Below are 56206 nucleotides of genomic sequence, written 5' to 3'. Positions count from 1 at the left end.
TCCAACCCCCGCCTGCGCCTGGCTATGGACAAAGCCTGGGACGCCAATATGCCCAAAGACAACGTCCAGCGCGCCATCGACAAAGGCACCGGCAACCTCGAAGGCGTCGAATACATCGAACTGCGCTACGAAGGCTACGGCATCGGCGGCGCCGCCCTGATGGTAGACTGCCTCACCGACAACAAAACCCGCACCGTAGCCGACGTGCGCCACGCCTTCACCAAACACGGCGGCAACCTCGGTACCGACGGCTGCGTGGCCTTCAACTTCAAACACCAAGGCTACCTCCTCTTCGGCCCCGATACCGAAGAAGACACCCTGATGGAAGCCGCCCTCGAAGCCGGCGCCGAAGACATCGTTTCCCACGACGACGGCTCTTTCGAAGTCCTCACCGCCCCCGCCGACTGGGCCGGCATCAAAGCCGCGCTCGAAGAGGCCGGCTTCAAAGCCGAAGACGGCGACGTCACCATGCGCGCCCAAAACGAAACCGTGCTCACCGGAGAAGACGCCGCCAAAATGCAGCGCCTCATCGACGCCCTCGAAGCCCTCGACGACGTGCAGGATGTATACACCTCCGCCGTGCTCGAGCTGGAATAGGCAAACAAAGGCTACCTGAAAATTCAGCTTGGCAGCACTCCGCCTTGCCACGTTTTAGCTGCGTTGCAGTCAATGTTTTCAGGTAGCCTTTGTCAGATTAGCCGCAGCCCGGGCACGGACGCTTATCCCCGCTTACCCACATTTTTCAGGTAGCCTTCCAAGCATGGGTAGGATGTGCGGAACGCACGCCTTGTTTGAAATTCCGTATTCGCGTGCGTAGCTGCGCCATGCATACCAGAATTTTTCAGGTAGCCCGCGTGGCCCGTAGTTTGGGCATCCGTGCCTGCCCCGCCAAACCATTTTCACTTCAAGGGGAGTTTGACTCATGAAAAAAATCATTTTGCCCGCGCTGCTGGCCTTCGGCTGCTTGACCGCCAGCCAATTTGCAGCGGCGGACAACGCTGCGAACCTCCGAGAACACCAGCGGCAAATGCAGCATGCAGGATATTGCACGCAAATGTATGGCAACCCATCGTGCATTGATAATTCCCGTGGCGGCGGCAGCTACGACAGCGACAGCGGCGAAATACCGGGCTTGTCAAACCTCCCGCCGCCCAAATATTTCGGCGCGATAGCGGCAGATAAAAACAATGCCATAAGCGCTGGATTGGGATACTCCAAGCGCGAGGCCATGCAGGCCGCCTTACAGCGTTGCGGCGAATACGGCTCCGAGTGCCGGGTGCTCATCGCCGGTAAAAAAAACCAATGCGTATCCATAGCCACCGGCAGAAACGCGAGCGGTGCCGGCTTCTTCTTCCACGAAACAGCCAGAACCGCCGACGAGGCGAAACGTCTGGCCCTGAGCCATTGCCAGGAAAAAGGGTTCACCGGCTGCAAAGAAAGATACACCATTGGTTCCTCCTGCATGGGAAACTCATAGCCCGCAGCCCGGGCATGGATGCCCATCCCGCTTGCCCACATTTTTCAGGTAGCCTTTGTCGCAGTGCAACCAATGTAGCCCACATGAGTAGGCTGTGTGCGGAACGCACGCACGCATTGTTTGCAATTCCTATCCGCGTGCGTGGCTACGCCATACATCCTACCGCTCCGCCAAAATTTTTCAGGTAGCCTTCCGAGAGCCCTCCCCATGACCCAGCTAAAAGACCCCGCCCTCTTGCGCACCCAATGCTACATCAACGGCCGATGGCTCGATGCCGACAGCGGCCGCACCCTCGCCGTAGCCAACCCCGCCACCGGCCAAACCATCGGCAGCGTGCCCGATATGGGCGCGGTGGAAGCCGAACGCGCCATTGCCGCCGCCCAAGCCGCCCTGCCTGCCTGGCGCGCCCTCAGCGCCAAGCAGCGCAGCCAAATCCTGCGCCGCTGGTTTGATTTGATGATGCAGGAGCAGGAAAACCTCGCCACCCTGCTCACCCTCGAGCAGGGCAAGCCGCTGGCCGAAGCACGAGGCGAAATCGCCTACGGCGCGTCCTATGTCGAATGGTATGCCGAAGAGGCCAAACGCGTGTATGGCGACACCATCCCCAGCCCCGCGCCCGACAAGCGCATCCTGGTGCTCAAGCAGCCCGTGGGCGTGTGCGCCGCCATCACGCCATGGAACTTCCCCAACGCCATGATCACGCGCAAAGCCGCGCCCGCGCTGGCCGCCGGCTGCACCTTCATCGTGCGCCCCGCCTCGCAAACGCCGTTTTCCGCGCTGGCCATCGCCGAGCTGGCCGAGCGCGCCGGCATTCCGGCAGGCGTGTTCAACGTGCTCACCGGCTCCTCGCGCGAAATCGGCCGCGTGCTCACCGGCAGCGACACGGTGAAAAAATTCAGCTTCACCGGCTCCACCGCCGTGGGCCGCACCCTGCAAGCCCAATGCGCCGCCACCATCAAAAAAACCTCGATGGAGCTGGGCGGCAACGCGCCCTTCATCGTGTTTGACGACGCCGATATCGACGCCGCCGTGGCCGGCGCCATCGCCTGCAAATTCCGCAACGCCGGGCAAACCTGCGTGTGTGCCAACCGCTTCTACGTACAAAGCGGCGTGTACGATGAATTTGTGCGCAAATTCGCCCAAGCCGCCGGCTACCTGAAAACCGGCAACGGCCTGGAAGCCGGCACCGATTGCGGCCCGCTCATCGACGAAGCCGCGCTGGCCAAAGTGGAAGAACACTTGGCCGACGCCCTCGCCCACGGCGGCAAAGTGGCCGCAGGCGGTACGCGCCACCCCGCTGGCGAGCTCTTTTTCCAGCCCACCGTGATCCGCCATGCCAAGGCCGCAATGAAAGTGGCGCGTGAAGAAACCTTCGGCCCGCTCGCCCCCGTGTTCCGCTTCGAGAGCGAAGAGGAAGTGTTGCAACAGGCCAACGCCACCGAATACGGCCTCGCCGCCTACTGCTACACCCGCAACATCGGCACCGCCACCCGCATGATGGAAGGCCTGGAATACGGCATGGTCGGCCTCAACACCGGCGTGATTTCCAACGAAGCCGCCCCCTTCGGCGGCATCAAACAATCCGGCATCGGCCGCGAAGGCGGCAAATACGGTCTAGAAGAATACCTGGAAACCAAATACGTGCTGCTGGCCGTGTGAGCGGCAGGCTACCTGAAAACTGGCGAAACGCCGCTTCCAACGAAACCTGAGCCATCCCGTAAATTTTCAGGTAGCCTCTCCGGCAGTCATTTATAATGCACGCATCCGCCGCAAACGCCACAACACCCCACCGGAATCCGGCACACGGCACCCAACACTACACCAAAAAACTATTAAATTAAATAAAGAGTTATATTTTCAGGTAGCCTCCGATCAGCCTTAAAGGCTACCTGAAAGCCTTCGCTTCAGCGGAGCTAAAAACAGAAAGCACACCCATGAAATTCATCGACGAAGCCAAAATCGAAGTGGCCGCCGGGCGCGGCGGCAACGGCGCGGTCAGCTTCCGCCGCGAAAAATACGTACCGCGCGGCGGCCCCGACGGCGGCGACGGCGGGCGCGGCGGCAGCGTGTTCGCCGTCGCCAGCGAAAACGTGAACACCCTGGTGGAATACCGTTTCGTGAAACGCTATCAGGCCAGAAACGGCGAAAAAGGCCACGGCTCCGACCGCTACGGCGCCGGCGCCGACGACATCGAGCTGCAAATGCCCGTGGGCACGCTCATCCGCGACGCCGACACCGGCGAAACCGTGGCCGACCTTACCCGGCACGGCCAGCGCGTGTGCCTCGCCCGCGGCGGTAAAGGCGGCCTAGGCAACATCCATTTCAAGTCCTCGGTAAACCGCGCCCCCAAGCAGGCCACGCCCGGCGAGCCCGGCGAAGCGCGCCGCCTCAACCTGGAGCTGAAAGTGCTGGCCGACGTGGGCCTGCTCGGCATGCCTAATGCCGGCAAGTCCACCCTCATCCGCGCCGTATCCGCCGCCCGCCCCAAAGTGGCCGACTACCCCTTCACCACGCTGCACCCCAATCTGGGCGTGGTGCGCGTGAGCGAAAGCCAAAGCTTCGTGATGGCCGACATCCCCGGCCTGATTGAAGGCGCGGCCGAAGGCGCCGGGCTGGGACACCGCTTTTTGAAACACCTCTCGCGCACCGGCCTCTTACTGCACGTAGTCGATCTGGCTCCCTTCGACGAAGCCGTCAACCCCGCCGCCGAAGCGCTGGCCATCATCAACGAACTGCGCAAATACGACGACGAACTGTTCGATAAACCGCGCTGGCTGGTGCTGAACAAACTGGATCTGCTCAGCCCCGAAGAAGCCGCCGAGCGCAAAGCCGCTTTCCTCGCTGCCATCGGCTGGGCGCACCCCGCGCCCGGCGAACCCGACTTTGATTGGCAAACCCCGCGCCTGTTCGAAATCAGCGCGCTCGCCCATCAGGGCACGCAAGAGCTGGTACAGCAGATCGGGCAATATCTGGCCGAGAAAAAACGGCTAGCAGCAGCGGAAGCCGCCGAACAGGCCGAAACCCTGCCGGAAACACCCGCTGGCATGAGTACCGACACCTCGGTTTTCAAAGCAGAATAAAGCAAAAAACATTAATAATTATGCAATAACCGATGGCGAATCACCTGCTAATCTGCCATTAACCAAACCATCGAGACGATAAAAGGTTCAAAATGAAAGCCACAGCCACCTTGCCACTCATCCTCCTGTTGGCCGCCTGCGCACCGCAGGAAAACACCGTGCCCGCCCCGGCCGTATCAGCCGCCTCCGCGCCTGCCGCAGCCGTTTCCCAACCCGAAGCCGCCCCTGCTTCCGGCGCTTCCGCAGCCGCAACCGAGCCCGGCCACACCTGGGCCGGCCGCTACCACGGCGTGCTGCCCTGTGCCTCCTGCGAAGGCATCGAAACCACCTTGGTGCTGAACGCCGACGGCAGCTACCGTCTCACCGAAACCTACCAGCAGCGCCACCCGCTCACCGAAGAAGCCTCCGGCCGCTTCACCTGGCGCAGCGAAGGCCAAGTCCTCCGGCTCGACCAAGCCGGCAGCGAGCGCCTCTACCAAATCGGCAACGGCCAAATCTGGGCGCTGGATATGGACGGCAAACAAATCGAAGGCGAGCTGGCACCCAACTACATCCTGAAGCAAACCCAGTAACCCCGCCCGCCTGCCGGTTTATTTTTCAGGTAGCCTCATCAGCACGAAAGGCTACCTGAAAGCGCAAGCTTCAACGTAGTTAAAACGATGTCTTGCGAAGCAAGGCGGAGTTTCAGCGAAGCTATAGTGGATTAAATTTAAATCAGGACAAGGCGACGAAGCCGTAGACAGTACAGATAGTACGGCAAGGCAAGGCAACGCTGTACTGGTTTAAATTTAATTCACTATAAAAACTTGGCCGCACACCAAGCCGCCACACACGCCATCATTACGCCGCACACCATGCCCCAAATCACCACCAGCAGCACCCAATTCACCCTGCAAGCAGGCGAAACCCTGCTCGAAGCCCTGGAGCGTACCGGCCACGAAGTCGAATACCAATGCCGCAGCGGCTACTGCGGCTCCTGCCGCGTGAAACTGCTCGCCGGCAGCGTGGCCTACCGCGAATGCCCGCTGGCCTTCCTACTGCCCGGCGAAATCCTGCCCTGCTGCTGCAGCGTAACCGAAGACATCCATATCGACTGCCAGCAACGCCAAAGCGAGCCCGACCTGTTCGACCGCGACCTGTTCGACCGCGACCTGTTCGAAGACAACAGCGGCCAATAAACTACCTTACTGCAATACAAAAGGCTACCTGAAAACCGCCAACGGCAATTTTCAGGTAGCCCTGTCTTACTGCTAAGTCCGTGTTTATCCGATCATCCGCATTCAATGTTTCGCCTGCGCCGCCAAACATTGCGCCTGCCGCTGCTCGAAGGCCGCGCTGCCGCCAAGTTTATCCAGCTGCTCTTGCGGCGAGAGGCGCGGCAGGCTGCGCAGGTCGTCCTCACTCAACCGCCCAATCGGCTCTTCCCACAGGCAGCGGCAATACGGCTCCAACACCCGTTCGCCCTGCCCGGCCAAGCCGTATTTGGCCAAATCGGCCTGCCACTGCGGCACGGCGGGCATGTTCTTCACACAGGCTTCCACCACGCGGCGGCTGATATCGGCCGGATCGGGCGAATACAGGCGCGGCAGCAGGGCGAAGCCGAGCACCAACGCCGCGGTTACCGCCAGCCAGCCGATTAAGGTGCGGCGGCGTTTGCGGCGGGTGGCTTCATCGGTGCGCGCCTCAGCCATGCAGGCTTTCCATACGCAACACGATCACCGGCTCAAACACGTTCTCCAGCGCCTCGATTTGCGTGATGGCGGTGCGGATGTGTTTCTCTTTGGCCTGGTGGGTGAGGATGACGATTTCGGCGGCTTCATGGTTGACAACGCCTTTTTGCAGCAGCGCTTCAATCGACACGCCCTGCGCGGCCAAGCTGCGGCAGATGTCGGCCATCACGCCGGGTTTGTCCTGTGCGCAAACGCGCAGGTAGTAGCTGCTGGTGATTTCGTCGATGGGCAGGATCGGTAGCGCTTCGTTATTGTGGAAGGCCAGGGGCGGCACGCGCTGCTCGGGGGCGGCATCAATCAGGCGGGCGATGTCGATGATGTCGGCCACCACGGCGCTGGCGGTGGGCGAGGCACCGGCACCGGCGCCGTAATACAGGGTTTCGCCCACCATGTTCGACTGTACCAACACGGCGTTCATCACGCCTTCCACCTGCGCCAGCAGGCGGCATTCGGGCACCAGCGTGGGATGCACGCGCAATTCGATGCCCTGCTCGGTACGGCGGGTGATGCCGAGGAGTTTGATGCGGTAGCCCAATTCTTCGGCATAGCGGATGTCTTGGCTTTCTAGTTTGCTGATGCCTTCCAGATAGCAGTGTTCGAAATTGATGGGTGTGCCGAAGGCGAGGGCGGACATGATGCTCAGCTTGTGCGCCGCGTCGTGTCCTTCAATATCGAAAGTCGGGTCGGCTTCGGCGTAGCCCAGCTCCTGCGCCTGCTTGAGCACTTCGGCGAAGCTGCTGCCGTGGGCGCGCATATTGCTGAGGATGAAGTTGCTGGTGCCGTTGATGATGCCGGCCACGGATTTGATGCGGTTGGCGGCCAGGCCTTCGCGCAGGGCTTTGATGATCGGGATGCCACCGGCCACCGCCGCTTCAAACATCACCATCACATTATGCTTGGCCGCCAGCGCGAAGATTTCGTTGCCATGTTCGGCCAGCAGCTTTTTGTTGGCGGTCACCACGTGTTTACCGTTTTCAATCGCGCACAGCACCACCTCGCGTGCGGTATCCGTGCCGCCAATCAATTCCACCACAATATCCACATCGGCACTGCGGGCTACCTGAAAAACATCATCGGCCACCACCGTATCGCTCGGGCACAGTTTGCGGATGCGTTCGCTGTTGCGGCTGGCCGCCATGACAATGCGCACTTCCCTGCCCAAGCGGCGCGTGATTTCCGCCGCGTTTTCAGACAACAGTTTAACGGTACCGCCGCCGACGGTGCCCATCCCCAAGATGCCGATTCTGATTGGTTGCATGCTGATTCCTTGTTTATAATGACTTGCCAGGCTGAAATAAGAAAACAAACGAAAGGCCGCTATATTAGCCGAAAACCCCGCCCTTTACACCTTTTAAAGCAAAACCTCCAGTTTTGCGGGCGGATTTCAGACAAATTGTCTTGGCGGAAAACTTTTTCAGGTAGCCTCCCCCAGCCACCCCAACCCGTTCAACCTAAAACAAAACATGCTCATCCAAGAACACCATCCCACCCATTCCTGCCGCATCGAGCACTACCAGCCCGGCGAACTGCACATCAACGGCCAAGTCTATCATCAAGCCGTGCTGCTCGACGGCAGCGGCAGCGTACAGCCCGTATCCCTCGCCTCATCCGCCCAGCTGCAAACTGCCGACCTCGCCCGCGCCGCCCAATCCCAACCCGAAGTCATCCTCATCGGTACCGGCGAGCGCCAGCAATTCATCCACCCGCGCATTGCCGCTGCTGCAACCGGCATCGGCGTGGAATGCATGCACACCGCCGCCGCCGTACGCACCTACCTGCTGCTGCAAAGCGAAGGCCGCCGCGTATGGGCATGGCTGTGGGTATAGCTATCGATTGGGCATGCAAATTATATTTTCAGGTAGCCTGCCGCACCGATTGCCCCGTCAGCAAAGGCTACCTGAAAATATCCACACCGGCGAAACCGAGCCATCTCACGCGTAAAAAGCAGTAAAACCCACCGTCTGCTGCCGCCTGCCGCTTCATTGCCCCGCCACTTTCAGGTAGCCTTAAGCCGTTCTCAATTATCCCGTCCGACACCCAGCATGAAAAAAACCGCATCCCGGCACACCCTCACCCTCCTCGCCGCCGCCCTGCTCGCCGCCTGCACCAGCCAAACCGAAACCCCCGTCGAGCCCATCAACGCCGACAGCAGCGGCGCCGTACAGCTGCCCGGCAGCCGCCGCAGCGACTCCGAAGACAAAGTACTGGCCGACTACCAGCTCTTCCAATCCGCCCAAACCGCGCTCAAACAAAACGACGGCAGCCAGGCCGCCCAATTCCTTGCCCAAGCCCAGCCCAGCGCCATGGCCGACAGCCTGCGCAACCAATGGCTCAAACAGCTCGGCCGCAACGGCCAGTGGCAACAGTTTGCCCAACAATACAGCCTCCTCAAACCCACCGCCCGCGATAAAGAAACCCGCTGCTACGCCGCGCTGGCCGGCCTGGAAAACCAAAACGCCGCCGAAGAAGCCCTAGCCGAGCTCGGCCGCCAGCCCGAAGGCTGCAACCGCCTGCTCGAACAGCTCGCCGCCCAAGGCAGGCTGCCCGCCGATGCCGCCTGGCGGCGCGTGCGCGGCCTGTTGTCCAACAACCAAATCACCGATGCCCGACGCCTCGCCGCCGCCCTCGGCTCACCCCTGCCTGATCCCTTAAACAGCGCCATGCCCGACAGCCAGGGCGGCCGCGAAGCCTTGCTGCACAGCGTGACCGGCCAAAACGCCCGCAAGCAGGCCGATGCAGCCGAGCGCCTGCGCAGCCTCGCTCCCAGCCTCAGCCCCGCCCAAACCGGCTTCGGCTGGGCCGTTCTCGGCCACCACCACGCGCTGAACCAGCGATTCCCCGCCGCGCTCGATGCCTTCAAGCAGGCCGACCGCAGCCAGCTCAGCCACAGCCAATGGGAATGGTACGCCCGCAGCGCCCTGCGCCTCGGCCGTTGGCAAGACTTGCAAAACATCATCGCCGCCATGCCGGAAAAACTGCGCGCCGACCCCGCCTGGCAATACTGGCTCGCCCGCAGCCTGGCCGCCAGCGGCGACAATACCCAAGCCCAGCAGCACTACCGCCAGGCCGCCGCCTCCGGCCGCAACTTCTACGCCCTGCTCGCCACCGAAGCTCTCGGCGGCAAAGTGGACACCCGCAACAACGCTGCCACCCCCGGCAGCAGCCAAACCGCCCAAGTGGCCGCCGACGGCGCCGTTGCCCGCGCGCTCACCCTGTTCCGCGCTTCCCAGCGCAGCGGCGATTGGGACATGCGCAAACAAGCCCAAGCTGAGTGGCGCTACGCCGTAGACGGCTACAACGAGCCCGCCCTGCTCGCCGCCTCCAAGCTCGCCCACGATGCCGGCTTCTACGAAATGGGCATCTACGCCGCCGATAAAACCCACAGCCAAATCAACTACAACCTGCGCTACATCTCCCCCTTCCGCGACAGCGTAACCCGCTATGCCGCCCAAGCCAACGTTGATCCCGCCTGGGCCTACGGCATCATCCGCCAGGAGAGCCGCTTCATGATCGGCGTGCGCTCCCGCGTGGGCGCCACCGGACTGATGCAGGTGATGCCCGCCACCGCCCGCGAAATCGCCGGCAAAATCGGCATGGACCCCGCCGAGCTGCACAGCATCGAAGGCAACATCCGCATGGGCACCTGGTATCTGGGCGACGCCCGCAACCGCCTCGGCAACGAAGTGCTCGCCACCGCCGGCTACAACGCCGGCCCCGGCCGCGCCCGCAACTGGCAGGCCGCCACCCCGCTGGAAGGCGCCGTATACGCCGAAACCATCCCCTTCGACGAAACCCGCGACTACGTCAAACGCGTGATGGCCAACGCCACCTACTACGCCAGCCTCTTCAACGAGCCGCACACCTCGCTCACCCGCCGCATGGGCACCATCCCCGCACGCTAGCAGCGCAAATCAAACCGGTTTCAGGCAGCCCCATCACGAAGAGGCTACCTGAAACCGTTTTCCCATGCCCATGCCGACACCCCCGAATATCCGGCAGATAAAATTTCAGGTAGCCTCAAGCAAACAACAGGCTACCTGAAAAACATCAGCTTCTGCAAAGCCAGACTTCGGCCTCAGCCCGCCCTGCGCTTCAACGAACCCAAATAAATCGCCACCAGAGTCAGCCCCGCGCCCGCCCACTGCCAGCCGTTAATCGGCTTGCCCAGCAAGAAATAATCAATCAGCAGCGCCGCCACCGGCTCCGACAGCAGCAGCAGCCCTGTAACCGACAGCGACAGCAGCGGAATCGCATAAGCAATCAAACCCCAAGCAAAACACTGCATCACCACCCCATACACCAACACCAGCCCCACATCGCGCCAGCCCGCCGGATACAGCGCCCCGCCGTCAAACCACAAAGCCGGCAACACCAGCGCCGCCGCCCCGCCTGCACTCAGCACCATCATCATCGGAAACAGCGCCACCCGTTCCACCTCATGCGTTTTACGCACAAACACCATCGACAGCGCCAACATCGCCCCCGACACCGTCCCGCTCACAAAACCCCACACCGCCCGGCCATTATGGCCAAACTCCGGGCTGCCGATCAGCGCCACCCCCGCCACCGCCAGCAGCAGGCTCGCCACCTGCAGCCTATTCAGCCGCTCGCCGTAAAACGCTACCCCGATCGCCGACAAAAAGAAAATCTGCAAACTATTGAGCAACGTGGAAATCCCAGGGCCCACCGCATGGATACTCTCATGCCACAGCGCCAAATCAAACGCCAGGAACACCCCCGCCAGCAAAGCAAAACACACCGCACGCCGGCTCTGAGGCAGTTTCTGCCCAAAACGCCGCATCAGCAGCCAAAACACCGGCGCCGCCACCAGCAGCCGCCAAAACGCCACCGCATACGGCCCCACCTGCACAAACTTCACAATCAGGCTGCCCAGCCCGAACACCACGCAGCCCACCAGCAACAGCGGCACTGCATAATTCTGCTTTCCCATTCATCGCCTCACACATCAAAAACAACACAGGCCACCTGAAATTTTTTCAGGTAGCCTGAAACAGCGCCGCATTATAGCCAAATCCGCACCCGAAAGAAGCCTTGGCAAAAAACTTTAAACCCATACTCTGTCGCCCAACCATGCCAGCTGCCGCCTCATTCCGCTTTGGATTTACCCGCCGCGCTTCTGGCACCAATTTGGTCTTTCAGCCCCCCTTTTTTTCAGGTAGCCTGCCTGCCCGCCGCACCCTGCCCCATCATCTCCTCATACAGCGCCAGCTTGCTTTCCAAAAATGCCTGATGCGCCGCCAGCTCCCGCTGCCGCGCCAACAAAACATCGCGGTGCGCCCGCAGCAGCGCGTGGCGCGCAGGAACAGTGGCCTCGCCCTGATGGCGCAGCCGTGCATATTCCTTGATTTGCGCCAGCGGCACGCCCATCTCCTTCAGGCGCAAGATGAAGCCCACCCACTCCGCATCTCGGCTGCCATACGCTCGGCGGCCCAACGCATCGCGCTCCGGCCGCAGCAAGCCTTCTTTTTCGTAATAACGCAGCGTGTGGATGGAAAGCCCGGTTTGTTCGGAAAACTGTTTAATCTGCATTGAAAACCTTTGCCCTAGAGTGCACTCCATGGTCTAAGCTGCCCGTGCAATTTTGCAAAATCATTGTTAGATAGGAGCAATCATGTTAAAAAACAGCGAATTGATCAAATGCGGCCTGAACACCCTAAATGCCATCGACGGCGCACAGGGTGAAGCCGTGATGAACGCATTATCCGGCATCGCCCCCGATTTGGGGCAATACATCATCGGCTTCGCCTTCGGCGAAATCTACAACCGCCCGCATTTAAACGTGCAGCAGCGCGAATTGCTTACCTTGGCCGCGCTGGCCGCACAAGGCGGCTGCGAAAACCAGCTGCGCGTGCACATCCACGCTGCCTTAAACGTCGGCCTCAACCGCGAGGAAATCGTAGAAGCCTTCATCCATTGCGTGCCGTATTTGGGCTTCCCGAAAGTGTTAAACGCGGTATTTATTGCCAAAGAAGTTCTTTCCGAACAAGATGATAGTTGAACCTTCCTGTTGTCAGGCTACCTGAAAACACGGCACGGCCCAAAGCTTGGCTCACCCAAGCCAAACCGGCAGCAAAATCCTCCTTCCCCCTTTTCAGGTAGCCTTCCCGATTGGCCAAAGGCTACCTGAAAAACAGTCAGCACATCGCCGCATGGCTGTTTAATCCCCGGTTCGGCAGAAATAATGCTCCTGCTTCACAGCGCATCGGCCAGCCAATCGTAGCACTGCTCCCACAGCAGGGTTTCCTCCGGCTTTTCCCTACCCGAGAGCAAGGCCTGCTCAAAAGATTGGCGGAACACGGCACGGGTGTGCGGGCTGGCAAACCAGGCCGAAAGCTTGCCGACAAACTGTTCGCGCTGGGGCAAATGCTCGGGCAGATAGCAAACCTTCCCCCAATCGGCATCATTACTGCCATACGGCACTTTCAGATACAACAGGACAAACTCGCGCAATGCGCCGATTTTGGATGCAGATTGCGTCCACAAGGTAAGCAGCTCATCAGTTACATCCAAACTGGCAAATTGAAACATGGTAAGCCATACGGGGAGGCAGCCCTCATAGCGCGGGGCTGCGATTTGTTCGGCAAACCAAGCGGCGGCAAAGCAGTGCAGCCAGCGGATTTCGGCTTCTGGCCAACATTCGGGTAGGTTGCAGCACAGCTTGTCCAGCAGTCCTTCATCGGTGGGGCGCACACCTTCATCATTTACCAGCGCCTGCAAAATGCGCGGCAGAAAGTGCTTCATATCGCGCGCGGTGGCGGCTTTGTTGGCCAACGGCACGCTGCTCAGATAGCAGAAAAGGTTATCGGCAGGAATCTCGCGCAGCGGGTAGCTCAGCAATTCGCGCTGGCCATCTTCCGGTGAGCAGCTTTCACAGGTGCAGATGTTGAGCGGGAAATGCGCTTGGTAGGGTGCGAACAGTTGGTAGGCTTCTTCGATGAATTTTTGCATCAGGCTTGGCTTTCGGCGTGATTGGATTTTTCAGGTAGCCTAAGCGGTTTGGTATCCGATATGCGGCTACCTGAAAATTATTATAGCTGGATGCCATCCGGATTTTTCAGGTAGCCTTTTTGCCGCGCAAACAAAACGCAGGCTGTTGCCAGCCTGCGCTCGTTCTGCAGTTGCGGTACGGCTTAGTGCACGTCTTTCCAATATTCCTTTTTCAGGAAATAGGCCAAGGGCAGCAAAACGGCAAACAGGAACAGCAGCACGCCGTAGCCGATTTGCTTGCGTTGCAACTGCGCGGGCTCGCCCATGTACACCAGATAGGCCACCAAGTCTTTGCTGTATTGGTCGAATTCTTTCTGGCTCACTGTGCCGTTGGGCAGACGGCGGCTGTGCAGGCCGGTAGACTCCCAATACAGTTTGGGCACCAGGTTGCCGTGTTCGTCTTTCTCCATCACGGGCTGGCCTTTATCGTCCAGCTCCACGGCGCGCACGCCCTGCTGCTCCCACAAGGGGTGCGGCATGCCGACTTTGTCGAACACGAGGTTGTTCCAGCCGGTGGGGCGGGTCGGATCTTTGTAGAAGCCGCGCAGATAGGCATACAGATAATCGGCACCGCGCGAACGGGCAATCAGCGTGAGATCCGGCGGCTCGGCGCCAAACCAGCGCTTGGCGTCTTCCGGGTTCATCGAAGAATGCATCACATCGCCGATTTTATCGGTGGTGAACATCAGGTTTTTGCGAATTTCGTCTTCGCTCAAGCCCAAATCCTGTAGGCGGTTGTAGCGCATGCCGCTGGCCGAATGGCAGGAAAGGCAGTAGTTGGCGAAAATCTGCGCGCCGTGCTGCAAGCTCACTTGATCGCCCAAATCGATGTCCACATGCTCATAATTGCCGCCGCCGGCAGCATAGCTGCTCAAAGGCATAGCCAAAATCAGCGCGGCAAACCAGTTTTTCCATAATTTTTTCATTTTGCCGCTCCCGTTAAATACTGCCAGCAAACAGATAAGCACCCACCAATGCAATTGCAGCATACACGAAGAACATAATCTTCTGGCGCGTGGTGCTCATGGTAACGCGTTCCGGAACTGCCTTGTCCGCATTCAGCTTGGTATTCAGCAGCGTGCTCACGAAGAAGAACGCCATATACAGCACGGAGAACACGCGGATAATCAGCGTTTGAATCTGGAACGGATCGGCAAAGAACAGGCGGGCAAGCAGATACAGGTCATAAATGCTCACCAAGAGGGCAATCAGATACACCCCGCCCACCCAGCCGGCGGCAAACAAGGCAGCCAAGGGCTGAGCGCTCATCTTCTGCTTAAACGCGGCCAAGCTCGGACGCTCCGGGCTGGTGTAAATCGGCATGCCGAGGAAAAACAGGAAATAGAAAATCGTAAATGATTGGGCAATTTCCGTTCTCAAATCCGTGGCCACCTGCGCACCCAAAATGCCCAAACCGATAAAGGCAATCAGGAACAGTACCAGCATGGTTTTGAAGGTGGTGTTACGGTAACGCACGGATTTTACCGGCGAGCGGTCAAGCCAGGGCAGCAAGGCAATCAAAACCACCGCCGCACCCATGCCGATCACACCCCACACCTGTGTGCCGGCGAAAGAAGGAATGGCACGCAGAATGGCGTAGAACGGGGTGAAATACCACACCGGTGCGATGTGCGCCGGGGTTTTCAGCGAGTTGGCCGGATCAAAGTTCGGCGCTTCCAGGAAGTAGCCGCCGCCTTCAGGCGCGAAGAACATGATGGAGCAGAATACAATCAGGAACACCACCACGCCCAAAATATCTTTCACGGTGTAATACGGATGGAAAGGGATGCCATCGAGCGGGATGCCGTTTTCATCTTTCAGCTTTTTGATTTCCACGCCATCGGGGTTGTTGGAACCGACCTCGTGCAGCGCAATCAAGTGCGCCACCACCAAGCCCACCAGCACCAGCGGCACGGCAATCACATGCAGGGCGAAAAAGCGGTTCAACGTCACATCGGACACATTGAAGTCGCCACGGATCCAAGTGGACAAATCCGGGCCGATCACCGGAATCGCACCAAACAGGTTGATGATCACCTGCGCGCCCCAGAACGACATCTGCCCCCAAGGCAGCAGGTAGCCCATAAAGGCTTCCGCCATCAATGCCAGGAAAATCAGGGCACCGCACACCCACACCAGTTCGCGCGGTTTTTTAAACGAGCCATAAATCAGGCCGCGGAACATATGCAGATACACCACGATGAAGAACATTGAAGCGCCGGTGGAGTGCATATAGCGGATAATCCAGCCGCCCGATACGTCGCGCATGATGTATTCCACAGCAGTGAATGCGGCCGGCAGATGGTATTGGTTCAGATTGCCGTCGGGCTTGTAATTCATGGTCAGGAAAATGCCGCTGACGATCTGAATCACCAGCACCAGCAAGGCCAGCGAACCGAAGAAATACCAGAAATTGAAATTTTTCGGGGCGTAATACTCGGTTACGTGTTCCTTCATCATTTTAGACAGGGGGAAGCGCGCGTCCACCCAGTCTAGCAATGCTTTGGCTTTATTATTGGTTTGGTTTGTCATTGTATTTTCCCCGGTATCAGCTGTCTTCGCCCACGCGGATGGTGGTTTCAGACAGATATTTATAAGGAGGAATCACCAGATTGGTGGGCGCCGGCACCCCTTTATACACACGGCCGGCCAAGTCGAACTTGGAGCCGTGGCACGGGCAGAAGAAGCCGCCTTTCCAGTTTGCGCCCAAATCGGCCGGAGCCAAATCAGGGCGGAAGGTGGGCGAACAGCCCAAGTGGGTGCAAATGCCGATGGCCACCCAAATATTGTCTTTGCCTTTGATGGAGCGTAGAGGATTTTGGCAGTATTCCGGCTGCTGGTCTGCCGCTGTGGAATTGGGGTCGACCAGCTGGCTGTCCAGCGAGGCCAAATCCTTGATCTGCTCAGGCGTGCGGTTGAGTACCCAAATCGGTTTACCGCGCCATTCTGCCGTAATCAGCTGGCCTGCCTCGATTTTGCTCACGTCGATGTCAATCGGCGCACCGGCCGCCTTGGCCTTTTCCGAAGGGAAAAAGCTGGCGACAAAAGGCGTGGCCGCGCCTACTGCGGCCACACCAGCCGCTCCGGCAGTGGCCAACACCAAAAAGCGCCGCCTCTCCTGATTGATTTCTTGATTATTCATTACTCAATCATCCTAATACTGTAAAAATACCGAAATACTGCAAATTCCGCAGCAGCGCGATTTTACCTTAATCTAAATCAACACTTAAAGCAATTTTTGAAATAACGTAAAGTTCTGTCTGATAGAGGCTGTTGCAATAATGGCAAATAAGGCATGAACGCCAACTATTTATCATGAATAAAGCCTGGCTTTCAGGCTACCTGAAAATTATTGCCGCCCAATCTTGCCCGTTCACTTGCCTGGCAACTGCGCGTGTTTTCCCGCCACTTGCACATAATGCGCCGCCGAATACGGCAGGAAAGCCAGCTCCTCCGCCGTGAGCCGCCGCACCTGTTTCACCGGCGAGCCCACATATAAATAGCCGCTCTCCAGCCGTTTGCGCGGCGGCACCAAGCTGCCCGCCCCAATCATCACATTGTCTTCAATCACCGCATCATCCAACACAATGCTGCCCATGCCCACCAGCACGCGGTTGCCTATGGTGCAGCCGTGCAACGTAACATGGTGGCCAATGGTACAATCCTCGCCGATGGTCAGCGGCGAACCCTCCGGCTTGTCAGCCGTTTTGTGGCTCACGTGCAGCATCACATGATCCTGGATATTGCTGCCCCGCCCCACGCGGATACGGTTCACATCCCCGCGCAACACGGCAAACGGCCACACCGACACCTGCCCCGCCAGCTCCACATCGCCAATCACCACACACATCGGGTCGATATAACACCCCGCCCCAATCTGAGGCACGAAATCCAAATAAGGTCGGATATTGCTCATGAGACACTCCTTTCCCTCATCAATTTATCAAAGCCCCGAAGGCTACCTGAAAACTGGGTAGCGGCATAGCCGGCACACTCACAATATTTTTCAGGTAGCCTCACTCCCGCAGAAACAGACCAATCAAACTGCCAACCTCTGCCTTCCATCAAGGCTACCTGAAAACGAAGTTCAAACCCCGCCGCACTTTTCAGGTAGCCTGCCCTTGTGAAAAACCGCCCCGCCCCTATCTGCCCCCATCATCCATCCAACCGCACAGAGGAAACCCCGTGAACACCCTGCTCCACCTCGGCGACCAGCCGCAATTCGACCAAATCCGCACCGAACACATCAAACCCGCCCTGCAAAGCGCCATCGCCGAAGCCCGCCAAGCCATTGCCGCCGTCAAAGCCCAAGCCAGCGCCAGCTGGGGCAACACCGTCGAACCGCTCACCAGCATCACCGAGCGCGTCGGCCGCATTTGGGGTGTCGTCTCCCACCTCAACTCCGTGGCCGACACCCCCGAACTGCGCGCCGTGTATAACGACCTCATGCCCGAAATCACCGTATTCTTCACCGAAATCGGCCAAGACATCGAGCTCTACGAGCGATTCAAAACCATCAAAAATTCCCCCGAATTCGCCCGCCTCAGCCCCGCCCAGCAAACCAAGCTCAATCACGACCTGCGCGACTTCGTCCTCAGCGGCGCTGAGCTGCCCCCCGAACAACAGGCCCAATTCGCCGCCCTGCAAACCGAAGGCGCCCAACTCGCCGCCAAATTCTCGCAAAACGTGCTCGACGCCACCGACGCCTTCGCCCTCTATTTTGACAGCGCCGAGCCCCTCGCCGGCCTGCCTGAAGACGCACTGGCCATGTTTGCCGCCGCCGCACAGGCCGAAGGCAAAAGCGGCTATAAAATCGGCCTGCAAATGCCGCACTACCTCGCCGTAATGCAATACGCCGACAACCGCGAACTGCGCGAACAGGTGTACCGCGCCTACGTCACCCGCGCCAGCGAACTTTCCGATGAAGGCAAATTCGACAACAGCGCCAACATTACCCGCCGCCTTGAAATCACCCTGCAAGAAGCCAAACTGCTGGGCTACGCCAACTACGCCGAGCTTTCCTTAGTGGCCAAAATGGCCGATTCACCCGCACAGGTGCTCGATTTCCTGCACGACCTGGCCCGCCGTGCCAAACCCTTCGCCGAAAAAGACCTGGCCACCGTGCAGGCCTTCGCCCGCGACAAACTGTCCATCCCCGAACCCCAACCCTGGGATTTGGCCTACGCCTCCGAAAAACTGCGCCAGGCCGAATACGCCTTCTCCGAAACCGAAGTAAAAAAATACTTCCCCGTAGGTAAAGTGCTGGCCGGCCTGTTTGCCCAAATCAAACGGCTCTACGGCATCGACTTCGCCGAGCAAACCGTGCCCGTGTGGCACCCCGACGTGCGCTATTTCGAGCTCTCGCAAAGCGGCGCGCCCATCGGCGGCGTGTACATGGATTTGTATGCCCGCGAAGGCAAACGCGGCGGCGCCTGGATGAACGACTACAAAGGCCGCCGCCGCCTGCCCGGCGGCCAAATCCAGCTGCCCACCGCCTACCTCGTATGCAACTTCACCCCGCCCTCAGGCGGCAAAGAAGCCCGCTTGAGCCACGACGAAATCCTCACCCTCTTCCACGAAACCGGCCACGGCCTGCACCACCTGCTCACCCAAGTGGACGAGCTCGGCGTATCCGGCATCAACGGCGTGGAATGGGATGCCGTGGAGCTGCCCAGCCAGTTTATGGAAAACTTCGTGTGGGAATACGATGTGCTGCGCGACATGTCTGCCCATGAAGACGACGGCGCGCCGCTGCCGCAGGAATTGTTCCGCAAAATGCTGGCCGCCAAAAACTTCCAGCGCGGCATGTTCCTCGTGCGCCAAATGGAATTCGCCCTCTTCGACATGCTGATTTACAGCGAAACCGATCCCGCACGCCTGGCCGGCTGGGCGCAGGTGCTCGACGATGTGCGCCGCGAAGTGGCCGTGGTGCAGCCGCCCGAATACAACCGCTTTGCCAACAGCTTCGGCCACATCTTCGCCGGCGGCTATTCGGCCGGCTACTACAGCTACGCCTGGGCCGAAGTGCTCAGCGCGGATGCCTACGCCGCGTTTGAAGAAAGCGGCGACGTGGGCGAATGCGGCCGCCGCTTCTGGCAAGAAATCCTCGCCGTGGGCGGCTCGCGCAGCGCAGCCGAATCCTTCCGCGCCTTCCGCGGCCGTGCGCCCAGCATCGATGCCCTGCTGCGGCACAGCGGGTTTGATACAGAAGCGGCTTAGACTTTGATTTGAATAGTATTCAAACAAAGAAAAGGCTACCTGAAAACGAGCTTCGCGAATTTCTGCGCAGCTAAATTTTCAGGTAGCCTTTTTTCAGGCAGCCTCAATGCCCGTGATGGCAACCGCCGCTGTGATGAGACTGCATGGCTTCGGCGGCTTGGGCGTCGGCGTGGTAGCTGGAGCGGACCATGGCACCGATGGCGGCGTTGGTAAAGCCCATGGCGTAGGCTTCGCGCTCGAACTGTTTGAACATGTCGGGGGTAACGTAGCGCAACACGGGCAGGTGGCTGTTGCTGGGCTGGAGGTATTGGCCGACAGTGATCATTTCGATGTTGTTGGCGCGCATGTCGCGCATGATTTCGCGCACTTCGTCGTCGGTTTCGCCGAGGCCGACCATGATGCCGGATTTGGTGGGGATGTGGGGCATCATTTCTTTGTAGCGGCGCAGAAGCTCGAGCGAATGCTGGTAGTTGGCGCCGGGGCGGGCTTGTTTATACAGGCGTGGATGGGTTTCGAGGTTGTGGTTCATCACGTCGGGCGGGGTTTGGGCGAGGATGTCGAGCGCGATGTCGAGGCGGCCGCGGAAGTCGGGCACGAGGATTTCGATTTTGGTGTGTGGGCTGCGTTCGCGGATGGCGGTGATGCAGTCGGCAAAGTGCTGGGCGCCGCCGTCGCGCAGGTCGTCGCGGTCTACCGAGGTGATGACGACGTAGCGCAGGTTCATAGCGGCGACGCTGGAGGCGAGGTGTTGCGGCTCTTCGGCATCGAGCGCGTTGGGGCGGCCGTGGCCGACGTCGCAGAAGGGGCAGCGGCGGGTGCAGATGTCGCCCATGATCATGAAGGTGGCGGTGCCGCGGCTGAAGCATTCGCCGATATTGGGGCAGGAAGCTTCTTCGCACACGGTGTGCATTTTTTGGTCGCGCAGGATGTTTTTGATTTCGAAAAATTTCTTGCCGGTTGGCAGCGGGGCGCGGATCCAGTCGGGCTTTTTCAGCTTCTGTTCGAGCGGCACGACTTTAATCGGGATGCGGGCGACTTTGGCGGCGCCTTTGTGTTTCACGCCGCGGGCGTTGTCTTGCTTGGTGATGTTTTCGGTGGTCATGTGGGTACCTTTGCTGTGTTTTGGTGTGATGTGCGGGTTTCAGGTAGCCTAGCTGGCTGTGATGAGGCTACCTGAAATTGTATTTTCCTTGCTTGAGTTTCGCAGAAACCCGTTTTCCGTTTCCCCTGCCTTGAAGCCGCAGCCCTGTTTCAGCTTTGTTGAAACTCAGCCTTGCTTTACAAGGCATTGTTTTAGCTTCGCAGAAACTCAGCTTCCTGCGGAAACATCGTTTTCAGGTAGCCTCAGCTGCTGCTGCAAATGAGCGGTCAGCTTGGCGGCCACGTCGTCCACGCTCGGGGCGGGCTGCACGAAGTCGGCGATTTGGGTCATTTCCAGCCCGGCATAGCCGCAGGGGTTGATTTGGTGGAAGGGGCTCAAATCCATGTTCACATTGAGCGCCAGGCCGTGATACACGGCGCCGCGTTTGATGCGCAGGCCGAGCGAGGCGATTTTTTTGCCGCCCACATACACGCCGGGGCGTTTCGGGTCGGCGGCGGCGGCGATGCCGTATTCGGCCAGGGTGGCGATGATGCTGTTTTCCAGGCGGCTCACCAAATCGCGCACGCTGATTTTGCGGCGCTTGAAGTCGATGAGGGTGTACACCACCAGCTGGCCGGGGCCGTGGTAGGTGATTTGGCCGCCGCGGTCGATCTGCACCACGGGGATGCTGCTGTGCACCAAGAGGTGCTCGGCCTTCCCGGCCATGCCCTGCGTGAACACGGGCGGATGCTGCACCACCCAGAGCTCGTCTTCGGTGCGCTCACTGCGGGCGTCGGTGAAGGCTTCCATGGCGTGGAAAATCGGGCTGTATTCCGCCAAGCCGAGCTGAACGACTTTCATCACAGCACCACTTTCACCATCGGGTGGGAGGTGAGTGCGCGATAGATATTATCAAGCTGCTCTTTGTTTTCGGCATTCAGGGTAACGGTAACGCCCTGATAGTTGCCCTTGCTGCTTTCGCGGTGCTGCAAATCGTGTTCGGCAGTGTCCGGCGCGTGCTGCTGCACGGTTTCAAGCACTTTGGCGGCGAATTCAGGATGTTTTTCGCCCATCACTTTCACGGAAAAACGGCAGGGGAATGCCAACAGGGTTTCGGGTTTGCTATCGCTCATTTATCTTCTCCAAACGGCTGCCGGCGTGCGGCGGCAGTCCGATACAGTCAGGCTGGCATTTTACTGGAAAACACCCGGCTTGAACACACGCGGCACGGCCGGCGGCTGGCGCGGATACCCGTATTTTTAGGCGGGTTATCGCGCTGTTTGGCACAGGGTGAAAACCATTTTTCAGGTAGCCTCAAGCCGCATCCCCTACGCACCAGAGGCTACCTGAAAACAAAAGCGGGGAAATACCGGGCCGCGCTGCCGCCGATCTGTTCATTTCGCTGCCGTTCACATTTTCAGGTAGCCTGCCTGCCCCGCCGCGTGCAGAATAATCCCCTTATTCACAATCGCTTGAATGCTTTCCTGCCCGCGCCTGCCAGAAAAACGCCGCCTGCACCGTCTAAGGGTTATCGCTGCATCAGCCAACTCCTAGAAACACGCCATGTTGAAAAAAATGCTACTCTTCCTTTCCGCCGCCATTCCCGCCGCCCTCATCATCGGCCTAATGGCGCCCAAGATCATCGCCCAACCCAAACACGGAGCCCAAACCATGCCCGACACCACCTTCGCCGCCCGCCTCTCCACCCTGCACACCCCGAGCGGCACGCCCGTGCGCACCCTGCTCCGGCCCGGCCGCCCCACCCTGGTGAAATTCTGGGCCAGCTGGTGTCCGCTGTGCCTGAGCGAGCTGCAAAGCACCGCCGAATGGCAGCAATCTGCCGAATTTTCCGGCGAGCACGCCCGCGCCAACCTGATCACCGTCGCCTCGCCCGGCTTCCTCGGCGAAAAGCCGGAAGCCGAATTCAAAGAATGGCTTGCCAAGCTCGACTACCCCGGTTTTCAGGTAGCCATCGACGACGGCACACTGGCCAAGACCGCCGGCGTGGGCGTGTATCCCAGCTGGGTGCTGCTCTCCGCCAACGGGCAAATCCTGCGAGTGCACAAAGGCAGCCTGCCGCGCGAGCAAGCCCTCGCCCTGCTTGACAACCCCGATGCCGACCTCGCCGCCGCGACCGTGCAGCCGCACTACACCGATGCCCAAGGCAGCCCCCGCGCCGCACACACCCAAACCATCTATCTGGCCGGCGGCTGTTTCTGGGGCGTGGAAGCCTATATGCAGCGCCTGCCCGGCGTGGTGGACGCCGTATCCGGCTACGCCAACGGCCGCACCGCCCATCCCAGCTACGAAGACGTGATCCACGGCAGCGGCCACGCCGAAACCGTGAAAGTGGACTATGACCCCGCGCGCATCAGCCTGCCCGACCTGCTGCGCTACTACTTCCGCGTAATCGACCCCACCTCACTCAACAAACAGGGCAACGACCGCGGCCGCCAATACCGCACCGGCATCTACTACACCAACCCCGCCGACGCCACCGTCGTCCGTGCCGCCCTCCAAGCCGAACAGCGCAAACACAACCGCCCCGTCGTGGTGGAAGCCCAGCCCCTGCAACACTTCTACCCCGCCGAAGCCTACCACCAAGACTACCTCGCCAAAAACCCGCACGGCTACTGCCACATCGACATCCGCCTCGCCGACCAGCCCCTCGAGCCCGCCGACAGCAGCAGCCCCGCCCCCGCCAAAGGCTTCGATCCCGCCGCCTACCGCAAGCCCGACGACGCCACCCTGCGCCGCACCCTCACCGACGAGCAATACCGCGTCACCCAGCAAGGCGACACCGAACGCGCCTTCAGCCACCAGTATGACCACCTCTTCGAGCCCGGCCTGTATGTCGACATCGTGAGCGGCCAGCCACTGTTCAGCAGCCGCGACAAATACCAATCCCACTGCGGCTGGCCCAGCTTCACCCGCCCCATCGCCCCCGCCGCCGTTACCGAGCACGACGACTACAGCTATCACATGCACCGCACCGAAGTGCGCAGCAGCGCCGCCGGCTCCCATCTCGGCCACGTCTTTCCCGACGGCCCCAAAGACCGCGGCGGCCTGCGCTACTGCATCAACGGCGCCAGCCTGCGTTTTATCCCCGAAGCCCAAATGCAGCAGCAAGGCTACGGCAGCTATTTGAAAGATTTGCACTAAACACCATACAGCATGGAAAAGGCTACCTGAAAAATTCAGGCAGCCTTCCGCCAACAGGCCGCTTAGGCCGGCCACAAACACCATCACAAAGCAGAAATAGAGAGAAACCCAACTTGCGCAGACCTCTGCAAAGGCAGGCACCCCGCCTGCCTCTTTTTTTGCCTACCCAAGCTTATCTGCCAAGCCATCCCGCAGTCTCCCGGCAGCAGCGCATGGCCACCCGCCCCAATCGGCACTTGCTCCTGCCTGCCAACCTTTCAGGCAGCTTCTTTCAGACATAGGGCTACCTGAAAACCGTAAACGCCAAAAAAGCCCAAATAACCGCAGCAACATTTCAGCAGGAAATTCCCGGCACAGCCAAGCCGCAAAATTTTCAGGTAGCCGCCAAGAAACAGCAGGCTACCTGAAAACATCACGGAAACCAGCCGGTTGCAGCGGCCGGCCAAGCAGCGTGAAGCACAGCGGGGCTAGCCCGCCAAATCGTTTTCAATCTCCTTCAACACCCGGGCGGGAATCCCGCCCACCACGCAGTTGTCGGGCACATCTCTGTTCACCACCGCGCCGGCGGCGATCACCACATTGCTGCCTATGGTGATGCCCGGCAGGATGGTCACGTTGCCGCCAATCCACACATCGCTGCCAATCACCACCGGCTGCGCGATGCCGAGCTTGGCGCGCCGGCCTTTGGGCGACAGCGGATGCCCCACCGTGGTGATCAGCGTGTTCGGCCCGATCATCACATAATCGCCGATGGTAACGCGTTCGATATCGAGGATGGTGCCGTTGTAATTCATCAGGAAGTGGTCGCCAACATGGATATTCTTGCCGTTGTCGCAGTTGAACACGGGCAGGATGTTCGGCGACACGCCCGCCGAGCCGAGCAGTCCGCGGATTGCCTCCTCGCGTTTTTCCTGATCCAATACGCTGATTCCGTTCAGCTTCTGGCAGGCCAGCACCGCATCCAGTTTTAATGCGTTCACTTCCACATCGGTAAAATCATACGGCAGCCCCGCCCTCAGCTTTTCCAGTTCGCTCATCGCCATTGCCGGCTCCTTCCGTTATATCCGTTGATAAGGCTTCCTGATTATACCCTCGCCGCATGAATGGGAAAGCAGTTAAAGGCTACCTGAAAATCCCATAAAGTATAGTGAATTAAATTTAAACCAGTACAGCGTTGCCTCGCCTTGCCGTACTATCTGTACTGTCTACGGCTTCGTCGCCTTGTCCTGATTTTTGTTAATCCACTATATTTTGATCCTGCGGCAAACATGCTTTTCATCCGCTTTGGCCGTGGGGAAGCTTAGCTTTTCAGGTAGCCCCTGTATGCATTGTCCCGCCCGGGCAAACAAAAAAGCAGCACGGAGCGCCCATGCTGCTTTTGTTCCGGTTGTGCCGGCTAAACCTGGCCGGCCATTTCTTCCGCCAACTGTGCCTGTTCCTGCTGTTCGTGGAACTGCATGCGATATAGGTCAGCATAACGCCCGCCGCGCGCCAGCAATTCGGCGTGTTTGCCCTGCTCCATGATGCGGCCTTCGTGCATCACCACGATGTTGTCGGCCTGCTCGATGGTGGAGAGGCGGTGCGCCACCACCAAGGTGGTGCGCTGCTGCATGAGTTTGTCGAGCGCGGATTGCACCAGGCGTTCGGATTTGGTGTCGAGCGCGCTGGTGGCTTCATCCAAAATCAGGATGGGCACGTTTTTCAGCAGGGCGCGGGCAATGGCGATGCGCTGGCGCTGGCCGCCGGAAAGTTTGAGGCCGTTTTGGCCGATTTCGGTTTGTAGGCCTTGCGGCATGGCGGAAATGAATTCCCAGGCATTGGCTGCTTTGGCGGCGGCTTCGATGGCGGCGGGATCGGCATCGAAACGGCCGTAGGCGATATTATCGGCCACGGTGCCGTTGAACAGCACCACGTCTTGGCTCACCAGTGCCATCTGTTCGCGCAGGGAGGCCATGCTGTATTCGCGGATGTCGCGCCCGCCGATGCGCACTTCGCCGGCGATGGGGTCGTAGAAGCGCGGCAGCAGGTTGGCCAGTGTGGTTTTGCCGCAGCCGGAGGCGCCCACCAGCGCCACCACGCTGCCGTTGGGAATGCGCAGGCTGATGTTGTCCAAGCTGTTGCGGGCGGCGTCTTCGTAGCAGTGGGTGACGTTCAGCAGCTCGATGTCGCCGGTGTTGGCGCTGAGGGTTTCTTTGCCGTTGTCCGGCTCGGTGGGCTCGTCTAAAAAGCCGAACACGCTCTCGGCGGCGGCCAGGCCGCGTTGCAGCGATGAGGAAATGCCGGTCATGCGCTTGATGGGGTCGAACATCATCAGCATGGCGGAAAGGAAAGACATAAAATCGCCGGCACTGAAGGAATCGGAAGCGGCGCGGGCGGCGGCCAAATAGAGGATGGCGGCCAGGGCGGTGGCGATCATCAGCTGGGTGATTGCCGTGCTGAAGGAGTTGGCGGCGGTTTGCTTCACGCCGTTGCGGCGCACGTTGATGGCGGTTTCGTCGAAACGGTTTTTCTCGTGTTCCTGCCCGCCGTACACTTTAATCACGCGCTCGCCGGTGATGCTTTCGCCCAGCACCTGCGTCATCTGCCCGGCATACTGCTGGCTTTCGCGCGAGAGCTGGCGCAGGCGCTTGCTCACCTGCCGCACGCACCAGGCCAGCACGGGAATCATCACAAGTGTGATGATGGTGAGCTGCCAATCCAGATACAGCAGGAAAAACAGCAAGCCCACCACGGTGATGCCGTCTTTCGCGGTAACCGTTACCACATTAAAGCCGGCTTCGGTAATCTGGCTGGCATCGTTCATGATGCGCGACATAATCCGCCCGCTGCCGTGTTTGCTGTAATAGCCGGCGGGCAGGCTGAGCATTTTGGCAAACATTTCGCGGCGGATTTGCTGCACCAGGTGGCCGGAAAGATAGCTGGTGCTGTATTCGTTGATGAAGTTGAAAATGCCGCGGATGATGAACAGCCCGATGATTGCCAGCGGCACCCAGCGCATAGCGGCCAGGTTTTTCTCCACAAAGCCTTCGTTAATCAGCGGTTTGAGCAGCCAGGCGAAAATCGGCCCCGTGGCCGCCACCACAATCATGCCGAGCACGGCCAAAGAAAAAATCCGCAGATAGTTTTTCAGGTAGCCGAACAGGCGGCGGTAGAGCACCCAACTGCTTTGCGTAGAAGGAGAGGACATGCTTATCCCTGCTGGTGAAAGTGCCGAATTGTAAAACAAAATCCGGTGCCCAACAATGCGGCCGCTGGCAGCTTTACCCGATTTGCCCTTCCCCGCAAAAGGCTACCTGAAAAATCCCGGCGGCCCGCCAACGATTAACTTTTGATTTACCGCAATACTCCGCTTTTCAGGTAGCCTCATTCCCCGCCGATCGGGGCTTTAAGCCAGCAAAAAACAGTAATTTGAGCTACAATACCGGCCAGTTTGTTTCAGCCGCGCCGCATGCCGGCAGGCGATTTCCGTTTCAATCTTTGTTCAATCGTTTTCAAGTTAAGGAGCCCAGCATGTTTTCCAAGAGCGTAACCATCAAACAATACGATCCCGAACTGGCCGCCGCCATCGCCGCCGAAGAAGCGCGCCAGCAAGACCATGTGGAGCTGATTGCTTCCGAAAACTACGTCAGCTGCGCCGTGATGGAGGCGCAAGGCAGCCAGCTCACCAACAAATACGCCGAAGGCTACCCCGGCAAGCGCTACTACGGCGGCTGCGAACACGTCGACGTGGCCGAACAGCTCGCCCTCGACCGTGTGAAAAAACTCTTCGGCGCTGCCTATGCCAACGTGCAGCCACACTCCGGCTCCCAGGCCAACCAAGCCGTGTACACCTCCGTGCTCAAACCCGGCGACACCATCCTCGGCATGAGCCTTGCCCACGGCGGCCACCTCACCCACGGCGCCTCCGTAAACATTTCCGGCAAGCTCTATAACGCCGTCACCTACGGCCTCGACGAAAACGAAGTGCTCGACTACGCCGAAGTGGAACGCCTCGCCCTCGAACACAAGCCCAAAATGATTGTGGCCGGTGCCTCCGCCTACGCCTTGGAAATCGACTGGGCGCGCTTCCGCGAAATCGCCGACAAAGTGGGCGCCTACCTCTTTGTGGATATGGCACACTACGCCGGCCTGATTGCCGCCGGCGAATACCCCAGCCCCGTGCCCTATGCCGACTTCGTGACCACCACCACCCACAAAACCCTGCGCGGCCCGCGCGGCGGCGTGATCCTGTGCCGCGACACCACCCACGAAAAAGCGCTCAACTCCGCTATTTTCCCCAGCCTGCAAGGCGGCCCACTGATGCACGTGATTGCCGCCAAAGCCGTGGCCTTCAAAGAAGCCCTCGCGCCCGAGTTTAAAGAATACGCCAAACAGGTGAAAATCAACGCCAAAGCCATGGCGGAAGAATTGGTAAAACGCGGCCTGCGCATCGTGTCCGGCCGCACCGAAAGCCATGTATTCCTGGTAGACCTGCGCCCGAAACACATCACCGGCAAAGCCGCCGAAGCCGCGCTGGGCAAAGCCATGATCACCATCAACAAAAACGCCATCCCCAACGACCCGGAAAAACCCTTCGTCACCTCCGGCATCCGCGTGGGCAGTGCCGCCATCACCACGCGCGGCTTCAAAGAAGCCGACGCCCGCAAGCTCGCCAACCTGGTGGCAGACGTACTGGAAAAACCGGAAGACGAAGCCAATTTGGCGCGCGTGGCCAAAGAAGTGAAAGTCCTGTGCGACAAATATCCGGTGTATGGCGCATAAGGATGAGTTAGGCAACACCAAGCCGGCTGGAAACAGCCGGCTTTTTTCTCGCCACCTTTACGCCCGCACAATTGAGGCTACCTGAAAATCCAGCCTCGGCACAGCAAAACATCTTCCCCACCAAGCCAAATAATTTTCAGGTAGCCACATCAGGCTACCTGAAAATACAAAATCCAATTTTTTTCAATCTATTAAATCAGCAAACATCCCTTCCCCATTTTCAGGCAGCCTCAAGCAGGCTACCTGAAAATGGATTGGCGCCGCCCGAAAACAGACACAACGCCTTCCTGCCGGCCAAACTATTATTCATGCGCTGCAAACTCCTCCGCCGCCAGCGGCTGCCGCCCGAGCAGCTCGGCGAAGGGTTGGCTACTGGCACAAGCGCCTTGTTGCAGCAGGGCCAAACTGCCCGCGCTAATCATGCCGTTGCTGAACAGATTGGCCAGCGGCAGCACGGGGCGGATCAGCGGCAGCGGGATTGGCAGGATGCGCGGCGGCGGCCGGCGAAACAGGGTTTGGCGCAGGATGGCGAGGTAGGTAGCCAGGGTAAACGCTCGGCTGCCCGCCATGTTCACCACCGCACCGTGCGGCAGGCTGCTGCCGGGCAATTCCGCCAGCCCATGCGCCACATCGGCCGCATGCACGGGTTGTATCTCAAAACGGCCTCCGCCGGGCAGGGGGAGCACGGGCAGGAGGGCGAGGCAGATAAACAGTTCGCAGCTCGCGCCGCCGCGCCCATACACCAGCGAGGGGCAGGCAACCAGCACGCGCATCCCGCCCGCGCCGCCGATGCGGCACACGGCTTCGTCGCCGCGCCCTTTGCTGCCCACGAAAGCCACGGCGTGCGCCGGATGGGCGCCGAGCGCGGAAAGCTGCACCCAATGCCGCACGCCTGCCTGCGCCGCCAGCCGTGCCAACAACGCGGGTGTGCGGCAATGGATGGTTTCCAACACCTCGGCGCGGCGGCTCATCACGCCGGTGCAGTTGAACACGGCATCGCAGCCGCGCATCAGGCGGCGGGCGGCGGCCTCGCTTGGGTGCAGATAGTTGAAATCGTGGCGGGGCGGGGTGTGCACAGTATGGCCGCGCTGGCGTAGGAAATATGCAGCACGCCGGCCGATAAAGCCACTGCCGCCGAAGAGGAGGATGTTCATAATAGATTGATGAACCTTGATTTTATTTTTAGCTTCGCAAGACATTGGCACACTGCGTTGAAGCTGGCGCTTTAGCTTCGCAGAAACTCAGCCTTACTTCGCAAGACATCGTTTTCAGGTAGCCTTTAGCGGGCTGGAGGCTACCTGAAAATTATCGCAGTACCCATTCGCCGTTGCCGCCCTCTATCACCAGCTCGCTCTCTTGCAGGGTGTAACCATCTGCGCGGCGGCGGGTTTCCATGCGGCGGATGCCGGCAAGCCAGGCTTGCGGTTGGGCGGCGGCCTGTTTGAGCGCGGCGTGGTTTATCCCCTCCGGGTATCGAGTGGTGCGGTATTTCTCCACCGGCAGCATATCGCGGCGGCGGATGAGCACGGCGCTCAATTCAACGCTGTCGTCGTAATCGCGGTATGCGGGGGCGTTGAGCCAGAGGATGTACGTGTCGTTGCACAGGATGCGGCTTTGGGCAAGCGGACTGCGGTATTTGTCGGAATAGATTTTGCCGTCGATTTGCAGCGGTTCGTGCAGTTTGAACGGGGCGCTGTATGGCTCGATGGGGCAGGCTTCGGCAAAGGTTTGCGCGGGGTTCGCGTCAAATGCGGCGGAGATATCGTTGTGTTTGGGTGTCTGCCACAGGCGCTGGATGGTTTTGCCATAATCGGGGTATTGCCCGAATTCCATGCGTTTCACCGGCGCCTGCCACAGGGTTTGGCCGCTTGCTTTTTGGATAAATTGGATTTGTTCGCCCTGCTCGCCTGCTTTGGCGGGGCGGTAACCGTAGCGGTAATCGGCGGGCTTTTCGGCGGGGGTGATGGAGAGGATGCCGTCTTCGTGGAAGTATTCCTGTATCAGGTAGCCCTGGTAGATGAAGCGTTTGGGCGGGTGATATTCTTTGAGGCTACCTGAAACGAAAGTCAGGCGGTTGTCATCAGAAATCTCCAGCCCGCCCAACCATTCTGCGGTGCCGTTATCGGGCGCGGGCAGGGATTGCGGCGGCTCGATATAAGGCAGCGACGAGGGCAGCATAAAGGCGAACACGGTGCCGACGGGGAAATATTGTCCTTGCTGCTGGGTATTGGCGGCATAGTATTGCCAGCGGCCGAAGGCGAACAGGGAAAAGATAATCACGGCGGATACTTTCGCCCATTTTTTGCAGGCGCGGCGCAGGGCTTCGGGGGAGTTTTCCGTGATGGCCGCCAAGCGCATCAGCCACAACGCGGCAAACCACAACAGCGCGCCCCAGCCGACTGAGGCAAACTCGTGCCCCATCATCAACACAGGCATCAACGGTATCAGCAGGGAGAAGCAGGCAAACACCATGCAAAACCACGAGACAACCATCGGCTCTTTGCCCCGCAGCAGTTGCACAGCCGCCCACCAATAAAACAAATTGGCATAACCCGCCAGCGCAGGCAACATGCCCACCGACATCCCCAGCCAGCCGAAAGCAATGCTGGCATACATGATGGCCAAGCCGATCTGCCCGCCCACCGCAGGCAGGGACAGGGAAAGGATATACAAGGCAAGGGAGAGGGCAATCAGCCGTTTTTTGGTATTCATCGTTTCCTCCGATCGGTTTCCATATTTTTCAGGTAGCCCCTACATCGGCTTCAGCACCATCAGAAAATACATCACCACCGTCGCACAGAAGGCCGGATAGCCCAGCAGCTCCCACCAAAACTGATAGCGCTTGTAGCTTTCCGGCAGCGTGTCCGAGCCCGCCGCCCAAGCCGCTGCCGCCTGCCGCGCCATCTTGATTTGCAGCCACACCACCGGCAACCAGCAAGCCCCCGCCAGCGCATACAGCGCCAGCGTCCACTTTACCCACAGCCAAGCCCCGCCCCAAGTGAGCGGCATGCCCAAATGATGCAGCATCCACAATCCCGAAAGCGGCTGGAAAACCACCGCCGGCGTGGTGAACCACCAATCCGCCTTCATCACCCACTTCGACACCACCGCCTGCGCCGCCACCGAGCCTGAGCGGTTCGCCCAAAACAGGTAAAACGCCGTGCCGAAGCCCGTGCCCACCATCAGCGTGGCTGAAATAATATGCAAGGTTTTCACGATTAAATAAGTGTTCATTTTTATTACTTCCGTTTGAATATGTCTTTTCAGGCAGCCTGCAAAAATTCAATTTGCCTTTGGTTTCAGCGTATCGCGCGTCTTGCCGCGTACCACGCTTTCAAGTTATTCTTGCCGCGATATTTTCAGATTACATACCAACCCCATGCCCGCCGCCTATCTTGTCTATTTCGCCTGGATTGCCGCTTATGCCGCCTTTGCCTATGCCGCCATCCGGCATCCTGCAGCGTCTGATGCCCGATATTTGGACTATTTCGCCCTCGTCTTTTTCGGCATAACCCTGCTGCTGTTCAGCTGGCTGTTTGTCGCACAAGGCGCCACTCCCTTCGTGCAGGGCAATGTAGGCAGCGAACACGGCTACCGCAATTGGCATTTATGGTTTTCCGCCTTTCCCTACTTATATATCGGACACATATTGCTGCTCGCGTTCAGCACCGTCCGTCTGCTACTTCCGCCCTATCCGCCGCGTTCCATCCATTATTGCGCCCTGTTGCTGGCCTTGTTGGGCGGATGGCATGTCGGCGAATTCATGCCGACTGCTTAACCAGCTGCCCCATTTCAGGCTACCTGAAACACTATCGCCAAAGCACGTAATTTAACCGTTCGGTGCTCAGTCATTCGGCCGCAGCCTGACCCTTTTCCTCTTTGATCAACATCCACAATACTGCCAACACCGGCACATTCTTCACCAGCGGCGCAAACGGATGCGCCCACATTTCCGGCAGCCGTAGCGCCACAATCAGCGAATAACCCGCCACCGCCGCCAGCTGCGCCAACCACAGCCGAGCGCGCCAAGCCCGCCCCAACCCACCATAGCCGAAACACAGCAACCCGAAGCACACATCCAGCAGCGCCGCCCCCGCAAACACCGGCCACAGCCAGCCCTCCGGCAGCCCCACCCTGCGCAACAGCGCCAACGATTCCCCCGCCGCACAACACAGCGGCTGAATCCCGCTCCACAGCCACAACACCCCCAGCGAATACGGCAGATAGGCCGGCACAGACGGCTTTTGCGGCACGTTTTTCATTTTCAGGTAGCCTTTCAAAAGTTATTTATATTTCCTAAATTTCTGTCTAAACAGAAATATAAATTTAAAAATTTTGCGGGCTATTCCGCATGATGGTTCCCACAAACATTCAACCCCGCGCAGGCCGCCTGAAAACCAACCCACATTCTCAGGCGGCCGCCACCCCGCCCGCATTCGGCGGTGCCTCAACGGAAAAACTTCTGTATTCCCGCGCCCAGCTTCAGGATTTTCACCATCGTGCCGGCAGAAAGCTTCAGCATCTCGTTGGCCCACACCGTGAGTGTGTCGATAAAGTCGTGGGTTTGGCGGATTTTCTGCTGTGCGCCTTCGTTTTCCTGAGCGAATTCCGGGCTGTCGATGAGCGCCTGCAGAAACTGCCGCGTGGGCTCGATTTCGCGCTGTATGCGCACTTCGGCGATGGTGCGAAACAGCGTCCACACATCGTCGGAAGTGGCGAAATGGTCGCGCCTGTCGCCCATGATGTGCACGGTGTGCACCAGGAGCATGCCTTGCAATTCTTTGATGCTGTTGGAAACATTGGAGCGCGCCATATTGAGCGTTTCGCAGATTTCCTCGGCGTTCATCGGCCGCCCGATGATGTAGAGAAGCGCGTGGATTTGCGCCACGCTGCGGTTCACGCCCCATTTGGAGCCCATTTCGCCCCAATGCAGGATGAATTTTTCGGTGGTGGGATTCAGTTTCATGATGGTGCAGAGTTTAGGCGTATCTTTTATTTCTGTCAATACAGAAATTATGAAATAATTTTTCAGGTAGCCTGTTTGCCGTATGCAGGCTACCTGAAAATCTTTCCAAGCTTAGGCTTCGTCTTCGGCGGCCCATTCAATCTGTGTGGCGCCCTGCTCTTTCAGTTGGGCTTCAGCTTCGCGCCAGGCTTGGTCGAGCTGTGCGCAGGCTTTGCCTTCGGCTTTGAGGCCGAACAGCAGGCGGTAGCGGCGTTCGGTGCCGGGGGTGGCGGGCAGGCTGAAGCTTCGGATGCCGGGATAACGTTGCTCGATGTCGGCCATCAGGGCGCTGACGCGGGATTCGGGTAAATCGACCCAGGCGCTGATGCTGCGGCGTTCGGTTTGGTGCTGGAGGTGGGCGTAGTAGTGGTCGAGCACCCAGGCGGCCATGGGCTGCGCCATCACGGGGAAGCCGGGCAGGAAGTAGTGCTCGCGGATGGAGAAGCCGGCGATGTTGTTGTAGGGGTTGGGGATGAGGCTGCTGCCTTGGGGGAATTCGGCCATGCGCAGGCGGATGTGGTGGCCGGGGCTGTCGGGGCTGTCGCCGTGTTTGCGGGAGACGGCTTCGATATTGGCGGCGGCCTGAGGGTGCAGCTCGAGCGACAGGCCGAGGGCTTCGGCGGCGGCTTGGCGGGTGTGGTCGTCGGGGGTGCTGCCGATGCCGCCGGTGATGAAGGTGGGCCGGCCTTCGGCGAAGCTTTGGCGCAGGCGGCTGGCGAGGATGGGGCGGCTGTCGGGCAGGTATTGCACGGAATCGAGCAGCAGGCCGCGTTCTTTGAGCAGCTGTTTGAAAAAGGCGAAGTGTTTGTCTTGCCGGCTGCCGTGCAGGATTTCGTCGCCGACGACGATAAGGGAGAAGGTCATGTGATTCCTTTGGTGTGCAGGCTACCTGAAATTTGGTGTTCCCTTTTTCAGGTAGCCTCTAGGGATAACAGGCTACCTGAAAACCAATCCGCTATTTTTCAGGTAGCCTTTTCCTTTAATAGCTGGTGCCCGGCATGGGGCAGTATTGGATGGGCGCGGGGCGGGTGGGGTGCACTGCGCCGTTGGACTGCGGCAGGATTTCTACCACGGCCACATCGCAGCTGTTGCCGCCGCGCGAATATTGCACTTCGTAGTCCTTGCCGGGCTGCGGGGTGAGGCTGGCGGCCAGTCGGCAGCGATCCACGCGGCCGAGCGTTTCAGTGGAAAACGCGCCGTCGAGCACCAGCGCTTTGCCGGCGGGCACCACGAATTCTTTATACGATTCGCGGAACACCACGCCGGTGTCTTCGTTTACCGTGTTGCTGCGCTGGGTGGCAGGGATACCCACGGAAAGGTTGCGGATGCGGCGCGGCAGCCCGCCGGTAAAGCGGGTGTGGCGGCGCCGGCCTTGTTTTTCCGCCCATTGCTCGCAGGTGCTGTTCGGAATCATGCGCACCACGTCGCGGCCGTATTGGCCGTAGATGCGCAGGCGCGCCTGGTTTTGCGCGTTATACGGCACATCGCGGCGCACGATTTGCGATTTCTGCGACATAAAGCAGCCGCTCAAAGCCAAGGCGGCGCAAATGGGCAGCAATAATTTGATTTTCTTCATCAGACGTTCTCTATTATCAAGGGAAGGGTGAAACCGCTTAAATATAGCGAACCAACTTAACTTTCGCTACGGCGTTAGCTCGCCTTGCCGTACTCCTCTGTACTGTCGGCGGCTCGCTGCCTGGTATCGAAAGCCAATTTGATTCGCTATAAATGCTTACAGCAAATCTAAAATCTGCCCGGGCGCATCCAGCCGCGCATCGACCGGCCATTTGTGCACCGGGTCGCTTTCGGCGATGTAGCCCCAGTTGGCCAGCGCCGTGCGCATACCCGCGTTTTTGCCGGCCACCATATCGCGCTCGGCATCGCCCACATACAGGCAGCGCTCGGGCGCAATGCCGATTTGGCGGCAGGCATAGTGCATCGGCAGCGTGCTGGGCTTGGATTCGGCGCAGGTGTCGCCGCTCACCACCACGGCAGGCGGAACGGCAAAGCCCAGCTCGGGCACCAGGCGGCTGGTGAACACATGCGGCTTGTTGGTGATGATGCCCCAAGCAATACGGCGGCCGGCAAGCTGCTCGATCATGGGGTTGATACCTTCAAACAACACGGTTTCTTCATGAAAGCAGCGGCCGTATTCGGCCAGGTATTCCTGCCGCCAGCGCGGGTGGTCGGGGTGGCCCTTTTCGATACCGGTGCCCAGCTTAATCAAATAGTTCGCGCCGTGGCTGGCCACCGGCCGGATCTGCGCCATCGGCACGGCGGGCAGGCCGTTTTTGGCCAGCAGGCGGTTGAGCGCGCCGCCCAAATCCAGCGCCGTATCGGCCAGCGTGCCGTCTAAATCAAACAATACCGCTTGAATCATAAAGCCTCCAAAATGAGCAAACCAGTTTTCAGGTAGCCTCACCACGCACGCAGGCTACCTGAAAATATCTTTACCGCAGCTCCGAATTATAACGCAGGAATAAAATCCGGTTAAAAAACCGCTGCCGGAAGCCGCCTAATTCCTTGCCTTTTCGGCAAAACCCCGCCGTTGTGCCGTCTTTACACTTCTCCCCGCCCTACCCCGCCGCGCCCAAGCTGGTACAATGCGCCGCATCCCCTTTCACACCAGCAAAGGAAACCCCATGCCCCGCAAACCCTTCCGCCTCGCCGCCGCAGCCCTCTTCGCCCTCATCATCGGCACCGCCCAAGCCGGCGGCATCGAAGCCCTGCAAAAATTCAACGCCGACACCGACGGCATCAGCGGCAGCTTCAGCCAAAGCGTGCAAAGCCGCAACCGCACCCGCAGCGCCCAAGGCCGCTTCAGCATTTTGCGCCCCGGCCTCTTCAAATGGGAATACACCAGCCCCTACAAGCAAACCATCGTAGGCGACGGCAGCCACATCTGGCTCTACGACATCGACCTCGCCCAAATCACCAAAACCGCGCAAAACCAAGCCATCGGCGACAGCCCCGCCGCCATCCTCTCCAACAAAGACGCCCTCACCGCCAGCTACACCCTCAAAGAAGACGGCTCGGCAAACGGCATCGACTACGTATTGGCCACCCCCAAGCGCTCTAACGCCGGCTACCAATACATCCGCCTCGGCTTCAAAGGCGACAACCTCGCCGAAATGCGCCTGAAAGACAGCTTCGGCAACCAAACAACCATCAAATTCAACGGCCTGGACACCAAGCCCAACCTCTCCCGCAGCCAATTCCGCTTCACCCCCCCGCAAGGTGTGGACGTGCTCACCCAATAAGCCCCGTTCAGCATCGGCATAGCAAAGGCTACCTGAAAACCCGCCAACGGTTTTCAGGTAGCCTTATTGCACCGCCAAACGGCATAGCTTAACATCCGCCCATCTGCCACCTTCCGGAAGCCCCTCCATGCGCGACCCTGAATTCTTTCTCCACCGCTATGCACCGACTACAACTACCTTAGCTTTTCTCGAGGTTCCCTATGCCGAGCTGGTTGATTTTATCGTGCAGTGGGAACGTAAGCGGGATATAGTTAATGAATATCCTACCCCCACTAGAAAAATTGATATCGGGGGCACATGGGAGGAGCGATTGAATAGCCTGCTGCCACTCAACCGATCCAAAGTGATGGTTTCCGAAACCCAGTCTAATTGGTGCGTTTATGTTAATAATAGTCCCAATGGTACAGACCTTAATGCGGATCCTCCTTATTTATGTGAGAAATTAGGAGTGCGCGAGATAGCCGTAACCTTGGTACGGGATATTCCTCAAATTAAACCGGGTTCGACACAGTTTCTTTATGAAGATGGTACACGGCCAGAAAAAGTGCTTTCTGCAACAGGGACAGGCTGGCGCAATCAATTTCCCTACCGTTATATTGCGGCACATCATGAAAGCCGCTGGGAGTTTGAAGAAAGGGGTGATCCCCTCCCATTTGAGGAATTTGAACAATACCAAGCCCGGCGCATCAAAGACCGGCTGACTCCGGAAATGGTGGAGCGCTATTGCAGCCATTTCGGTATCGACTTATTCAATCCCGATTTTTACAGAGGGAGGGCCTGTGTGTTTGAAAGCTGGGTACATCCGGAGCGTCGGAAATTATTGCACTTTCCTAATCAGCAGGGCTAGCCCATCTCATTTCCACCAAATTCGCCCCACTTTTTTTCAGGTAGCCCATCTATCCGGCAAAAGGCTACCTGAAAAATTTCTCTTGCCTCGTTTCCTCTGCCGCCAACCAAGCATCAATGCCCAATCTGCCTAACTTTTTCAGGTAGCCTCTTCACTTTCATCATCAACCCAGCCCTACTCCCCCGCCACATCAATCACCACCACCTCCGATTGCGAGCCCAGCCGCAGCGGCACGCCCCAGAAGCCGTAGCCGGAGGTAACGAAATAATGCCCCTGCCCGCGCGCCTCGTAGCCGTAGGCCAAATCGTTGAGCAGCTTCACCAAGAGGTTGGCAGGGAAAATCTGCCCATTGTGCACATGGCCGGACATTTGGATATCAATCGGCAATTTTTCGTGCTGCGCGATGGAAGTGGGGCGGTGGTCGAGCAGGAACACGGGCTGGGCAGTGTCGGTTTGGGCCAGCAAATCGGCGGTATCCGCGCGCTGCGTGTCCATCTCGTCCGGCCGGCCGACCACCCAAAAGCGCTGATCCACCAGCACCGCGCTGTCGTGCAGCACGGTAATCCCCGCCTCTTGCAGCGCGGCGGCAATCTCCGCCTGATGGCCGAACAAATCATGGTTGCCCAGCGTGGCATACACGCCCAAGGGCGCGCGCAGGCGCTGCAAATGCGGCTGCATATTTTCCAGGCGGTAGGCCTCGGTGTCGTCGTCCATCAGGTCGCCGGGCAACAGGATGATGTCCACCCGCTCGCGCTGCATGATGCGCACCAGCTCGTCGATCTGCCGGCTGCCGAACAGCACGCCCAAATGCAGGTCGCTGGCCATGCCGATACGCACCGGCCTGCCCAAAGGCTTGTTAATCCGCACAGAATAATGCCGCACCACCGGCGTGTAGGCGTTATACAACGAGAGGGCAAACAGCCCGCCAAACAACAGCACGGCCGCCACCCGCCGCAGCCGCGCCGTGCGCTCCGGCGGCCACTTCAGCCGCAGCAGCCGCCCCAGAAGCCACACCGCCAGCATGGTGAGCACGCCGTACAGCAACACCACCATCCACAGCGAAATGAGCCGGAACAGCAGCGGCCACACGCGCAGGAAAGACAGCGCAAACAACCCGTTGCCCACGCCAAACACCAGCAGCCACACCACGCGCCGCCCGCCCTTTTTCAGGTAGCCATCCAGCAGCCAAATCAGCCCGCGCCCAAACAGCCAGCCAAACAGCTGCATCACCAACACCACCAGCGCCAACACCCACCACATAAAATTCCGTCCGTTTGCATTAACTGAAAAGGGCGCGGATTGTAGCGCAGGCAAATGTAAACCGCCGTTTAGCACGGGCGGCGGTATGCCGCGCCTCAGCTGCAAAAAATCCGGCTCACCTGGTTGGTGCCTATATTTTCAGGTAGCCTCCCTGCCTGCCATAGGCCACCTGAAAACCCAATCCTTTTTGCGCTATACTCCCTCCATGCTCACCGACAGCCATTGCCACCTCGCCGACCCCGCCCTCGCCGGCAGGCTACCTGAAATCCTCAGCAACGCCCGCGCCGAGGGGGTGAAGCGTTTTATCGTCCCCGCCGCGCACGCAGGCGATTTCGACAGCGTCTGCCGCCTGCACCGCCCGCCCGAATGCTACGGCGCCATCGGCCTGCACCCCTGGTTTGCCGAACAATTTTCATCCCAACTGCTCGACCAAAGCGCCGCCCTGCTGCAAACCCATCCCAAACTGCTGGCAGGCGAAATCGGGCTGGACTACTACGGCGAACGCAAACAAACCCGCGCCGCGCAGCAAACTGCCCTGCTCGCCCAGCTTGAGCTCGCCAAGCAATACCGCCGCCCCGTCATCTTGCACCACGTGCGCGCCGCCGCCGACACCGTGGCCGCGCTCAAGCAAACCAGCTTTCACTGCGGCGGCATCGCCCACGGTTTTTCAGGTAGCCTCGAAGAAGCACACGCCTTAATCGGCTGCGGCCTGTTCATCGGCATCGGCACGCTGGCGCTCAATCCCAACGCCCGCAAAGTGCGCACCGCCGCCGCACAGCTTCCCTTAGAACACCTCGTGCTGGAAACCGACAGCCCCTTTATGGTTCCCGCCGGCGAAACGGAAAACACCCCCGCCAACGTGCGGCGCGTGGCCGAAACCGTGGCCGCGCTGCGCGGCATAAGCTGGCAGGAAGTGGCCGCCGCCACCGAGCGCAATATCGGCCGTTTGCTGGCATTCTGATCGCTTGTGCCATGCCCTACCAATCCGTTTTTCCCCAATTATTTCATTATTATCCTAAGCCCGACACCCGCCGCTATCTCTTTGCCGCTCCATTTTCCCGCAACCGCAAGCCAAGCCGGTTCATTCACTTGCACCGTCCTACCGAAAACAGGGCAAATGGGGTAGAATGCCGCGCACGCAGGCGGCTTTTCAGCATGATTATCCGTTTTCTGCGCGGGCTCAATAATCTGCCCGAAAGTGATCCAGCCTTCCCCTGTCTGCTTAACCCAACATCAAGGAGTGCCCCATGAGCGACCTGAATACCCTGTTCCAACAAATCAAACAGCGCGATCCCGAACAAGCCACCTTCCATCAAGCCGTAGAAGAAGTTTTCGGCAGCCTTGCCCCGTTCCTCTCCAAAAATCCCCAATACACCAAACACAACCTGCTCGGCCGCCTGGTTGAGCCCGAGCGCGTGATCCTGTTCCGCATCTCCTGGGTAGACGACCAAGGCCAGGTGCAGGTAAACCGCGGCTACCGCGTGCAGATGAACTCCGCCATCGGCCCCTACAAAGGCGGCCTGCGCTTCCACCCCACCGTAAACCTGGGCGTGCTCAAATTCCTGGCCTTTGAGCAGGTATTTAAAAACGGCCTCACCACCCTGCCCATGGGCGGCGGCAAAGGCGGCTCCGACTTCGATCCCAAAGGCAAGAGCGACGGCGAAGTGATGCGTTTCTGCCAAGCCTTCATGACCGAGCTCGCCCGCCACATCGGCGCCGACTTGGACGTGCCCGCCGGCGATATCGGCGTGGGCGCGCGCGAAATCGGCTACCTCTACGGCCAATACAAACGCGTACGCAACGAATTCGCCTCCGTGCTCACCGGCAAAGGCCTCAGCTACGGCGGCAGCCTGATCCGCCCCGAAGCCACCGGCTACGGCACCGTGTATTTCACCGAAAACATGCTGAAAACCCGCAACGACAGCATCCAAGGCAAACGCGTGGTCATCTCCGGCTCCGGCAACGTGGCCCAATACGCTGCCCAAAAAGCCCTGCAACTGGGCGCCAAAGTGCAAACCGTGTCTGATTCCGGCGGCTTCGTGAAATTTGCCGACAGCGGCATGACCGAAGCCCAATGGCAGGCCTTGAGCGAGCTGAAAAACGTGCGCCGCGAACGCCTCTCCGTGTATGCCAAAGAGCAAGGCCTGGAATACCACGAAGGCAAACGCCCGTGGCACGTGCCCTGCGATGTGGCCCTGCCCTGCGCCACCCAAAACGAGCTCAACGGCGAAGAAGCCCAAGCCCTGCTGAAAAACGGCTGCATCTGCGTGGCCGAAGGCGCCAACATGCCCTCTACCCTGGATGCGGTTAAAGCCTTCACCGACGCGAAAATCCTCTACGCCCCGGGCAAAGCCAGCAACGCCGGCGGCGTGGCCACTTCCGGCCTCGAAATGAGCCAGAACGCCATCCGCCTCTCTTGGAGCAGCGAAGAAGTGGACAGCCGCCTGTTTGACATCATGGGCAACATCCACGAAAACTGCGTGGCCAACGGCACGGAAAACGGCTACACCAACTACGTGAACGGCGCCAACATCGCCGGCTTCAAGAAAGTGGCCGACGCCATGCTGGCCCAAGGCGTGGTGTAAACCCAAGCTGCGGCCGGCGCTTACCGCTGCCGCAAACCGCAACGCTGCTTCCCCCTCGGAAGCAGCGTTGTTTTATCGCCGGCCAAAGGAGGCTACCTGAAAAATGGTAGCGCAGTTTTCAGGTAGCCTTTTTCAGGTAGCCTCCCTGCACCGTTGCATTCCCCACTCAAGCAATCACTCCAGCAGTTTCAATAGAAATTATTTTTATTTGGCATAAGTGATTGGTTTAGAAATCCATACGCCCACCCATACACCGCCCTGCCACAAAGCCTTACATTCCGCAATCTTTTTTTTGCCGCCAAAATACATTATATTGTGCGAGTTTCACTCACCGAACACATTATCTTGTGTTGTCACTCGAAATCAGGATGGGAAAATGAACGATACCGTTAATCTCAAAGTCACCAAGCGCGACGGCCGCTTGGAACCGATCAACCTGGATAAAATCCACCGCGTGGTTACCTGGGCCGCCCAAGGTTTGAGCAATGTTTCCGTATCGCAGGTCGAACTCAAATCGCACATCCAGTTTTACAACGGCATCCGTACCGACGACATCCACGAAACCATCATCAAAGCCGCCGCCGACCTGATTTCCCAAGATACGCCCGACTATCAGTATCTCGCCGCGCGTCTGGCGATTTTCCACCTGCGCAAAATCGCCTATGGCGAGTTCGAGCCGCCGCACCTGTACGACCATGTTAAAAAACTGACCGACGCGGGCAAATACGACCGCCACATCATCGAGGATTACAGCCGCGAAGAATTCGACGAGCTGGATGCCTATATCGACCACAGCCGCGACATGACTTTTTCCTATGCGGCCGTGAAGCAGCTTGAGGGCAAATATCTGGTGCAGAACCGCGTTACCCGCCAGATTTATGAAACGCCGCAGTTTTTATACGTTTTGGTGGCGATGTGCCTCTTCAGCAAATATCCGAAAGAAACGCGTCTGGACTACGTCAAACGCTTTTACGATGCCGTTTCTACGTTCAAAGTATCGCTGCCGACCCCGATTATGAGCGGTGTACGTACGCCGACGCGTCAGTTCTCAAGCTGCGTATTGATCGAATGCGACGACAGTCTGGATTCCATCAATGCGACGACCAGCGCGATTGTGAAATACGTTTCCCAACGCGCGGGCATCGGTATCAACGCCGGACGCATCCGCGGCTTGGGCAGTGAAATACGCGGCGGCGAAGCGCAACACACCGGCTGCATCCCGTTCTTCAAAATGTTCCAAGCGGCGGTCAAATCCTGCTCGCAAGGCGGTGTGCGCGGCGGCGCGGCGACTTTGTTCTATCCCTTGTGGCACATCGAAGCCGAAAGCCTGCTGGTGCTGAAAAACAACCGGGGCGTCGAAGACAACCGTATCCGTCAGTTGGATTACGGCGTGCAAATCAACCGCCTGCTCTATACCCGTCTGATTAAAGGCGGCAACATCACCTTGTTCTCGCCCAATGAAGTCCCCGGCTTGTACGACGCATTCTTTGCCGATCAAGACGAGTTCGAGCGTCTTTACACGAAATACGAGCAAGATCCGAACATCCGCAAACGCACTTTGTCGGCCACCGATTTGTTCTCCACGCTCATGCAGGAGCGCGCCGGAACAGGGCGTATCTATATCCAAAACGTCGATCACTGCAATACCCACAGCCCGTTTGACCCGCGCGTCGCGCCCGTACATCAGTCCAATCTGTGTATGGAAATCGCCCTGCCGACCAAACCGCTGGACAACATCAACGATCCGAACGGCGAAATCGCCTTGTGTACATTGTCCGCTTTCAACTTGGGCGCATTAAACAATTTGGACGAATTGGAAGAACTCGCCGATTTGACCGTGCGCGCACTCGATGCCCTGCTGGATTATCAAGACTATCCGGTCGAAGCCGCCCGCACCGCCACCATGAACCGACGCACCCTCGGCATCGGCGTCATCAACTACGCCTACTATTTGGCGAAAAACGGCGTGCGTTACAGCGACGGTTCCGCATTGGGTTTAACCCACCGCACCTTTGAAGCCATGCAGTATTATCTGCTCAAAGCGTCCGTGAACCTCGCCAAAGAATACGGCGCGTGTCCGCTTTTCAAGGAAACTGTGTATTCGCAAGGCAAACTGCCCATCGATACCTACAAAAAAGACTTGGACGCCGTGTGCAGCGAACCGCTGTTGTGCGACTGGGAGAGCCTGCGCACCGACATCGTCAAATACGGCCTGCGCAATTCTACGCTGACCGCACTCATGCCGTCTGAAACCAGCTCGCAAATCGCCAATGCCACCAACGGCATCGAGCCTCCACGCGGTCTGGTGACGGTCAAAGCATCGAAAGATGGCATCCTGAAACAGGTCGTCCCCGAATTTGAAAGACTGAAAGACGCCTACGAAACCCTGTGGCAGCTTCCGGGCAACGACGGCTACCTGAAACTGGTCGGCGTCATGCAGAAATTTGTCGACCAATCCATTTCCGCCAACACTGCCTACGACCCGGGCAAGTTCGAAGGCAATAAAGTTTCCATGAAACAAATGCTCAAAGACCTGCTGACCGCCTACAAATACGGCGTCAAAACCCTGTATTACCACAACACTCGTGACGGTGCGGACGATACCCAGACGGATATTCAGGATGATGGATGTGCAGGCGGGGCTTGTAAGATTTAAACATATTGACGACTATTTTGAAAATATTTAAACCTTTATAAAAAAATTGGATATAGATATTATGGATGCCACAATTATTACTTCTGTGATAACGGCAGGTGCCACTACCTTGATAACAAAAGGGGCTGAAGCCCCTGCACACACATTTAATTTAATCTGGAAGCAGGTTTTTGGAACTATTGATAATTGGCTTGAAAAACAAGAAATTAAAAGAAGAACTGAAATAGAAGATTTTTCGAGAAAAATTAATAGAGAATTAGAAGATATCCCTGCTGAAAATATTCAAGAACCCAAGATGAGTATCTTAGGTCCAGCAATGGAGGCTGCTCAGTATTATTTAGAAGAAAATGAACTAAGAAAAATGTTTGCAAAATTAGTAGCTTCTTCATTTGATAATAGAAATAATGAAATTATCCATAATGGGTTTGTTGAAAAACTGAAATCACTTTCTTCACATGATGCTAGATTACTTAAATTTATCAAAGAAAATTTGAACGAAATAGCCGTTGGCGAATATTATATGACGTATCTTGATGGAGATTTAACTCTTAGTGATGTAATATGTTTAGCATTTGGAGAAGAGAATATTAAGAAAAACTCTATATCTTTGGACAATTTAGCACATCTTGGTTTGATTCAAGTGGATTTAACACGAAAATATACAATGGATGAAAAATATGGAGAATTTTATACTACAAATCTATATTTTTATTTAAGTAAATATAATCAAATCAATGAATTAAAAAATTCTATACAGAAACAATTACAGATTATGTCAAAAGAAGAATTAGCATTATCTATTGGATATTCTTCTGACTTTATTGAGGATTGTTTAAAAGAAAGAAGCGTAATATTAAGAAAAGGAACATGTAAATTGACATCTCTTGGTAAAACATTTGTTAATATTTGTTGTGAATAAATTTACGCAATAGATTCTAAATTTTAAATTTATTAAGTAATAATTTAATAGATTCTAACTTAAAGAGACCCGCCATGTCCTGCGAACACCTAGTCATGTCCTACAGCACCTTTTCCAAAACCCAAAACGACGCGCTCAAAGAGCCGATGTTTTTCGGTCAGCCGGTAAACGTTGCCCGCTACGACCAGCAGAAATACGAAGTATTTGAAAAACTGATTGAAAAACAACTGTCGTTTTTCTGGCGGCCGGAAGAAATCGACGTGTCGCGCGACCGTATCGACTATGCGAATCTGCCCGAACACGAAAAGCATATTTTCATCAGCAACTTAAAATATCAGACCCTGCTCGACTCCATCCAAGGCCGCAGTCCAAACGTGGCTTTGCTGCCCTTGGTGTCCATTCCCGAGCTGGAAACTTGGATTGAAACGTGGAGCTTCAGCGAAACCATCCATTCGCGCAGCTATACCCACATCATCCGCAATATCGTCAACGACCCCTCCATCGTGTTCGACGACATCGTACAGAACGAATACATCATCGCCCGCGCGGAAGACATCGCCTGCTATTACGATGATTTGATCGAATATACCCAATATTACAATCTCTTGGGCGAAGGCGAACACCGCGTAAACGGCAAAACCATCGTGGTCAACCTGCGCGAGCTTAAGAAAAAGCTCTACCTCTGCCTGATGTGCGTCAATGTACTCGAAGCCATCCGTTTTTATGTTTCCTTCGCCTGTTCGTTTGCCTTTGCCGAGCGCGAGCTGATGGAAGGCAACGCCAAAATCATCAAGCTAATTGCCCGCGATGAAGCCCTGCACCTCACCAGCACCCAGCATATGCTCAACCTGATGCGTGCCGGCGCCGACGACCCCGAAATGGCCGAAATCGCCGCCGAACTAGAGCAAGACTGCTTCGAGCTGTTTAAAAAAGCCGCCCTGCAGGAAAAAGAATGGGCCGAATACCTGTTTAAAGACGGCTCCATGATCGGCCTAAACAAAGACATCCTCTGCCAATACGTTGAATATATTACCAACCTGCGCATGCAGGCCGTCGGCCTCCAGCCCGCCTTCCCCGCCTCCGCGCAAAACCCGATCCCTTGGATCAACGCCTGGCTCTCCTCCGACAACGTACAGGTTGCCCCGCAGGAAGTGGAAATCTCCTCCTACCTCATCGGCCAGATCGACGCCGAAGTCAATGCCGAAGATTTGGGCGATTTCGAGCTGTAGCCCGCCGGGCATCCGAGGCTACCTGAAAAATCCTGCCGAACTTTTCAGGTAGCCTCAAATTCCGGCTGCAAACCATCCCTTTCCCGCTGGATAAGGCGGTACGCCACAGGCCGGCTTCAGTTTCAAAGTCACCCATTTTTCAGGTAGCCTTCAAAGGCTACCTGAAACCTATTCCCAAAGAAAATCAATCAACAATCAACCTTTATTACTTCCCACCACCCGCCCCAGAACTTTTCAGGTAGCCCGAACAAAATTAAAGCAAACAAGGCACGCGGCGGCCAAGCAAAACCCAAACAGCATCCCGCCACGTCCGCATGCTAAAATCCCGCCCTTCCGCCCTTCCCTTCCTCCCCGCCCGCCATGCCCACCGCCAGCCAAATCGAAGCCCTGCTGCCGCAAACCCAATGCCGCCAATGCGGCTACGACGGCTGCGCCCCCTACGCCCAAGCCATGGCGCGCCGAGAAGCCCCCATCAACCTCTGCCCGCCCGGCGGCGAAATCGTGATGCACGAGCTCGCCGCCCTGCTGCACACCCCGCCCCTACCCCTCGCCCAGCCCGAAAAAGCCGACGCAAAAGCCCTCGCCCATATCGACGAAGCCGCCTGCATCGGCTGCACCGCCTGCATCAAAGCCTGCCCCGTCGACGCCATTCTCGGCGCCTCCAAACTCATGCACACCGTGCTGGCAGACGAATGCACCGGCTGCGGGCTCTGCCTGCCGCCCTGCCCCGTGGACTGCATCGACATGCGCCCCGTGGCCGACCCCTTCCTGCCCCGTGCCGGTGCCGCCGCCCAAAGCGCCGACCCCCGCCGTGCCGCCGCCGACCACGCCAAACAGCGCCACCAACAGCGCATCCACCGCCAGCAGCGCCTCGCCGCCGAACGCCAAGCACACCTCGCCGAACGCGCCGCAGCCGCCCAAGCCGCCGCACCAAGCCCCTCCCCAACCGCCGGCCCGGCCAAACCCGCCTTCAACCCCGCCGACCTCATCGCCCGCGCCATGGCCAGCGCCCAAGCCCAACAAAGCCAACGCGCCGTGCCTGCCAACCGCGAAAACTTCCGCCGCCAAGAAATCGCCGCCGCCCAACAGCAAGCCGCCTACCGCCGCGCCCTCAAAAACCTCCGCTACGGCAACGAAGCCGAAAAAGCCGCCGCCCGCGACTATCTGCGCCAGCGCAAAGCCGAAGAAGAAGCCCAATCCCCAAGCTAAACCCGCCGCAGGCTACCTGAAAACGCCAGCCTCTGCGAAGCCGAAACACAGGCTTCCATATAGTCAAAACATCCTGCCCAAACATAAAGCCCCAGCCTTCCCGGCCGGGGCTTTTTTCTTGCCGCAAACCCTTTCTGCAACCTGCTGCCGTTTTTGCTCTGCAAAAGCCGGAGTTTTCAGGTAGCCGCCATTCCGTGCGGCAAACCCGTACTCCCGCCCATCAGCCCAATGCCGCCTCCACCGCCGCCAGCGCATGAATCGCCGTGCTGTCGAACACCGGCAGCAGCGTGTCGGCCTCGTGCACAATCAGGCAGATTTCGGTGCAGCCGAGGATGATGCCTTGCGCGCCCTGCCCCTGCAGGCCTCGGATAACGCTTTGGAAACAGCGTGCCGATTCGGGGCGGATTTGGTTGCGGCATAATTCCTCAAAAATAATGCGGTGGATTTCATCCTGCTCGGCGGCGCCCGGCACGACGCAGCGCACGCCCTGCGCCGCCATACGCTCGGTGTAGAAGCCGTCGCTCATGGTGAAGCGGGTGCCGAGCAGGCCGACAGTGTGCAGGCCTTGCCGTTTGATAACGGCGGCGGTGGCATCCACAATATGCAGCAGCGGGATGCGCACCGCCTGTTTGATGGCCGGGGTGACTTTGTGCATGGTGTTGGTGGTCAGCAGCAGGAAGTCCGCACCGGCGGCTTGCAGTTTGCGCGCACTGGCGGCCAGATATTGCCCGGCGGCCGCCCAATCGCCGGCGGCCTGCAGGCGCACAATGTCTTCGAAATCCACGCTGTCGAGGATGATTTTGGCGCTGCGGTTGCCGCCCAGGCGGCGGTTGGTTTCGCGGTTGATGGCTTGGTAGTAGAGCACGGTGCTTTCGGGGCTCATGCCGCCGATGATGCCGATGGTTTGCATACTGGATTCCTTGCTTGGTGTAAAACGGCGGTAGGTTTGCCTGACTTTTCAGGTAGCCTCACGGCATTATATCAACCACCCAAACGCGCGGCGCAGCTCTGCCGTGCCGTTTGCTTCGCAGCAGCGGCCGTGGGCGAGGATGATTTTTTTCGGCTGCCAGGCCAGCATTTGCGCGAGGCTTTGGCGGGCGGCGGCGCGGTCGGTGAAGGTGGCGCGCCAGTCGGGCGGGGTTGTGCCATTGGGCGCGGCAAGGCCGGCGAGTTTCATCACGCCCGCCCAAAATCGGCTGGGGAATCGGTCTGCTTCGAAGTTTTCGATGAGGTCGGCCAGGATGAGCGTGCGGCTGGCGCGGTGGAAGAAAACGGTTTCGGTCATGGCGCGGCTGCCGAGGAAGGGCAATTGCGCAATGTCGGCCGCCCATTGCGGCGGGGCGGCGCTGCCTAGGTCGGCATCGAAGGAGACGGGGATGTGCTGGGATTTTGCCCGTTCGCGCACGCCGAGGCTGGCCCAGGCTACGGCTTGCGGGTAGTGCGTTTTCCAGGCGGCGATGTGGGCATAGTGGATGCGGTTGGGCGACACGAGGTGGCGCACTTCGCCCAGCGCGTTGATTTGCGCCAAAAGTTCGGGCGCAGGCTCGATGGGCGAGTGGCACCACAGGCCGCCGTCGGAGAGGCGCACCACGGTCATGCGGGTGCTGAAGGGGATGCGCACGCCGAGCGGGAAGGCCATGCGGACGATGCCGCCGTCGGCAATCCAGATGTTTTCGCCGAAGGGCTTGAGGGTGTGCAGCGGGTGGTAGAGGCAGATGGGGGCGCTCATGCGGTTTCCTTATGGGATGGGCGGCGTTTTGCCTGCGCTTGGAGGCTACCTGAAAACCAAAATGTGGCTTCAGCGCAGTTAAACTTTCTGCTGAAGGCAATCCGAAGTTTCCTTAGTCGGCCTGGCGTTTGCGGCAACGCTATGCCGGATTTTCAAGTAGCCTGCATGGCAAACAGGCTATCTGAAAACAAACGGTACGGGCTTCTGCGAAACTGAAACCTTCCGCGCAATCGGGCGCCCTATTCCGCCCACACCACGGTTTCGGCAGCGTCGCGGCGCGGTTTCGGCGAAATGTCGCGGGCGCGGTAGCCGAATGTGGCGGCCACAGATACGCCGTATTCGGCGGGATCGAGCAGCCCGGCTTCGGCCAGGATGTTTTCCACGGCGGCGTAGTCCATGCCTTCGATCGGGCAGGAATCGATGCCGAGCATGGCGGCACCGGTGAGCATATTGGCCAGCGCAATGTAAGTTTGCTTGCTGGCCCAGTCGAATAGGGCGCGTTCGTTATCGGCGATGGGCATGTCGTGGGTTTGAAAGCTGCGGTAGCGTTCGAGGGCGGCGGCGCGCTGCTCGGGCGTGAAGCCGCGCCGGCTCATCAGTTCGCTGAAAAAGGGGCTATCGTAGCGGGCGTGTTTTTTCGCCAGCAGGATCACGAGGTGGCTGGCTTCGGCAATGGCGGTCTGCATGCCCCAGGCCACGGGTTTGATCTGCTCGCGCAGCCCGGCATTCTGCACCACCAGGAAGCGCCACGGCTCGCTGCCGACGGAGCTGGGCGAGAGGCGGCCGAAATCGAGGATGGCGGCAAAGTCTTCGGCACTGATTTTGCGCGCGGGGTCGTAATAGCGGGTGGACACGCGGCGGCGGAAAATGGCGAGGGCTTGCTGGCGGGTGAGAAGCATGGGGAATCCTTTCAGAAAATAGCTGGTTTGAGCTGGGTTGCGGTTTTCAGGTAGCCTTCCGGCGGCCGGCTGGAGGCTACCTGAAAATATGGATAAGGTGTTTACAAACGGTAAAACGCTTTGGCTGCCGCCCACAGGATGGCGGGCTGTTCTTTGATGGCTTCGTGCTGCGCGAATGGCACATTCATCAGGTGCGCTTCGGGCAGCACGGTGCGCAGCGCAAGTCGGCCAAATCGTTGAGCGACAGCAGGAAGTCGCCCTCGCCGCGCGCGGCCAGCACGGGGGCTTGGATTCGGGCAACGGCTTCGTTTGGATAGCCGGTGGCCGAAGTGTCCAGCCACAGCTGTTTCAAGGCGGCGGCGAGCGCGGGCAGGTCGGGCTGCGGGTTCAGTTTTTCGTAGGCAGCCACTTGCGCGGCCATATTTTCGCGGAAAAATTCGGGCGTGAGGCTTTCGAACATCTCGCGCACGGCGGCAAGCTGGCGGCTGTGCCACGACGCGCCCACAGTGAGCACGGACTGCACCCGCGCATCGGCGGCGGCCAAGCGGTAGGCCGCCGTGCCTCCGTCGGAAAAGCCGAACAGGTGGTAGGCGCGCAAACCGAGCGCGTCGGCCAGATGGCGGGCGTCGTCGGCAATCTGGGCGTAGGTGAGCGGGACACTGCCGCGGGTGGAACGGCCGTGGCCGCGCGTGTCGGTTTCGATGGTAAAAAAGTGCCGTTGCAGCTCGGGCATGAGGGCGGCGAAGTCTTCCGCCGAGCCCAAGCCGCCGTGCAGCAGCAGGAGGGCGGGCGCGCCGGCTGGGCCGCCGGTGCGGTAGAACAGGTCGGCGCCGAGATGGGAGATGGTGTTCATGGCGGGTTTCCTTTCGTGGGCGAGATATTGTGGGCTGTCCGCCCTGCCCGCTCGGGGCGAGCGTGCGGATACGGCGGTGGAGCAGGCGGACAGTATGGCGGCTGCGGCGGTTTGGAGGAAGGTGCGGCGGGAATGCATGATAGTTGGCTCGGGTTGAGGTTGGCAGAAGCTCGTTCCTTTTTTCAGGTAGCCTCCGGCGGCCGGCTGAGGCTACCTGAAAAATATTTGGCTTACCCGGGCAGATTGCAGGTTACGGGATTTCGGGATAGGCAAGCAGGGGGCTGAAGTCTGCCTTCCAGATGTCTAGGCTGTGCAGCCGGCCGTCGCCATAGGCATACAGGGTGGCCAATACGGGGACGCCGTCTTGGTCTGGAAACTGGTATTCGGCGATGGCGAGGGTGGGCAAATTATCTTTTCTTTCTTCTTCGTAGGCGAAGGAGAAACTGCCCATGCCGCCGTCTTCGAGGGAGGCGACACGCTCGGGGAAGCTGATGGGGAGCGCGGCATATTGGGGGCGGATGCGCCGGAGCAGGATGTGCAGCAGGCGGGTTTCTCCGGGGCTGGGCGGGCGTGGCTGGGGTGTCATGTTTTGCCGTTTGCGTGGTTTGGGTTTTAGCTTCGCAGAAACTCTGCTTCCTTCGGAAACATCGTTTTCAGGTAGCCTGATTTTCCTGATAGCGGTGTTCGGGCATGCCGATTTGGCGGTGTACGGGGTTGTGCGCCAGCGGGAAAAAACCTTCTTCGATTTCATAAAACGGGGTGGGCCAGAAGGCGTCGCCGGCTGCGGCGGCGGGGTCGGCTTGGGCGAGCCAGCTTTGCAGTTGGGCGGCAAAGGTTTCACCCTTTTCCCCGCCGCCGGCAAAATCGGCTTTCAGCCGGAACACGGCGGCCATCAGCCGGCAATAGCTTTGCACAAACAAGGCCAGGCTGCTGTTGGCCAACACCCATTCCTGTTCCCACCCGTTTTCGGCCTGCGGCGAATACAGCCACACGGCGCCATCGGCAAGCTGCACGAAATAGCTGCCTCCGTAGCCGTATTTGCCGAAGCAGCGGGCTTCGCCGCGCGGGGTTTGGATGGCGATGGTTTCGTCGGGGAAGCGGACGAAGTAAAAACGGGCGGGCGGGTAGTCGGCAAGGTAGGCGATGCCGTCTTTAAAAATGGTGTCGAGGCTTTGCGGCGCTCCGGCTGAATAGGCGGCGGGATGGAGGACGGAGATGCGGTCGGCGGCAAGGGCGCGGGCGAGGTTCATGGTGATATGTTGATGTGGTTAGTATTAACACAGGATGTGCGGATTACCTGAAAATTTTTGTTTCATAGAAATTCACGTTGCTTGTTTCCATTTCGTCGAAGCTGGCGCTTTCAGGTAATCTACCTTTGAGTTAATGTATATTAGTTACTACGCCGAGAGAGGCCAATTTTCCATTTACTTGCAAAAACATGCGCTCTCCTTCAATCGTACGAACTGGATGATCTAACACTAATATTAAGTCCACGAGTTCTCCTGGCAATACATCTTTTTCATTCAAGATTTTGGCTTGCACGGTCTGCCCACTCACCCATAAGGTTACCTTGCTACTACTCGCAAGCATTACTCCGCCCTCGGGTGTGCTTAAATTGTAAATATAGGCATCAATACCATTAGTAGCTGCCATCGGCGGAGTTTTCGGCCGAATTAAGGTGGCTGTGGGCTCTGTAATTAAATCTTTCAAACCCTGTTCTCCGAAATAGAATTCTTTTGTTGGTATTTTCATTTCATAACTTGCAAGCAACTCATCCAATTCCTGAACATTTTTTTTCAATACCTCTGCCCCTTCTTTTTCTCCTAACAAATTGAAAAGCCTATCGGTATTCACGAACAGTACAGACAATTTCGGTAAGTATGTTTGGCGGGCAATCAAAAAGGTCTCAGCCCAGGTGCTGCCTGAGAGCAGACCGACAACAAATACAGTATAAATATATAGATATATTTCATAATATTACCTTGTAAATATTTATCATAGGCTACCTGAAATCTTTAGCTTCGCAGAAATCTGCGTTGATTGTTTTCAGGTAGCCTCTTGCCTTGGAAAATGAACTGCAACAAGGAACTATAATGCAGGCAGCCAGCGGCTGATGGTGTAAATCAGCAGGCCGACTAAGCCGCCAACCAAGGTGCCGTTGATGCGGATAAACTGCAAATCGCGGCCGATGGAGAGCTCGAGTTTGTCGCTCATCTGGCGGCTGTCCCAGCTTTTCACTTTGTCGGCCACGAATTCGGCGGCACGGCGGCGGTAACGGCGCACGAGGCTGCGGGCGAGCAGCGCGAGGCGGGCGTTGAGGTGGCGCTGTTGGCGCGGTGTGGCGGCATAGCGTTGCAGCAGGCCGGTGAGCAGGCTGTCGAGGCGGCGGAGGGTGGCTGAATCGGGGCTGTGCACGTCGGCGGCGAGGCGCTGGACAAGACTTTGCCACAATCCGGCGAGGCTGCGTTGCAGCTCGGGGGAATCGGCAAGCTGGCGTTTGGCGAGGGCGAGTTTGCGGTGCCAGGCTTCGGATTGGGCGAGCTCGAGTGCGAAGCGGCGGTATTGGCGGCGGAAGGCGGCGCGCATTTCGTGCTGCGGGTCGGCCAGGGCGGCGGCGGTGTAGTTGTCGGCCCAATCGAGGGCTTTTTGCGCCACCCAGCCGTCGATCTGGCCCACCAGCCGGCCGCGCAGCTGGGCTTTGATTTTATCCCAGGTATCAGGCCGGGCGCTTTCGATTTGCTCTGCCCAGGCGCGCAGGTTTTCTTCGAGCAAGACGCGGGTGTGCGGCTGATGCAGCCAGCGGCGGATTTGGCCGAGCAGTGCGGTGTGCAGGTTTTCAGGTAGCCCTTGGCTTTCCAGCAGCAGGAGGCTTTGCGAGAGGATGGCTCCGATTTGTTTGCCGCTGCCATGCGTGGCTAAAAAGGCGGCGCCGAGGCGGGCGGCTTCTTCGGGCGGGATGCTTTGCAGGGCGGCCGGGAGTTTTTGCGCGAGGGGGAGCAGCCATTCGCGGCGGTTTTCGGCGCGTGCGAGCCAGCGCAGGAGTTTGTCGGCGGGGCGCAGGCGGTAGATGCGGATGGCGATGGGGCGCTCGGGCAGGAAGTTGGTTTCGATGAAGCGGCCGAGCTCGTCAGCAATGCGGCTTTGGTTGCGCGGGAGGATGGCGGTGTGGGGGATTTTAAGGCCGAGCGGGTGGCGGAATAAGGCGGTAACGGCAAACCAGTCGGCCAGCGCGCCCACCATAGCGGCTTCGGCGAAGGCTTTCAGGTAGCCTATGCCGGGGTGGCGATGGAGAAACAGGGATGAGGCGACAAACAGCAATACAGCAGCCAACAGCAGGCCGCCGGCCCAACGCCGGCTGTGCTGCAGACGGGCGCGGGCGGCGGCTTCGCGGGCTTGGTCGGCCAAAATGTTCATGGCTTAGATGGCACGCTCGGCATAGGTGGGCACTTTGCTGGCGGCGGCCATGCGCCCGAGGTAGCTTTGCAGTTTGGCGGGAAAGGCGATGCCTTTCACCAGCGTGAGGTTGCGCAGCACGGGGAAGAGGATGATGTCCTCCATGCCGGGCTCGGTGCCGTTGAAATAGGGCTCGGGCAGCAGGGCGGCAAGCTCGGCCAGGTCGGCATGGATGCGTTCGAGGTAGCTTGGTGTGTCGGCCAGATTTTGCTCGAAGTTGCCGATGTTTTGCTCTTTTTTGTGCACGAAGTAGTCGATGGCGGCTTGGGTGGCAAATTCGGGCAGCGGCGGCTCAAGGCGCACTTCGCGCGGCATCACCAGGCGGTTGTAGTATTTGCCCACCTTATCAAACCAGGCCTGCGCTTCGGGGCGGACGGTTTCGTTCAGGCGCGCTTGGCCGGCGTATTCGTCGATAAATCGCACGATGTCGAGGCTCTCGCCCATGTGGCTGCCGTCGGGCTTTTGCAGGATGGGCACCTGTTTGGCGCCGATAAGGCCGATGGGCGTGGCTTCGTCGTCGTTGAGCAATACGATTTCTTCCACCGGCACGCCGCGCAGGCCGAAAATCATGCGGGCGCGTACACAAAAGGGGCAATGGTCGTAAACATAGAGTTTCATGGCGTTTTCCTTAGCGGGAGTGGATACGTGAGGATTGTAGCATAGCGCGGGAGGCTACCTGAAAATGCAAAACGGCTTTCAGCCTATCTTCTCCGCATACCTCTGTGAATGTTCAGCGGCACGGTTTGCTGTTAAAATCCGCTTTCTGAACCGAAGCAGCAAACATCATGAGTATCGCCAACAACAAAAAAGCCTTCCACGACTATTTCATCGAAGACCAGCTCGAAGCCGGATTGGTGCTCGATGGCTGGGAAGTGAAAGCCATCCGCGCCGGCCGCGTGCAGCTCAAAGAGAGCTATATTCACTGGAAAAAAGACGCATTTTACCTGGTGGGCTGCCACATCACCGCCCTGCCCACCGCCTCCACCCACGTGAAGCCCGATCCCGTGCGGCAGCGCAAACTCCTGCTCAAACAGGCCGAAATCAACAAGCTCATCGGCAAAGTGGAGCGCAGCGGCTACACCCTCGTGCCGCTCAACCTGCACTACCGGCGCGGCTACATCAAAATGGACATCGGCCTGGCCAAAGGCAAAAAGCAGCACGACAAACGCCAAAGCATGAAAGAAGCCGACTGGAAACGCGAAAAACAGCGCCTGATGAAACAGGCCCGCTAACCCCCACGCCATCGTTGAGGCTACCTGAAAGCGCCGGCTTCTTCGAAGCTGAACATATTTCTCCGCACCCGCTTCATTCCAGCCGAAATTTTCAGGTAGCCTTCCACAGGAAAACACCATGCAACGCAGCTCCCTCTTCCTCCCCGTCCTGCTGATTATTTTCGGCGCCATCTGGTTTCTCAGCAGCACCGACATCCTGCCCACCACCGCCACCCTGGTCGCCCTCGCCCTGGCCGCAGGCGGCATCGCCCTGCTCCTGCTCGACGGCATTAACACCCAAAGCATCGTACACGGCCCCATGCTCATGTATCTCGGTGCCGCCATCTACCTGCGCAACCAAATGTATATCGGTTTCGCCCCGCTGGCCGCACTCGGCATGATGCTGCTCGGCGGCCTCATGCTGCTCGCCCGCAGCGGCATCGTTCCACGCAAATACGGCGCCCACGGCCTGCCCCGCCGAGCGCGCCGCAACAGCGAGCAAGAATAAGCAAAGGCTACCTAAAACCATTTCAACTTCCTTGAAGCCAGCATTTTCAGGTAGCCTCCCCGATT

55 protein-coding genes (1 of these 55 running past the window's edge) are annotated in these 56206 nt (G+C 58.6%); 23 read left to right on the top strand and 32 right to left on the bottom strand.

Annotated features, from left to right (window positions below; translation table 11 throughout):
• The 6 genes from H9Q10_RS11350 to yfaE form a co-directional block, all read left to right on the top strand.
• Nucleotides 1-597, top strand: partial view of a YebC/PmpR family DNA-binding transcriptional regulator gene (locus tag H9Q10_RS11350; protein WP_197904088.1) — the 3' portion only. 132 nt of this gene lie to the left of the window's left edge; the window shows 597 of its 729 coding nt (coding positions 133-729); its start codon lies beyond the left edge, outside the window; its stop codon occupies nt 595-597.
• 325 nt (nt 598-922) lie between these two features.
• The gene (locus H9Q10_RS11345; protein ID WP_197904087.1) at nt 923-1477 is read left to right on the top strand and encodes a DUF4189 domain-containing protein; all 555 of its coding nucleotides are present in this window, start codon (nt 923-925) and stop codon (nt 1475-1477) included.
• Between the two features lie 207 nt (nt 1478-1684).
• Complete coding sequence (locus H9Q10_RS11340) at nt 1685-3136, top strand: NAD-dependent succinate-semialdehyde dehydrogenase (RefSeq protein WP_197904086.1); 1452 nt, start codon at nt 1685-1687, stop codon at nt 3134-3136.
• 275 nt (nt 3137-3411) lie between these two features.
• Entirely contained in the window at nt 3412-4557 is a 1146-nt protein-coding gene (gene obgE, locus H9Q10_RS11335) for a GTPase ObgE (protein ID WP_197904085.1), read from the top strand.
• 92 nt (nt 4558-4649) lie between these two features.
• Entirely contained in the window at nt 4650-5129 is a 480-nt protein-coding gene (locus tag H9Q10_RS11330) for a copper resistance protein NlpE (protein ID WP_197904084.1), read from the top strand.
• A 282-nt stretch (nt 5130-5411) separates the two neighbouring features.
• A complete protein-coding gene (yfaE, locus tag H9Q10_RS11320; protein WP_197904100.1) occupies nt 5412-5735 on the top strand; it encodes a class I ribonucleotide reductase maintenance protein YfaE in 324 nt (107 codons plus the stop codon).
• A 102-nt stretch (nt 5736-5837) separates the two neighbouring features.
• Here yfaE and H9Q10_RS11315 read toward each other — a convergent pair whose 3' ends face one another.
• On the bottom strand, nt 5838-6248 hold the full coding sequence (locus H9Q10_RS11315) for a hypothetical protein (protein ID WP_197904083.1): 411 nt from the start codon (nt 6246-6248) through the stop codon (nt 5838-5840).
• Nucleotides 6241-7545 (bottom strand): homoserine dehydrogenase, encoded by a 1305-nt coding sequence (locus H9Q10_RS11310; RefSeq protein WP_197904082.1) that lies wholly within the window; start codon nt 7543-7545, stop codon nt 6241-6243. The genes H9Q10_RS11315 and H9Q10_RS11310 overlap by 8 nt, the downstream gene beginning before the upstream one ends.
• 205 nt (nt 7546-7750) lie before the next feature.
• On the opposite strand from H9Q10_RS11310, the gene H9Q10_RS11305 reads away from it, so the two are divergent.
• Together H9Q10_RS11305 and H9Q10_RS11300 are read left to right on the top strand one after the other, a co-directional pair.
• Nucleotides 7751-8113, top strand: a complete 363-nt coding sequence (locus tag H9Q10_RS11305; protein ID WP_197904081.1) for an Mth938-like domain-containing protein — start codon at nt 7751-7753, stop codon at nt 8111-8113.
• A gap of 216 nt (nt 8114-8329) precedes the next feature.
• Nucleotides 8330-10189, top strand: a complete 1860-nt coding sequence (locus tag H9Q10_RS11300) for a lytic transglycosylase domain-containing protein (protein WP_197904080.1) — start codon at nt 8330-8332, stop codon at nt 10187-10189.
• A gap of 173 nt (nt 10190-10362) precedes the next feature.
• Here the strand turns inward: H9Q10_RS11300 and H9Q10_RS11295 are convergent, their stop codons facing one another.
• Together H9Q10_RS11295 and H9Q10_RS11290 are read right to left on the bottom strand one after the other, a co-directional pair.
• Nucleotides 10363-11238 (bottom strand): DMT family transporter, encoded by an 876-nt coding sequence (locus tag H9Q10_RS11295; protein WP_197904079.1) that lies wholly within the window; start codon nt 11236-11238, stop codon nt 10363-10365.
• Between the two features lie 221 nt (nt 11239-11459).
• Complete coding sequence (locus H9Q10_RS11290; RefSeq protein WP_197904078.1) at nt 11460-11837, bottom strand: MerR family transcriptional regulator; 378 nt, start codon at nt 11835-11837, stop codon at nt 11460-11462.
• A gap of 82 nt (nt 11838-11919) precedes the next feature.
• Here H9Q10_RS11290 and H9Q10_RS11285 point away from each other — a divergent pair, with 82 nt between their 5' ends.
• Entirely contained in the window at nt 11920-12306 is a 387-nt protein-coding gene (locus tag H9Q10_RS11285; RefSeq protein WP_197904077.1) for a carboxymuconolactone decarboxylase family protein, read from the top strand.
• Between the two features lie 194 nt (nt 12307-12500).
• Here H9Q10_RS11285 and H9Q10_RS11280 read toward each other — a convergent pair whose 3' ends face one another.
• From H9Q10_RS11280 to H9Q10_RS11260, 5 genes are all read right to left on the bottom strand, one after another.
• A complete protein-coding gene (locus H9Q10_RS11280; RefSeq protein ID WP_197904076.1) occupies nt 12501-13256 on the bottom strand; it encodes a hypothetical protein in 756 nt (251 codons plus the stop codon).
• 182 nt (nt 13257-13438) lie between these two features.
• Nucleotides 13439-14221 (bottom strand): cytochrome c1, encoded by a 783-nt coding sequence (locus H9Q10_RS11275; protein ID WP_197904075.1) that lies wholly within the window; start codon nt 14219-14221, stop codon nt 13439-13441.
• A gap of 13 nt (nt 14222-14234) precedes the next feature.
• The gene (locus tag H9Q10_RS11270) at nt 14235-15827 is read right to left on the bottom strand and encodes a cytochrome b (protein WP_197904074.1); all 1593 of its coding nucleotides are present in this window, start codon (nt 15825-15827) and stop codon (nt 14235-14237) included.
• A 16-nt stretch (nt 15828-15843) separates the two neighbouring features.
• Nucleotides 15844-16437: a ubiquinol-cytochrome c reductase iron-sulfur subunit gene (petA, locus tag H9Q10_RS11265; protein WP_197904073.1), complete on the bottom strand. Its 594-nt coding sequence runs from the start codon at nt 16435-16437 to the stop codon at nt 15844-15846.
• Between the two features lie 231 nt (nt 16438-16668).
• Entirely contained in the window at nt 16669-17211 is a 543-nt protein-coding gene (locus H9Q10_RS11260) for a gamma carbonic anhydrase family protein (RefSeq protein ID WP_197904072.1), read from the bottom strand.
• Nucleotides 17212-17480: 269 nt separating this feature from the next.
• Here H9Q10_RS11260 and H9Q10_RS11255 point away from each other — a divergent pair, with 269 nt between their 5' ends.
• Nucleotides 17481-19514 (top strand): M3 family metallopeptidase, encoded by a 2034-nt coding sequence (locus H9Q10_RS11255; RefSeq protein ID WP_197904071.1) that lies wholly within the window; start codon nt 17481-17483, stop codon nt 19512-19514.
• Nucleotides 19515-19617: 103 nt separating this feature from the next.
• Here the strand turns inward: H9Q10_RS11255 and lipA are convergent, their stop codons facing one another.
• From lipA to H9Q10_RS11240, 3 genes are all read right to left on the bottom strand, one after another.
• Nucleotides 19618-20616, bottom strand: a complete 999-nt coding sequence (lipA, locus tag H9Q10_RS11250) for a lipoyl synthase (protein WP_197904070.1) — start codon at nt 20614-20616, stop codon at nt 19618-19620.
• Between the two features lie 207 nt (nt 20617-20823).
• Nucleotides 20824-21456, bottom strand: coding sequence for a lipoyl(octanoyl) transferase LipB (gene lipB, locus H9Q10_RS11245; protein ID WP_197904099.1), 633 nt, complete (start codon nt 21454-21456; stop codon nt 20824-20826).
• The gene (locus H9Q10_RS11240) at nt 21456-21728 is read right to left on the bottom strand and encodes an HP0495 family protein (RefSeq protein ID WP_197904069.1); all 273 of its coding nucleotides are present in this window, start codon (nt 21726-21728) and stop codon (nt 21456-21458) included. The genes lipB and H9Q10_RS11240 overlap by 1 nt, the downstream gene beginning before the upstream one ends.
• A gap of 430 nt (nt 21729-22158) precedes the next feature.
• Here H9Q10_RS11240 and msrAB point away from each other — a divergent pair, with 430 nt between their 5' ends.
• On the top strand, nt 22159-23757 hold the full coding sequence (msrAB, locus tag H9Q10_RS11235) for a bifunctional peptide-methionine (S)-S-oxide reductase MsrA/peptide-methionine (R)-S-oxide reductase MsrB (protein WP_238480196.1): 1599 nt from the start codon (nt 22159-22161) through the stop codon (nt 23755-23757).
• 467 nt (nt 23758-24224) lie between these two features.
• Here the strand turns inward: msrAB and H9Q10_RS11230 are convergent, their stop codons facing one another.
• Both H9Q10_RS11230 and msbA read right to left on the bottom strand, forming a co-directional pair.
• Nucleotides 24225-24800, bottom strand: coding sequence for a sugar O-acetyltransferase (locus tag H9Q10_RS11230; protein WP_197904068.1), 576 nt, complete (start codon nt 24798-24800; stop codon nt 24225-24227).
• A gap of 353 nt (nt 24801-25153) precedes the next feature.
• Nucleotides 25154-26944 (bottom strand): lipid A export permease/ATP-binding protein MsbA, encoded by a 1791-nt coding sequence (msbA, locus tag H9Q10_RS11225; RefSeq protein ID WP_197904067.1) that lies wholly within the window; start codon nt 26942-26944, stop codon nt 25154-25156.
• A 323-nt stretch (nt 26945-27267) separates the two neighbouring features.
• Here msbA and glyA point away from each other — a divergent pair, with 323 nt between their 5' ends.
• Nucleotides 27268-28518, top strand: a complete 1251-nt coding sequence (gene glyA / locus H9Q10_RS11220; RefSeq protein ID WP_197904066.1) for a serine hydroxymethyltransferase — start codon at nt 27268-27270, stop codon at nt 28516-28518.
• A 302-nt stretch (nt 28519-28820) separates the two neighbouring features.
• On the opposite strand, the gene H9Q10_RS11215 is transcribed toward glyA, so the two are convergent.
• From H9Q10_RS11215 to H9Q10_RS11205, 3 genes are all read right to left on the bottom strand, one after another.
• The gene (locus tag H9Q10_RS11215) at nt 28821-29672 is read right to left on the bottom strand and encodes an NAD-dependent epimerase/dehydratase family protein (protein WP_197904065.1); all 852 of its coding nucleotides are present in this window, start codon (nt 29670-29672) and stop codon (nt 28821-28823) included.
• Between the two features lie 151 nt (nt 29673-29823).
• Nucleotides 29824-31230: a Yip1 family protein gene (locus H9Q10_RS11210; RefSeq protein WP_197904064.1), complete on the bottom strand. Its 1407-nt coding sequence runs from the start codon at nt 31228-31230 to the stop codon at nt 29824-29826.
• 39 nt (nt 31231-31269) lie between these two features.
• Complete coding sequence (locus H9Q10_RS11205; protein ID WP_197904063.1) at nt 31270-31752, bottom strand: DUF2269 family protein; 483 nt, start codon at nt 31750-31752, stop codon at nt 31270-31272.
• A 145-nt stretch (nt 31753-31897) separates the two neighbouring features.
• Between H9Q10_RS11205 and H9Q10_RS11200 the strand changes: the two genes are divergently transcribed.
• Complete coding sequence (locus H9Q10_RS11200; protein ID WP_197904062.1) at nt 31898-32296, top strand: hypothetical protein; 399 nt, start codon at nt 31898-31900, stop codon at nt 32294-32296.
• 70 nt (nt 32297-32366) lie between these two features.
• On the opposite strand, the gene H9Q10_RS11195 is transcribed toward H9Q10_RS11200, so the two are convergent.
• The 5 genes from H9Q10_RS11195 to H9Q10_RS11175 form a co-directional block, all read right to left on the bottom strand.
• Entirely contained in the window at nt 32367-32780 is a 414-nt protein-coding gene (locus H9Q10_RS11195; protein WP_197904061.1) for a DoxX-like family protein, read from the bottom strand.
• A gap of 185 nt (nt 32781-32965) precedes the next feature.
• Nucleotides 32966-33484, bottom strand: a complete 519-nt coding sequence (locus H9Q10_RS11190) for a GbsR/MarR family transcriptional regulator (protein WP_197904060.1) — start codon at nt 33482-33484, stop codon at nt 32966-32968.
• 111 nt (nt 33485-33595) lie between these two features.
• The gene (locus tag H9Q10_RS11185) at nt 33596-34387 is read right to left on the bottom strand and encodes a competence/damage-inducible protein A (protein ID WP_197904059.1); all 792 of its coding nucleotides are present in this window, start codon (nt 34385-34387) and stop codon (nt 33596-33598) included.
• A 115-nt stretch (nt 34388-34502) separates the two neighbouring features.
• Nucleotides 34503-35099: a hypothetical protein gene (locus H9Q10_RS11180; RefSeq protein WP_197904058.1), complete on the bottom strand. Its 597-nt coding sequence runs from the start codon at nt 35097-35099 to the stop codon at nt 34503-34505.
• Between the two features lie 156 nt (nt 35100-35255).
• Entirely contained in the window at nt 35256-35903 is a 648-nt protein-coding gene (locus tag H9Q10_RS11175; RefSeq protein ID WP_197904057.1) for an HAD family hydrolase, read from the bottom strand.
• Nucleotides 35904-36165: 262 nt separating this feature from the next.
• Here H9Q10_RS11175 and lolA point away from each other — a divergent pair, with 262 nt between their 5' ends.
• Nucleotides 36166-36783 carry an outer membrane lipoprotein periplasmic chaperone LolA gene (gene lolA / locus H9Q10_RS11170; RefSeq protein WP_197904056.1) on the top strand — a complete coding sequence of 206 codons (618 nt, stop codon included), beginning with the start codon at nt 36166-36168 and terminating at the stop codon, nt 36781-36783.
• Between the two features lie 127 nt (nt 36784-36910).
• Nucleotides 36911-37630, top strand: coding sequence for a hypothetical protein (locus H9Q10_RS11165; protein WP_197904055.1), 720 nt, complete (start codon nt 36911-36913; stop codon nt 37628-37630).
• A 174-nt stretch (nt 37631-37804) separates the two neighbouring features.
• Here H9Q10_RS11165 and H9Q10_RS11160 read toward each other — a convergent pair whose 3' ends face one another.
• Entirely contained in the window at nt 37805-38890 is a 1086-nt protein-coding gene (locus tag H9Q10_RS11160; protein ID WP_197904054.1) for a metallophosphoesterase, read from the bottom strand.
• A 205-nt stretch (nt 38891-39095) separates the two neighbouring features.
• Between H9Q10_RS11160 and H9Q10_RS11155 the strand changes: the two genes are divergently transcribed.
• The 6 genes from H9Q10_RS11155 to H9Q10_RS11130 all read left to right on the top strand — a co-directional run bounded on the left by H9Q10_RS11155 (nt 39096) and on the right by H9Q10_RS11130 (nt 47488).
• Nucleotides 39096-39851, top strand: a complete 756-nt coding sequence (locus H9Q10_RS11155; RefSeq protein WP_197904097.1) for a TatD family hydrolase — start codon at nt 39096-39098, stop codon at nt 39849-39851.
• Nucleotides 39852-40137: 286 nt separating this feature from the next.
• Nucleotides 40138-41475, top strand: coding sequence for an NADP-specific glutamate dehydrogenase (gdhA, locus tag H9Q10_RS11150; protein ID WP_197904053.1), 1338 nt, complete (start codon nt 40138-40140; stop codon nt 41473-41475).
• Between the two features lie 376 nt (nt 41476-41851).
• Entirely contained in the window at nt 41852-44131 is a 2280-nt protein-coding gene (nrdA, locus tag H9Q10_RS11145) for a class 1a ribonucleoside-diphosphate reductase subunit alpha (RefSeq protein WP_197904052.1), read from the top strand.
• Nucleotides 44132-44192: 61 nt separating this feature from the next.
• Complete coding sequence (locus H9Q10_RS11140; protein ID WP_197904051.1) at nt 44193-45050, top strand: DUF4393 domain-containing protein; 858 nt, start codon at nt 44193-44195, stop codon at nt 45048-45050.
• 95 nt (nt 45051-45145) lie between these two features.
• On the top strand, nt 45146-46279 hold the full coding sequence (gene nrdB / locus H9Q10_RS11135) for a class Ia ribonucleoside-diphosphate reductase subunit beta (protein ID WP_197904096.1): 1134 nt from the start codon (nt 45146-45148) through the stop codon (nt 46277-46279).
• 360 nt (nt 46280-46639) lie between these two features.
• Nucleotides 46640-47488 (top strand): RnfABCDGE type electron transport complex subunit B, encoded by an 849-nt coding sequence (locus H9Q10_RS11130; protein WP_197904050.1) that lies wholly within the window; start codon nt 46640-46642, stop codon nt 47486-47488.
• Nucleotides 47489-47708: 220 nt separating this feature from the next.
• Here the strand turns inward: H9Q10_RS11130 and H9Q10_RS11125 are convergent, their stop codons facing one another.
• From H9Q10_RS11125 to grxB, 9 genes are all read right to left on the bottom strand, one after another.
• Nucleotides 47709-48398 carry an aspartate/glutamate racemase family protein gene (locus H9Q10_RS11125; protein ID WP_197904049.1) on the bottom strand — a complete coding sequence of 230 codons (690 nt, stop codon included), beginning with the start codon at nt 48396-48398 and terminating at the stop codon, nt 47709-47711.
• Nucleotides 48399-48464: 66 nt separating this feature from the next.
• Entirely contained in the window at nt 48465-49217 is a 753-nt protein-coding gene (locus H9Q10_RS11120) for a DUF4336 domain-containing protein (RefSeq protein ID WP_197904048.1), read from the bottom strand.
• Between the two features lie 239 nt (nt 49218-49456).
• On the bottom strand, nt 49457-50116 hold the full coding sequence (locus H9Q10_RS11115) for an NAD(P)H-dependent oxidoreductase (RefSeq protein WP_197904047.1): 660 nt from the start codon (nt 50114-50116) through the stop codon (nt 49457-49459).
• A 187-nt stretch (nt 50117-50303) separates the two neighbouring features.
• Complete coding sequence (locus H9Q10_RS11110; RefSeq protein ID WP_338082324.1) at nt 50304-51107, bottom strand: alpha/beta fold hydrolase; 804 nt, start codon at nt 51105-51107, stop codon at nt 50304-50306.
• 112 nt (nt 51108-51219) lie between these two features.
• Nucleotides 51220-51555: a DUF6984 family protein gene (locus tag H9Q10_RS11105; RefSeq protein ID WP_197904046.1), complete on the bottom strand. Its 336-nt coding sequence runs from the start codon at nt 51553-51555 to the stop codon at nt 51220-51222.
• Between the two features lie 67 nt (nt 51556-51622).
• Nucleotides 51623-52219, bottom strand: coding sequence for an SUKH-4 family immunity protein (locus H9Q10_RS11100; RefSeq protein ID WP_197904045.1), 597 nt, complete (start codon nt 52217-52219; stop codon nt 51623-51625).
• Nucleotides 52220-52349: 130 nt separating this feature from the next.
• Nucleotides 52350-52868 carry a hypothetical protein gene (locus tag H9Q10_RS11095; RefSeq protein WP_197904044.1) on the bottom strand — a complete coding sequence of 173 codons (519 nt, stop codon included), beginning with the start codon at nt 52866-52868 and terminating at the stop codon, nt 52350-52352.
• Nucleotides 52869-53057: 189 nt separating this feature from the next.
• Nucleotides 53058-54383 carry a DUF445 domain-containing protein gene (locus H9Q10_RS11090; RefSeq protein ID WP_197904043.1) on the bottom strand — a complete coding sequence of 442 codons (1326 nt, stop codon included), beginning with the start codon at nt 54381-54383 and terminating at the stop codon, nt 53058-53060.
• A gap of 3 nt (nt 54384-54386) precedes the next feature.
• Entirely contained in the window at nt 54387-55040 is a 654-nt protein-coding gene (gene grxB / locus H9Q10_RS11085; protein ID WP_197904042.1) for a glutaredoxin 2, read from the bottom strand.
• A gap of 167 nt (nt 55041-55207) precedes the next feature.
• Here grxB and smpB point away from each other — a divergent pair, with 167 nt between their 5' ends.
• Both smpB and H9Q10_RS11075 read left to right on the top strand, forming a co-directional pair.
• Nucleotides 55208-55654: an SsrA-binding protein SmpB gene (smpB, locus tag H9Q10_RS11080; protein WP_067591749.1), complete on the top strand. Its 447-nt coding sequence runs from the start codon at nt 55208-55210 to the stop codon at nt 55652-55654.
• 118 nt (nt 55655-55772) lie between these two features.
• Nucleotides 55773-56141, top strand: coding sequence for a hypothetical protein (locus H9Q10_RS11075; protein WP_197904041.1), 369 nt, complete (start codon nt 55773-55775; stop codon nt 56139-56141).
• The last annotated feature ends 65 nt before the right edge of the window (nt 56142-56206 follow it).

The organism is Eikenella glucosivorans (genome assembly GCF_016025525.2).
Taxonomy (GTDB): Bacteria; Pseudomonadota; Gammaproteobacteria; order Burkholderiales; family Neisseriaceae; genus Eikenella; species Eikenella glucosivorans.
Note: the sequence above shows the minus strand (reverse complement) of the source record. Positions and strands in the feature narration are given on the sequence as shown.

Coding starts and splice junctions, on each gene's coding strand:
- H9Q10_RS11200 (WP_197904062.1), top strand. CDS start 31,898: ATGCCCGCCGCCTATCTTGTCTATTTCGCCTGGATTGCCGCTTATGCC.
- obgE (WP_197904085.1), top strand. CDS start 3,412: ATGAAATTCATCGACGAAGCCAAAATCGAAGTGGCCGCCGGGCGCGGC.
- H9Q10_RS11210 (WP_197904064.1), bottom strand. CDS start 31,230: ATGAATACCAAAAAACGGCTGATTGCCCTCTCCCTTGCCTTGTATATC.
- H9Q10_RS11340 (WP_197904086.1), top strand. CDS start 1,685: ATGACCCAGCTAAAAGACCCCGCCCTCTTGCGCACCCAATGCTACATC.
- H9Q10_RS11185 (WP_197904059.1), bottom strand. CDS start 34,387: ATGACCTTCTCCCTTATCGTCGTCGGCGACGAAATCCTGCACGGCAGC.
- H9Q10_RS11195 (WP_197904061.1), bottom strand. CDS start 32,780: ATGAAAAACGTGCCGCAAAAGCCGTCTGTGCCGGCCTATCTGCCGTAT.
- H9Q10_RS11115 (WP_197904047.1), bottom strand. CDS start 50,116: ATGCTTCTCACCCGCCAGCAAGCCCTCGCCATTTTCCGCCGCCGCGTG.
- yfaE (WP_197904100.1), top strand. CDS start 5,412: ATGCCCCAAATCACCACCAGCAGCACCCAATTCACCCTGCAAGCAGGC.
- gdhA (WP_197904053.1), top strand. CDS start 40,138: ATGAGCGACCTGAATACCCTGTTCCAACAAATCAAACAGCGCGATCCC.
- H9Q10_RS11275 (WP_197904075.1), bottom strand. CDS start 14,221: ATGAAAAAATTATGGAAAAACTGGTTTGCCGCGCTGATTTTGGCTATG.
- lolA (WP_197904056.1), top strand. CDS start 36,166: ATGCCCCGCAAACCCTTCCGCCTCGCCGCCGCAGCCCTCTTCGCCCTC.
- H9Q10_RS11165 (WP_197904055.1), top strand. CDS start 36,911: ATGCGCGACCCTGAATTCTTTCTCCACCGCTATGCACCGACTACAACT.
- glyA (WP_197904066.1), top strand. CDS start 27,268: ATGTTTTCCAAGAGCGTAACCATCAAACAATACGATCCCGAACTGGCC.
- H9Q10_RS11140 (WP_197904051.1), top strand. CDS start 44,193: ATGGATGCCACAATTATTACTTCTGTGATAACGGCAGGTGCCACTACC.
- H9Q10_RS11120 (WP_197904048.1), bottom strand. CDS start 49,217: ATGAGCGCCCCCATCTGCCTCTACCACCCGCTGCACACCCTCAAGCCC.
- H9Q10_RS11240 (WP_197904069.1), bottom strand. CDS start 21,728: ATGAGCGATAGCAAACCCGAAACCCTGTTGGCATTCCCCTGCCGTTTT.
- H9Q10_RS11330 (WP_197904084.1), top strand. CDS start 4,650: ATGAAAGCCACAGCCACCTTGCCACTCATCCTCCTGTTGGCCGCCTGC.
- H9Q10_RS11180 (WP_197904058.1), bottom strand. CDS start 35,099: ATGAAGAAAATCAAATTATTGCTGCCCATTTGCGCCGCCTTGGCTTTG.
- H9Q10_RS11270 (WP_197904074.1), bottom strand. CDS start 15,827: ATGACAAACCAAACCAATAATAAAGCCAAAGCATTGCTAGACTGGGTG.
- nrdA (WP_197904052.1), top strand. CDS start 41,852: ATGAACGATACCGTTAATCTCAAAGTCACCAAGCGCGACGGCCGCTTG.
- grxB (WP_197904042.1), bottom strand. CDS start 55,040: ATGAAACTCTATGTTTACGACCATTGCCCCTTTTGTGTACGCGCCCGC.
- H9Q10_RS11260 (WP_197904072.1), bottom strand. CDS start 17,211: ATGAGCAATATCCGACCTTATTTGGATTTCGTGCCTCAGATTGGGGCG.
- H9Q10_RS11295 (WP_197904079.1), bottom strand. CDS start 11,238: ATGGGAAAGCAGAATTATGCAGTGCCGCTGTTGCTGGTGGGCTGCGTG.
- H9Q10_RS11300 (WP_197904080.1), top strand. CDS start 8,330: ATGAAAAAAACCGCATCCCGGCACACCCTCACCCTCCTCGCCGCCGCC.
- lipB (WP_197904099.1), bottom strand. CDS start 21,456: ATGAAAGTCGTTCAGCTCGGCTTGGCGGAATACAGCCCGATTTTCCAC.
- H9Q10_RS11345 (WP_197904087.1), top strand. CDS start 923: ATGAAAAAAATCATTTTGCCCGCGCTGCTGGCCTTCGGCTGCTTGACC.
- H9Q10_RS11230 (WP_197904068.1), bottom strand. CDS start 24,800: ATGGCGATGAGCGAACTGGAAAAGCTGAGGGCGGGGCTGCCGTATGAT.
- H9Q10_RS11110 (WP_338082324.1), bottom strand. CDS start 51,107: ATGCATTCCCGCCGCACCTTCCTCCAAACCGCCGCAGCCGCCATACTG.
- H9Q10_RS11310 (WP_197904082.1), bottom strand. CDS start 7,545: ATGCAACCAATCAGAATCGGCATCTTGGGGATGGGCACCGTCGGCGGC.
- H9Q10_RS11075 (WP_197904041.1), top strand. CDS start 55,773: ATGCAACGCAGCTCCCTCTTCCTCCCCGTCCTGCTGATTATTTTCGGC.
- H9Q10_RS11290 (WP_197904078.1), bottom strand. CDS start 11,837: ATGCAGATTAAACAGTTTTCCGAACAAACCGGGCTTTCCATCCACACG.
- H9Q10_RS11190 (WP_197904060.1), bottom strand. CDS start 33,484: ATGAAACTGAATCCCACCACCGAAAAATTCATCCTGCATTGGGGCGAA.
- H9Q10_RS11125 (WP_197904049.1), bottom strand. CDS start 48,398: ATGCAAACCATCGGCATCATCGGCGGCATGAGCCCCGAAAGCACCGTG.
- H9Q10_RS11205 (WP_197904063.1), bottom strand. CDS start 31,752: ATGAACACTTATTTAATCGTGAAAACCTTGCATATTATTTCAGCCACG.
- H9Q10_RS11280 (WP_197904076.1), bottom strand. CDS start 13,256: ATGCAAAAATTCATCGAAGAAGCCTACCAACTGTTCGCACCCTACCAA.
- lipA (WP_197904070.1), bottom strand. CDS start 20,616: ATGACCACCGAAAACATCACCAAGCAAGACAACGCCCGCGGCGTGAAA.
- smpB (WP_067591749.1), top strand. CDS start 55,208: ATGAGTATCGCCAACAACAAAAAAGCCTTCCACGACTATTTCATCGAA.
- msbA (WP_197904067.1), bottom strand. CDS start 26,944: ATGTCCTCTCCTTCTACGCAAAGCAGTTGGGTGCTCTACCGCCGCCTG.
- nrdB (WP_197904096.1), top strand. CDS start 45,146: ATGTCCTACAGCACCTTTTCCAAAACCCAAAACGACGCGCTCAAAGAG.
- H9Q10_RS11105 (WP_197904046.1), bottom strand. CDS start 51,555: ATGACACCCCAGCCACGCCCGCCCAGCCCCGGAGAAACCCGCCTGCTG.
- H9Q10_RS11305 (WP_197904081.1), top strand. CDS start 7,751: ATGCTCATCCAAGAACACCATCCCACCCATTCCTGCCGCATCGAGCAC.
- petA (WP_197904073.1), bottom strand. CDS start 16,437: ATGAATAATCAAGAAATCAATCAGGAGAGGCGGCGCTTTTTGGTGTTG.
- H9Q10_RS11175 (WP_197904057.1), bottom strand. CDS start 35,903: ATGATTCAAGCGGTATTGTTTGATTTAGACGGCACGCTGGCCGATACG.
- H9Q10_RS11130 (WP_197904050.1), top strand. CDS start 46,640: ATGCCCACCGCCAGCCAAATCGAAGCCCTGCTGCCGCAAACCCAATGC.
- H9Q10_RS11090 (WP_197904043.1), bottom strand. CDS start 54,383: ATGAACATTTTGGCCGACCAAGCCCGCGAAGCCGCCGCCCGCGCCCGT.
- H9Q10_RS11285 (WP_197904077.1), top strand. CDS start 11,920: ATGTTAAAAAACAGCGAATTGATCAAATGCGGCCTGAACACCCTAAAT.
- H9Q10_RS11155 (WP_197904097.1), top strand. CDS start 39,096: ATGCTCACCGACAGCCATTGCCACCTCGCCGACCCCGCCCTCGCCGGC.
- H9Q10_RS11215 (WP_197904065.1), bottom strand. CDS start 29,672: ATGAACATCCTCCTCTTCGGCGGCAGTGGCTTTATCGGCCGGCGTGCT.
- msrAB (WP_238480196.1), top strand. CDS start 22,159: ATGTTGAAAAAAATGCTACTCTTCCTTTCCGCCGCCATTCCCGCCGCC.
- H9Q10_RS11160 (WP_197904054.1), bottom strand. CDS start 38,890: ATGTGGTGGGTGTTGGCGCTGGTGGTGTTGGTGATGCAGCTGTTTGGC.
- H9Q10_RS11315 (WP_197904083.1), bottom strand. CDS start 6,248: ATGGCTGAGGCGCGCACCGATGAAGCCACCCGCCGCAAACGCCGCCGC.
- H9Q10_RS11100 (WP_197904045.1), bottom strand. CDS start 52,219: ATGAACCTCGCCCGCGCCCTTGCCGCCGACCGCATCTCCGTCCTCCAT.